Source organism: Streptomyces sp. NPDC056480, assembly GCF_042795405.1.
In the GTDB taxonomy this organism is placed as follows: Bacteria; Actinomycetota; Actinomycetes; order Streptomycetales; family Streptomycetaceae; genus Streptomyces.
Window position 1 is genome coordinate 1 of sequence record NZ_JBHTSA010000029.1, and the last position, 57078, is coordinate 57078.

Genomic DNA, 57078 nt, shown 5'->3' on the forward strand with positions numbered 1-57078 from the left:
CCCCGGCCCGCACCCTGCCGGGCCGGGGCGGGCGCCGGTGACCGGCCCCGCCGCCATGCCGAGCCCGGAGACCGAGGCCCACACCCCGATCGTGCGTTGCGGTACTTCGAGGGCTCCTCGTGTAGTTGAAGCGGTAACCGCGGTGAAGCGCTGGCATCCACGCCTTCGGCGGCGCATGATGGACATAGTGCCCTATCCACATGGACACGGAGCGTGACGGCTTTCTCGGCCCCCACGCCGGTCCCCGCACATCAGGTGGCTGAAGTCGATCGAGTGGTTCGTCACTCGCGACTCTCAGGTGCACGCATCACGGAAGGACGGACATCGTGGCCGTTCTCAAACTCTCACTGTTCTCGAACAACTTCCCCGATTTCTTCATCATCGATCACGACGGCCTTGCCGACATCGCCAAGATCGAGACGGACGCAGACCGTCGTGACGCCACGTTCCAGTGGACCGGCCCGAGCCTGGTCAATTTCGGCGGAACAGGAATGCTGGTACGGGCGGTTGCTCCGCCGGGATTCTGTCTGCGCATCGCGACGTTCGACGACTTCCGCATCCACAGCAAGTTCTTCACCGGAATCATCGACCCCCAGGTCAAGGCGGAGGTCATCGAGGAATCGACGTTTGTCATCGAACCGGCCGAAATCGACCCGAACCAGGCATCGTTCCGGTCCGTGAAGTTCCCGGACCGATTCATCCGGCACAGGAACTTCGAACTCTTCGCCGAGCCGGTGGTGACCCCGTCCGAACTGCAATCGGCATGCTTCAGAATCGCCCCGCCGCTCCACCCGGAGGAGTTCTAGACGCGCCAGGGCCGAATGGGGAGCACACGGCAGGAGCCGTGTGCTCCCCATCGTCGCTGCGCGCGGTCCGGGTCACGCGATGACTTCTGGTTCGTACGAGGGTTGTAACAGACGCGAGATGCCGGTGAACCCGCTTCCCCACGTGGCAACAATACCGATGTCGCTCGCACAAGGACCGGCTCCGGGCCGGTCACGGGGGAAGAGAGAACGGAATGAACTCGAAGACGACCAGAGCCGGTTCACCGCGTCGGGGCCTGCGCGGCGCCGTCCTGGGCGCAGCCGTGGTCGCGGCTCTGATGACGACCACCGCCTGCCAGGGCGACGGCGAGGCCGCCGGATCGCCGCCCGCCTCCGCCTCGTCGAGCGGCGCCCCTTCGGGCTCCGCCTCGGCCGGCGGGAGCACCCCGGAGACCACCGCGCCCACGGGCGACTCCGGGACCGGCAGCGGCAGCCCGGCGGCCACCGAGACCGGGGACAGCGGCGAGACCGGCGGCGGCAACGGCACGAAGTACGAGGACTGCACGGCGGACGGGCTCACCACCGCGGTGGAGCTCCAGGACGAGCGCGGTGAGACCCCCCGCCACTTCCTGCTGACCGTCACCAACACAGCGAAGACTCCGTGCGTCCTCAACGACGCGCCTCAGGTGCGGCTCAAGGCAGGGAACGACGCCCCGATCGTCGAGACGCTCGGCGAGCCGGACACCGAGCCCGTGGTCGTCGAGGGGGGCGGCAAGGCCTACGCCGGCCTGTACGTCTTCGGGAACGACGAGGGGGGCGAGGCGCAGTACGACCAGTCGGACCGCTTCACCGCGACCCTGGTCGCCGGCGAGGGCACCGAGCTGAGGGGCACGCTCATCTTCGACCTGCCCGACGGCCTCGACACGGTCTCCGTCGACGACGCCGCGCGGCTCAACGGCTGGGCCGGTACCGAGGGCCTTGCGATGCGCCCGATCACCCAGCTCTGAGGAGTGCCGCGGGGATCGTCGTACGCCCATGGCCGGGGGCGGGACGGCGGCGGTCCCCGCGGGGCTCGGGCCCGGATCGCGGAACCCGAGCGGGTGCGGCGGAGGGGGTCACGCGAACGACGGCCACCGGTCGGCGGCCCACTCCCGCCAGCTCCCCCAGCCAGGGGGCGGGCCGGCGGGTCCGCGGCCTCCCAGCTCCGCGGCGTCGGGCTCCTCGAAGTGCGCCCGCCCGTAACGGATGTCGGCCTCGGTCATCGGGAGCGTCTCGTCGGGCGCGGTGGCCTGGCGCCGGGCGATCCGGGCGCGTTGGGTCTCGGCGTCCACCGGCAGGTAGACCATCCGGAAGCACGCGTCCTCGGACTCCACGAGCCATCGGATCGCGGACCGTTCGTCCCGGGACCAACAGCCGTAGTCCACCACGACCTCGGTACCCAGCTTCACTGCCTCCAGGGCGAGCCAGAGCATGCGCCCCTCGAGCACGTCGCGCTTCCCTTCCGCCTCCGCCGCGCCGAACAGGGGGATCATCCAGTCGTCGGGCGTCAGGCGCAGCGCGCCGTGCTCGTGGGCAAGCTGCCGGGCCCTCGTGGTCTTGCCGGCCCCCGGCAGGCCGACCATAAGGAACAACGTCGTCACACCCCTGATCCTGTCAGGGAACCGGAGCGGGCGGCGACCGCTTTGTCCGCCCGGTGCGCAACGCGGCCAGGAACCTCTCCACCACGGCCTGTTGGTGCGGACGGTGTCAGTGGGCGCCGGACCAGCTGAGCCATCGACGGAGCGCGATGTGCGTGCTGTCGTCCAGGGCGGAGAGCACGTCGATGGCGTCGAGATCGCCCGGCAGGGGCGCGATGCCCGCCGTGGTGAGGGCGGCGTGCAGTTCCAGTCGGCGGCGGTCGGTCGGCTCCAGGCCGTGGGACGGGCGGCCGGAAGGCGTGGACTCCGGCTCGGAGCAGCCGCCGAACTCCATGCTCCCGCAGGTGGCCGCCGTCTCCCCGCGCAGGTCGTCGAGGTCGTGCACGGCAGGGAAGCGGTACGGGTCGAGATCCAGCAGTGCGCGCGGAGCCGTGGTGAGCGCCTGAAACTCGGTCATGAGCGTCTCCTCAGTCGTCGTACAGCGTCATGCGGCGTTCGTGCAGGAGACGGCGACGCGGGTACGGCGAGCCGTTGCGTTCCGGAGAGAAACCCACCCGGATGCCCCCTACGCCATCTCGTCACAAGTGAGAAGACCTGACGAACGCCGAGCACCGGCCCGACAGCCGCGGCCCCGCCGCGGGCGGTGCCGCGGTGCGCGGCGTCACCGGTGTCATCGACCATGGCCTCGCCGTCGACTCACGCCTCCGCTGCTGATCAACGGCTCTCCGAGGTGCGTCCGGCGGAGCGTTCCGCCGGGCGCGGTGCCGTCATGTCGAGCAGGAGCAGGGCGTCGTGGTCGGGGCTGCCGGGCTCGGCCGTGTAGACGCCGATGCGCTGGCCAGGGGTGCCTTCCACCTGCAGCGACTGCGAGGTCAGGGTGATCGTCCCGACCTGGGGGTGGTGGAACGTCTTGTGGGCGGGCTTGCGGCCGGTGACTTCGTACCGTTCCCACAGGCGGGCGAAGTCGGAGCTCTTGAGCAGCAGCTCGCCGACGAGGTTCGTGAGGTCGGGAGCGTCGGGTGCGGTGCCGGCGACGGCTCGCAGGCGGGCGACGCACGCGGTGATCTGCCGGTCCCAGTCGGCGAAGAGGTCGCGGGCCGCGGGGTGGAGGAAGAGGTAGCGGGCGAGGTTGCGGTGTTTCGCCGGCCAGTCGTCCAGACCCGCGTACAGGGCGAGGCCGCCCGGGTTCCAGGCGAGCATGTCCATGCTCCGGCTGATGACGTACGCCGGATTCGGGCGCAGTGACTCCAGGAGCAGCTTGAGGTGGGGACGCACGCTGCGGCTCGGGACCGGGGGCGGTTCGGGGGCGTAACGGGCGGCCCGGGCGGCGAGCTCGCGCAGGTGCTGGTGTTCCTGGTCGTCCATGCGCAGGGCTCGGGCGAGCGATTCGAGGACGGCGGGGCTGGGACGGGTCTCCTTGCCCCGTTCCAGCCGCACGTAGTAGTCGATGCTGATCCCCGAGAGGGTGGCCAGCTCCTCGCGGCGCAGGCCGGGGGTGCGGCGGATGCCGGCGCCCACGGTCAGGCCGACGTGCTCGGGGCTCGTCTGGGTGCGGCGGGCGCGCAGGTAGCGGCCCAGCTCGGCGCCCTCGCTGTTCGCGGTCTCGGATGCCATGACTCCAGTCTCACCCGCTCCGCGCGTGGCGCGCAGACGGGAGGGGGGCCCTGTCATGACCCCTGAAGAGCCCGCCCTGCCACACCGGGGGAATCCGGGTGAAGGTGAAGGAGCACGGCGCCGGCTGCACGCTCGCCGCTGTCCGGGCCACGGCAGGCACCGCCTGCCGGGCCGGGTGACAGTGACGAAGGAGTCCGGCGGCACCACGAACCAGAGAGGGCGAGATGCGCTCCATCAAACTGCGTGACCTGGAGGTCTCCCGGATCGGTCTGGGCGCGATGGGCATGTCCCACGGCTACACCGGCTCCGGTACCGATGAGGCGGAGTCGATCAGGACCGTGCACCGGGCCCTTGAGCTCGGCGTCACGTTCATCGACACCGCCGAGATCTACGGCCCGTACACCAACGAGGAGCTGCTGGGGCGAGCCCTGAAGGGCCGCCGGGAGAAGACGGTGCTCGCGACGAAGTTCGGTCTGGTCTCCCACGCCGGTGCGGGCGCGTGGAACCTGGACTCCGGCCCCGCGAACATCCGGACCGCGCTCGAGGGCTCGCTGAAGCGGCTGGGTACCGACCACATCGACCTGTACTACCAGCACCGCGTCGATCCGAGCACGCCGATCGAGGAGACCGCCGGCGCCGTCAAGGAGCTGATCGAGGAGGGCAAGGTACGCGCTTTCGGCCTCTCCGAGGCCGGTCCGGACACGATCCGCCGGGCCCACGCCGTCCAGCCGGTCACCGCCGTCCAGTCGGAGTACTCCCTGTGGACCCGCGGCGTCGAGGCGCGGGTCCTGCCCGTCCTGCGGGAGCTGAACATCGGCCTGGTGCCGTTCTCCCCGCTGGGCCGCGGCTTCCTGACCGGCACCGTCCGCTCCACCGACCAGTTCGACGAGGACGACTTCCGCCGCGACAACCCGCGCTTCACCGGCGAGAACTTCCGGCGCAACCTCGGGCTCGCCGACGAGGTCGAGGCCCTGGCCGCCGAGGTCGGCGCCACGCCCGCACAGGTCGCGCTGGCCTGGCTGCTCGCCCAGGGCGACGACATCGCCCCGATCCCCGGCACCAAGCGCGTCAGCCGTGTCGAGGAGAACACCGCCGCCGACACGGTCACCCTGACCGCCCAGCAGCTCGCCCGGCTCGGCAGCCTGCCGCCCGCCGCAGGTGACACCCACACGGAGGCGCAGGCGCGGCTGCTCGAACGCTGATCGCCCACCCCGCCCCGCACCACCTCGTCTGGAGCAGTGCTCCTCATGCGCGCAGCGATGGCGCGTGTATGCGGCAGTGACCTGTAGCAGCTCCCCCCGCGTCCCACCACTTCCACCCGCCACCCGCTTCCACCCGTTCCCTCCCTCCCCCTCCCCCTCCCCCTCCGTACAGCGAAGGACATACCGCTCATGCAGACCGTCACTCTCAACAACGGCGTCCGGATGCCGCTCCTCGGCTTCGGCGTGTATCAGATCCCCGCCGAGGACACCGAGCGCGCCGTCTCCGAGGCCCTGGCCGCCGGCTACCGCCTGCTGGACACCGCCGCCGCCTACGGCAACGAAGAAGCCGTAGGCCGCGCCGCCGAGTCCAGCGGCATCCCGCGCGAGGAGCTGTTCGTCACCACCAAGCTGTGGGTCCAGGACGCACCGGCCGAGGACAACACCAGGCGCGCCTTCGAGGCCTCCCTGGCCAAGCTCGGCCTGGACTACGTCGACCTGTACCTGATGCACCAGCCCTTCGGCGACGTCTACGGCCAGTGGCGGGCCATGGAGGCGCTCCATCGCGAAGGCCTGGCCAGGGCGATCGGCGTCGCCAACTTCTACCCCGACCGGCTGGTCGACCTGATCCTCAACAACGAGGTCACTCCGGCCGTCAACCAGATCGAGACCCACCCCTTCTTCCAGCGCACCGAGTACCAGGACCTCATGCGCGAGCACGGGGTGCAGCTCCAGTCCTGGGGCGGCTTCGCCGAGGGCAGGAACGACCTGTTCACGAACCCGCTGCTCGCCGAGATCGGCAAGGAGTACGACAAGACCGTCGCCCAGGTCGTGCTGCGCTGGCTGACCCAGCGCGGCGTCGTCGCCATCCCCAAGTCGGTGCGGGCCGAGCGCATGGCCGAGAACATCGACGTCTTCGACTTCCGGCTCACCGACGAGCAGATGGCGGCCGTCGCCACCCTCGACACGGGCGGCTCCCTGTTCTTCGACCACCACGACCCCGAGATGGTCGCCTGGCTCGCCAAGCGCCGCCTGGATGCATGACCCGAACCCCCAGCCCCGAACGCCGAACGCCTCACCCCGAACCGGACCGCGCACCGGCACCCGGAGGCACGCGCCGGCTCGTCGTGTTGCGGCCGTGTGGCGGAGTCATGGCGGGCTCGTGGCAGCAGCGCCCGTCGCGGCGTCCGAGCGGCGGCGCACGTCTAGCATCCGGGGAACGGCCCCGCCGCTGCCGGTGCGGAGCCGTCACCGCACCGCCAAGGGCAGGTTCGTCATGAGCACATCCCACACCATCACCGTCGGCGAAGCAGAGGCTCGACTGCCCGAGCTGAACGTGGTCGACGTCCGCACCCCGGGCGAGTTCGCGTCCGGCCGTCTGCCGGGTGCCGTCAACGTCCCCCTGGAACGCATCGAGGACAAGGTGCCCGACCTGCGGGACGCCACCACGAGCAGGCCGCTCCTGCTGGTGTGCGCCTCCGGTACCCGCTCCGAGAAGGCCGTCGCGACCCTCGCCTCCCACGGGGTCGCCGCGGCGAGTCTCACCGGCGGCACCCGGGGATGGGCCTCGGCGGGCCATCCGCTCGAGTACCCGCAGGGACCCGTGCGGAAGGTCTGGGGGATGGAGCGTCAGGTGCGCTTCACCGCAGGGGCGCTGGTGCTGCTCGGCCTGGTTCTCGGGCTGCTCGTCCATCCCGTGTTCCAGGTGCTTTCGGCGGGGATCGCCGGGGGTCTGGTGTTCTCGGCGCTCACCGACACCTGCGGCATGGCGGTGGTCCTGGGCCGGCTCCCCTTCAACCGGCGCGGCGCGGCATCGCACAGCTGAGGCGCGCCGCCGCTTCCGGTCCGGTCACTGCCGCGCGTGCGGGTCCGGCGGGGCGGGGTGACGGCTCTTGGGGCCGAACCGGCCGAGCAGCGCGGTGAGGAGGACTGCCGTCAGGGTGCCGGCGACGACGCCGCTGCCCAGGATGGTCCGGGCCCAGCCGGGGAACCCCGCGTACAGGTCCGGGGTGAGCAGCGGCAGCAGTCCCACGGTGAGCGCGAGCGCTGCGGTCAGCGATCCCGTACCGGTGCCGGACAGGTCGGCGCGGCGGAGCATCTCGACGCCCATGACGGCGATCACGGCGTAGACGACGAGGGCGGAGCCTCCCACGACGGCCTCGGGTATGCCCGCCAGCGCCCGGGACACGGGCGTGGCCAGGCCGAGGACGACGAGGAGCGCTCCGGCACCGGCGGTCACGAACCGGCTGCGGACCCCGGTGAGCCGGCCGATGCCGATGTTCTCGGCGCTGGTGACCATGAGGGACGTACCGAACAGTCCTCCCGCCAGGGAGACGACGGCGTCGGCACGGGCGACGCGGGGGACGTCCCGTTCCGGGGCCGGGGTCCTGCCGACGGTCTCGCTGTTGAGCACGGTCTGTCCGGTGATCTCGGCCAGGGTGGTGAGACTGAACACGAGCAGCGGAAGGGCGGCGAGCAGGTCGAACCTCGGTGTCCCGAAGGGCAGGAACGCGGGCAGCGCGAAGCCGCTGCCGGCCGCGGGAGTGAAGGCTCCCAGGCCGGTCGCCACCGCCACGGCGGTGCCCACCGCCATTCCGATGAGGACGGACGTCTGGCGCCATACGCCGCGCAGGAACACGTACGCGGTGACGGTCGCCGCGACCGTGAGCCCGGCGAGCAGCATGGCGCGTGGCTCGCCCGTGCCGTCCGGTCCGGTGACGAGTCGGGCCGCGACCCGGATCATCGCGATCCCGATGAGCAGCACGGTCACCCCCATGACCAGGGGCGGGAAGAGCCGTACGACGCGGGCGTACAGGGGCAGCACGGCCAGGAGCAGGGCCGCCGCCAGAAGGACGGCGCCGGCGGCGGTCGGCGCCCCGTGTTCCTGGGCGATCTGGAGGAAGAGCGCGGTCGCGGCGCCGCCGGGCAGCATGACGAACGGAAGGCGGCCGCCGATCCGCCACACACCGAGTGACTGGAGCAGGGCGCCCGCTCCGCACAGCAGCAGGACGGCGCTGAGCAGTGAGGCCGTCGCACCGGGCGACATCTTCAGGGTGCCGGCGGCGAGGAAGACGGTGGAGACCGGGGCGGCGATCATCGCGAGGACGTGCTGGGCCGAGAGCGGTACCAGTCTCCGCCATGGAACCTTCGCGTCGACCGCTTCGACGGACGTGGAGTCGGGCGTGGAGCCGGGCGTGGGCTCGGACGTGGAGTCGGACGTGGACTCGGACGTGGACTCGGACGTGGAGTCGGGCGTGGGCTCCGAGGTGGATCTGGACGCCGGGGTCGTCGTCATGCCTTCGCCTCCAGCCACGGGATGTCGGCCGCGGAGTAACGGTAGGCGCGGAAGACGGCGTTGGGCTCGGACGGGAAGAGGCCCCGGACCTCGCTCTCGCCGTAGCCGGCGAAGTGCGGGACGACGTACTCCCAGCACAGGTAGCCGTCCCGGGTCACTTCGAACAGCCGCCCCGACGGCGAGTCGGTGACGAGCGTGTTGCCGTTCGGCAGGCGTTGGGCCGAGCCCATGAAGGGCGCGAAGAAGAACTCGCGCGCCGGGTCGTGGTACTCCCACACGATGTCGCCGCCGGCCCGGTCGATCTCGACGACGCGGGAGTACGGGACGTCGTGTCCGGGCCGGAAGACGCCGTTGTCGAAGACGAGGAACCGGCCGTCGTCCAGTTCGGTGGGGGCGTGCTGCTGGCTGACCGTGCCGGGGCCGCTGCGCCAGATGATCTCGCCGGTGTCGCGGCTGATGACGACGACGGCGGAGACGCTGCGCAGGCTGGCCAGGATGTTGCCGTCCCGCAGCGGCGTGACGCTGTTGATCAGGGGCCAGTGTTCACGCGCATAAGCCTCGTGCAGAGCGAAGGACGCCCGGTCGAGGTGCTCCGAGGCCCGCCAGGACCAGAGGAGTTCGCCGTTCGGACCGACCTCCTTGATGGTGTCGGCCCAGACGACGCCGCCCTCGGCCTCGGAGCCGGGCACGCCGCCCCGTACCGTCGCGGCTTCGGCCCCGGTCAGGGGTTCCAGGGCGGTGTAGAGGACGCGCCCGTCGTCGAGGTGGTGGGCGTCGTGGTGCTGGAGGGGGTCGCGGTGCTCCCGCAGGACGGTGCCGTCGGGTGCCGCACGGAGCATGACGCCACCCCGGTACTTGTGCCACATCGGGAAGAGGGCACGCTCCCCCGGAAGGACGCCGTTGTACGCCAGTGTGCCGTCGGCGAGCAGTCGGGCGTGGCGGCCGGGGCGGTACGGAAGGTTCCAGCTGTGGACGGTACGGCCGTGGAGATCGATGAGATAGACCTCCCCGGTGCCGGTGAGAGGTGCGTAGAGGGTGTAGCCGTCGGACACGGCCGTCTCGTCCAGGGCGATGAGGCCGACAGGGCGACGGCGGCGTGAGTTCTGGTCGACAGTGGGCACGTCAGGTTCCTCGCTTCAAACTTTCTTTGATGACAACAACCGACTTTGACGTTAGGACCGTTGTGTGACGGGCGTGTGTCAGGAGTACGAAACCGTCTCCGAGTTCCCGCTTCGCTCCGCGTAAGGTGCCGTCAGGCGCCGTCGACCAGGGAGAACGGCGCCTCGGGGCGGGGAAGGGAACATCCATGGAGGCCGAGAGCACGAACACCCCTCGGGTGGGGGCTGCCGTACGCCGCCGGCGCCGGGCACTCGACCTGACGCTCGCCGACGTGGCACGGATCAGCGGGCTCTCCTCCCCGTTCCTCAGCCAGATCGAGAACGACCGGGCGCGCCCGAGCATGAGGTCGCTCCAGCGGATCGCGGACGCCCTCGACACCACGGCGGTGCAGCTGCTCGCGACGTCGGACAGGACGCGCACGATCGACGTGGTGCGTGCCGGTGACGACAGCGGGCTCGACCGGGAGGCCGGCGTCCGGCCGGTGGTACGGGGCCGCCATCAGCTGCACGCGCTCGAGTTCGTCGGCGAGCACGAGGCTGATCGCGAGTTCCGGCACCGTAACGACGAGCTGATGTACGTGGCGGACGGCTCGGTGGAGGTCGAAGCCGATGGCCGGATCCACCGCCTGGGGCGCGGAGACACGCTCCTGGTGTCAGGCGGCGTCCGGCACCGCTGGCGCACCGTCGAACCGGGGTCGCGGGTCCTTGTGGTCGCGGTCGGCGACCACGTCGACGTCCTGGAACCCTGACGGGACAGGCACCTTCCCGGCGCGCTCGGACCGGGATCCGTCACGTGCGTGACAGAGACCAAGGCCGCACGCTGGAAGGCGTGACCCGCCCCCGGCCGCCTCGCGCCCTCACGCCTCGCGCCGTCGAAGCTCACGCCGTCACGGCTCACGCCGCAGAATCTCACGCCGTCGAAGCTCACGCCGTCGAGCGGCGAACGGAAGGGAAAGGAGCACCGCGCCATGAGTGACCTCATCCTGATCCGTCACGGCGAGACGGAGTGGAGCGCCTCCGGGCGTCACACCGGCCGTACCGATCTGCCGCTCACGCCGGACGGCGAGGCGGAGGCACGTACGCTCGCCCCGTTCTTCAAGGGCCGGTCCCTCTCCTTCGTGCTCACCAGCCCTTTGCTGCGGGCCCGGCACACGGCGGAACTCGCCGGGCTGCGGGATGCGGTGACGGACGAGGATCTGTGCGAGTGGGACTACGGCGGGTACGAGGGGCTGACCACGGCCCGGATCCATGAGACCCGGCCGGACTGGTCCCTGTGGAAGGACGGCGTACCCCCGCACGCCGACGGGCGACCGGGCGAGTCCGCCGAGGACGTGGGACGAAGGGCCGACCGGGTGCTGGCGCGCATCGCGCCTCTCCTCGCCGACTCGCGGGAGGACGGCGTGGTGGTCGCACACGCGCATCTGCTGCGTGTCCTCACCGCCCGCTACCTCGACCTGCCGGCGTCCGAGGGGCGGCTGTTCCTCCTGACGACGGCGACGGTCGGCAGGTTGTCCACGGAGCACGGACTGCCGGTGGTGGCAGGCTGGAACCAGCGCCCGCTCCCCCGTGTCCATACGTGACCCGGACGCCGGTCGCTCTACGGAGGGGCGGCCGCCGGCACCGCCGTACGGGACTCCCTGACTGATCCCGAGGAGTGCCCGGCCGACTGAGCCGAAGGAGTGCCCGGCCCGCCGGCTCGTCCGCCCCGACGACTGGCGCGGTACCGGGAGCAGCGGTGCGATGGGGCCATGCACGAGCGTGAGCACGCCATGAACCGGTACGCCGGGCATTGGGCGGCGTGGCCGCCGGTGGCCGGTGCCGCGGTCATGGCCACCGGCATCCTGTCGGTCGGTCTGAGTCTGACCGGCTTCGAGGTGGTCTCTGTCGTGGCCCTGTGGCTGGCCACAGGGCTGTGGCTGCTGCTGGCGATCGGCTTCGCGGCCCTGCTCGTGAGGGACCGGCGCCGCTGGGAGGTGACCGCCGACACCCCGCCCGCGCTCACCGCGGTCGCTGCCACGACCGTGCTCGGCGTCCGGTTCGAGCTCCTCGGCCTCACTCCGGTGGCCGTGTCGCTTCTGGTGATCGCCGCGGTGGTGTGGCCCGCGATGCTGGTCGCGGTCCTCCGGCACCTGACCCGGCGGGCGCCGGGCGCCGTGTTCCTGATCTGTGTGGCCACCCAAGGGCTCGCGGTCCTGTGTGCCGTCCTCGCGCCGGAGCTCGGTGACTGGTCGGCTCGGGTGGCCCTCGGCTTGTTCCTGCTGGGCCTCGCGTTGTACGTCGATGCCCTGGCCCGCTTCGATCTCCGCCAGGTGGTGACGGGCGCGGGCGACCAGTGGATCGCGGGCGGGGCCCTGGCGATCTCGGCGCTCGCCGGATCGAAGCTCCTCGCCTCGGGCGTCTGGTCCGGCGGCGCGGCCACGACGCTGCGGACGACCACGCTCGTCCTGACGGCGCTTGATCTGGCCTGGTACGCAGTCCTGCTGTGCGGCGAGTTCACCCGGCCACGCCTCGCGTACGACGTCCGTCGTTGGGCGACGGTCTTCCCGCTCGGCATGACGGCGGTGGCGGCCCTGTCCGTCGCGGCGGCCACCGGAGTCGCGTGGCTGGAGACGTTGGGCCGGGTGCTGCTGTGGATCGCGGTCGCCGTGTGGCTCCCGACCGCCTACGGCTTCACCCGCTCGCTCATGGGACACGCCGCCGACCGCCCCTCCCCCGCTGCCGACAACCGTCGCCCGGCCCGGGCGCGCCGGTGGCGGTGACAGCCGCGGCGGTCACCGTGCGCCACCCCAGGAGGACGACCACCAGGCTGAGGAACGAGCCGCCCGCGGCGTCCGGCGGGGCGGAGAGGCTCGGCCGCCCGTTCCCAGGACCGGACGGCCGGCGCCGGGCTGCCCGCCCGGAGAAGGCAGGCCGTGTCCACGGGATCCGGTCCACGGCGGTGTCGCTACCGAAAGTGACGGGTCACCATGTCCGGCCACAAGTGTGCAAATCCAGCCGTTGCGGCAGGAGAGGCAGGCGGGGAGATCGGCTGTCCGAGGGGGCGGGAGCGCCGGCGGCGAACCTGCGGGGCGGCCCCTCACAGGTCGGAGCCTCTGTCAAACCGTCCGCCCTCCGCCCGCCCTCCGCCCGCCCTCCTCGGGGAGGCACGGCCGCGGCTCCCCGATGGTGCCCGGGCCCGCCGTCCCGCCTGTGCCTCACGCGGTGAGGCGTCGGACAGGCGAAGGGTGCACACTGGTCCTGGAGCCTTGCACGCTCCCGTTTCTGACCCCTCCGAGAGACACCTCATGCACGACGAGACCTCCGAGGAAACACGTATCGGGAACGCCGGCCACGGCGTCGCCCCTGGCCCATCGCGTGACGATGGCCGGACCGACCCTCCTGTTCGGCCCTGTCATCGGCAAGGCTCGTCCGTACGGACTGCCGACCCGTTCCAGTCGCTCGATCCGAGCGTCGTGGGAGTGGCGAGTCCCGTAGCCCTGAAGGGCTTCGGGACGATCCATCCGGGCGGCGGGAGGAGGACCACATGGCAACGTCACAGGGCTCCGCACCCCGTGCCGGACCGGAAGACGGGGCCGGCGGGGCATCGTCCGCTCCCGCGGCCGACCCGGCGGACCAGCTGGCGCGCCTCGGCCGCTCGTGGGTCTGGCTCCTCGGCGCCGCGATGGCGACGCTCATCCCGGGCATCCTGGCGCTCGTATGGCCGGATGTCACCCTGCACGTCCTGGCCGTGCTCATCGGGGTGTACTTGCTGCTGACCGGCGCCTTCCAGTTCGTGACCGTCTTCGGGCGGGGCAGCGACCGCGTGCCCGGTCTGATCGTGGCCGTCCTGTGTGTCCTGGGCGGGGTCCTGTGTCTGAGGAACCCGCTCCAGACCATCGCCGCGCTCTCGCTGATCGTCGGCGCCGTCTGGCTGGTGTCCGGGATCGTCACCCTCTACACGGCCATCGCCACCAAGAACATGCCGCACCGCGGCGTCGTCATGGCCGTCGCGGTCCTCGGCATCGTCGCCGGAATCGTGGTGCTGGCGCTGCCGACGGAGTCCGCCCGGGCCCTGACCAGGCTGCTCGGCCTCTGGCTCGTCCTGCTCGGCCTGGCCGAGACGGCCGTCGCGCTCGCGTGGCGGTCGGCGCTGCGCAGGGCTGGCGTCACGGGTCACGACTCACCGGGCCCCGGCTGACAAGCCGCGTCGCCGACGCAGCCTCGCGCCCGGGCTTCGGAGTGAGGCTCTCCCCGCCACGCGCACGACCCGTGGTACGCCCGGCATGCCCGGCGACCTCGGAAACGGAGGAATCGTGTACCTCGCCTACGACTACCCGCTGCTCAACGTCTTCTGGACCATGCTCTGGTTCTTCCTCTGGATCCTGTGGTTCATCCTGCTCTTCCGGATCATCACCGACATCTTCCGCGACAAGGACATGAACGGATGGGGCAAAGCGGGGTGGCTCGCCTTCGTCATCCTGCTCCCCTTCGTCGGTGTCCTCGTGTACGTGATCGCCCGCGGCAAGAACATGGGCCGTCGCGAGATGGCCCAGGCCCGTGACCAGCAGCGGGAATTCGACGCCTACATTCGCGAGACCGCGTCCGGCGCCGCGCGACCCAGCAGCGCCGAAGAACTGACCAGGCTCTCCGAGCTCCGCTCCCGTGGGGACATCACGGATGAGGAGTTCAACCGGGCGAAGGCGCTGATCCTGACCGACGACAGGCCGGCCGCGAGCCCCGCACCCGGCGTGCCCCCCACCCCCGGACGCTGACCGCGCCCGGCGATTCGACCGAGAAGCGAGGGATCGTGATGGCCTCCACCCACACCACACGGTCGGCAGACACGACGAGACAGGCCTGGGCCGGCGGACTGACCGTCTTCGCCGCCGTCATGCTCGGGATCACCGGCCTCGTCGGCATCTTCCGCGGCATCATGGCGATCGCGGAGGACGAGGTCTTCGTCGACACGCCCAACTACGTCTTCAAATTCGACCTGACGTCATGGGGCTGGATACACCTCGTCATCGGCGTCATCGCGGTCCTCGTCAGCTTCGGGCTGTACCGGACGGCCACGTGGGCACGCGTGGCGGGCGTGGGCATCGCCGCGCTCATCATCATCGCCAACTTCCTTTCCCTGCCGTACTACCCCGCCTGGTCGATCCTGATGGTCGCCATGTCGGGCTTCATCATCTGGGCGCTGTGCGCGGTGAAGAGGGAGGAGCTCCTCTGACGTAGGGCGACCGTGTCCGGCACCCACCCCTGTCCAGCCGCCGCACGAACGGCGGGGCAGGGGTGGGTGCCGGTCAGGGTCGCGGCCGGTATGTGGCCGCGGGTCGGTCCGTCGTACGAGGTCTGTGCGTCGTACCGAGTCGGTGCGTCGTGCCGAGTCGTTACGTCGTACCGAGTCGGGCGAGTTCCTCCGTGGCGCTCCTTTCGATCACGGCGGCCAGGTCCTTCACTTCGTGCGCGCCGCCGGAGGCCTGTTCGCCCGCGCAGAGGGTCCGGGACTGTGTGAAGTGGGCGCGAAGGCTGTCGGCGAGGATCCGGTCGAATTCCCTGCCTGTCGCTCTCTTCGCCCCGGCGAGCGTGGCGCGGCTGACCATGCCCGGCATGTCGTGGCCCTCGTGGGGGCGGGTGTCGGGGATCCCCGAGAGGTCCAGGAGCGCGCGCAGTCTCGCCTGTTCCTCCTTCAGCCGTGTTCCGGCCCGGTCTGCGAGATCCGCAAGGGCGGGATCCGCCGTACGAGAGGGTGCAAGGCCGGTCAGCAGGAGGGCCCGCTCGCCCATGGGAATCATCAACTGGATCCATGCGGCGTCGGTGGCGTTGAAAGCCGCTGCCCGCGGCGGGCCGGTCTCCGGCTGCGTGGTGCAGCCGGTGACCAGGAGCACCGCGAGCAGGGCCCACGCCGTCCGCAGGGTCAGAAGGTGCCGGCGGAGTTGCACTTGGCGCTCTGCACGATGCAGTCCTTCACGCGGTGTCCCAGCGCCGCGTTGTCCCAGGCGTTGAAGAAGTCGCCGTGGATGGACGACGCCATGCCGGAGGACAGGGAGAGGCCGGTGGCGCTTCCGGAGGTCGGGTAGCCGATGACGAAGGAGACGGACGGGATGGCGACGGGGTGGTCGCCGCTGCACGTGCCGTTGTGGGCGAAGGCGACGTGCGACTTGTGGTCCGGACTGTCGAGGTGCTTGCCGTCCCAGCAGTCGGGGAACAGCAGTTGGTGGACGAGCTTGGCGGTCGGTGCGCAGATCGGCCAGTTGCCGTCGGCGCTGCGCCCGATCTCGCCTCCCTCGCCGGCGCAGAAGAACTGGTTGGCCGAGCCTGCCGGAGTGGGTACCTGGGATTTGGCGTTGCCGGCGATCATGCGGAAGCCCTGGGGGAAGGGAACCGTCGCCGAGGGGTCGGGCAGGCGGGAACCGTAGTAGACGATCACGCCGTCGCTCTCGACGGCCCTGCCGTCCTGGTAGAGGGTGGGGATCCAGTAGGCGGAGAGGTCCTTGGCAGGGGTACAGCTGGTGCCCGGGTTGGCCGACAGGCTCTGGGGCGTGGTGAACGCGTCGGTGCTCTTGTTCCCGAAGAAGCTGTGCATGTGGGACGCACCGGGCAGGCCGGGGGCGACGATGGGGTCGTCCGGCTTGGAGTGGCTGTAGGTGCAGGTGGCGTTGAACTCGGGTACGCGGACCGTGCCGGCGGGCACGGTGGCCGGGGTCATGGCCCGGAACTGCGCCAGCTGCGTGTTCCAGGCGGCCTGGTCGATGCCGACCCAGCCGGGCGCGGGGCCGCCGCTGCCGCCGCCGTTGTCGAACGAGAACCAGTTGATGTTGACGAAGTCGCCGGGTGTGGCGCTGCGGATGACGGCGAACAGGGTCTGCGGGCCGGTGGGGTGGGTGGTGATGTCGGCGGTCCGGGTGGCCCAGGTCTGCCAGCCGCCGGTGGGGGCGATCGGGAAGGTGGCGAGCAGCGGGCCGGTGAGCGATCCGCTGCGCAGTTCCACGGTTCCGGGGCCTCCTGTGGCGGAGGCGATGCGGGCGGAGGCGGTCACGGGGCCGGCGGCGCCGAGGTCGACGGTGTCGAAGCGCAGCCAGTCCCCGTCGGCGAGGTAGGCGACGTTCTGCCCGCCGTCGGTGTCCGCGGTCGCTTCGACGCCCGCGCCGGACTGCGCGGCATAGGACTCGGCCTGGACGACGAGGGCGGCGGCCCACGCGGTCTGTGCGGTGAGTGTGACGCTGAGCGCGGCGGCCAGGACGACGGCCAGCACGCCGGCTAACAGGGTGTGGAGGTGGACGGAACGTCGGATCATGTCTGTTCCTCTGGGGTTGTGGGAGGAGAGGAGGGGTGGGAGCGGTTGGGGAGGGGGGTGGGGAGCGGTTGCGGAGGGGGGTGGGGGCGCTCGGGTCGCGCGGCGGAACCCGACCCGGCGAGAACCCCCGGGGCGGCGGGACCGACCCGGCGAGAGCCCCCCGGGAGGCACGAACTACTGGTAGACCCGCACGTAGTCGACGAGCATCCTCGCGGGGAACGGGGTGGTGGCGTCGGTGGGGCCGGGCCAGTCGCCGCCGACCGCGAGGTTGAGGATCATGTAGTGCGGGTGGTCGAAGATCCAGGGCCCGCGAGTCGACTCCACCTGCTCCTTGTCGAGGGTGAGGACGGTGCGCCCGTCGAGGCCGTAGACGATTCCCTTGCTCGTCCAGTCGGCGGTCCAGGTGTGGAAGTCGTCGGAGAAGTCGGCGTCCTGGGGCAGTCCGTAGGGCGAGCCGATTCCTCCGCCGCCGTTGTAGGCGGGAGCGTGGACGGTGGAGTACGCGGTCTTCACGTCCTTGCCGAGGATCTCCATGATGTCGATCTCGCCGTTGTACGGCCACGGCCGGCCGCTCAGGAAGTCGGCTCCCATCATCCAGAAGGCGGGCCAGAGCCCGTTTCCCTTGGGGACCTTGATGCGTGCCTCGACCCGACCGTAGGTGAACCGGAAGGTGGATCCCGTGTTCATGCGGGCCGAGGTGTACTGGCAGGTGGTGCTGCCGGTCAGCGGGTCGGGCGGGCATCCCTTGCCGGGCGTGGCCTGCTTGCGGGCCTCCATGACGAGATGCCCCGCTCCGTCGAGTGCGGCGTTGTCGTGGTCGGTGTAGTACTGCAGCTCGCCGTTCTGGCCGGTGCCCGGGTCGGCCTTCCACTTGGCCGGGTCGGGCTTGCCTCCGGCGGCACCGTCGAACTCGTCGCTCCAGATCAGCCGCGGCGGCTCCGCCGGGTCGGGCGGCAGCGGCGGGGCCGGGATCGGGGCACCGCCGCTGCCGTACACCTGGAACTCCCAGAGGGAGTAGCCGTAGGCGGTGGCGCGTTCGGTGCCGTACATCCGTACGTGACGGCCGGTGCCGGCGACGTCGAGGGTCTGTTTGAGTCCTGTTCCCGTCGTGGTCGAGTAGATCGGTGTCCAGTCGGTGCCGTTCGATGAGACCTGGATCTGGAAGGACCTCGCGTAGGCGGGATCCCACTGGAGGACGATCTTGTTGATCTGTGCGACGGCCCCGAGGTCGACGGAGATCCAGGCGGGGTCGGTCCAGCCGGTGGTGGAGCTGGTCGCCCAGCGGGAGGCCGGGTCACGGTCGAAGGCGCGGGCGGGGGTGCATTCCCAGCAGTTCTGGTCGCTCTGCGAGGAGGATGCCGCGCCCGGCCTGCCATAGGAGAGCAGGGTGTCTCCGCCGCTGTCGCCCCCGGTGGCGGTGCGGACGGCGAAGGTCCAGAGGGAGTACCCGTAGGCGGTGGCGCGCTGGGTCGCGTACAGACGGACGAAACGTCCGGTGCCGGACACGGTGACGTTCTGGCTGCCGCCGGTGCCTTCCACCGTCTCGTGGACGGTGGTCCAGGTGGTCGCGTCGTCCGACACCTGGATCCGGAACGCCTTGGCGTACGCGGCCTCCCAGTCGAGTGTCAGGCCGCATACCTGCTTCGTGGTGCCGAGGTCGACCTGGAGCCACTGCGCGTCGGCGAATCCGCTGGACCAGCGCGTGGCGGGGTCTCCGTCGACGGCGTTCCGGGCGCTGAACGCCCCCTCGGTGCTTGAGGCGGTGACGGGCCTGCCTCGCGCGGCGTCCGTGCTGCCGCAGGCGCTGGTGCCTGCGCCGGTGGAGCCGTGGACCTGGAACTCCCAGAGGGAGTAGCCGTAGGCGGTCGCGCGCCGGGTCGCGTACAGACGGACGAAACGCCCGGTGCCGGACACGGTGACGTTCTGGCTGCCGCCGGTGCCTTCCACCGTCTCGTGGACGGTGGTCCAGGTGGTCGCGTCGTCCGACACCTGGATCCGGAACGCCTTGGCGTACGCGGCCTCCCAGTCGAGGCCGATCCGGCTGATCGTCGCGGTGGCGCCGAGGTCGATCTGGAGCCACTCGGCATCGGTGAAGCCGCTGGACCAGCGCGTGGCGGGGTCCGCGTCGACGGCGTTCCGGGCGGCGAACGCCGCCTCGGTACTCGAGGCGGTGACGGACTTGCCCTGCGACAGAAGGACTTCCGCGGCGCGGGCGGATACGGCGGGACTGGCCGATACGGCCGAGGTGGCGGGGACGGCGGGACTGGTGGGTACGGCCGGAGTGGCGGGTACGGCGGTGAAGGTGAGCAGGGTGGCCACGACGGCGACGAGCGGACCGAGGCGGCGAAGCAGCGGACGCACGGCGTCTCCTCAAATAGGGAAAGGCGAGGGAGCGCTCCCTGAGGGGTGAGAATGGGCCGGTCCACATCGACTGTCAAGGCCTTGGTTCACTTGATGGAAACGCCACGGACTCTCCAACTGCCTTTCATGGAACGGTTTCTGAGGAGCCATCGACAGCCCCGACCAAGGCTTCTGCCAGGCAGGGTCCCTGTGCGGGCGAGGGTGCGTGACGGCGTGGGAGCCCGGACGACCGCCGCCCGCAAGGCCGTTGACATGGGCGGCGGCGGGGAGTCATCCTCGCCGGAGAACGCTCCCTGAGCGGCTCGGGCGTCGTCGATCGAAACGGACCGGGATGAAACGACCCACGCTGGAAGTGGTCGCCGCACGCGCGGGTGTGTCCAAGTCGAGTGTCTCCAGGGTCGTCAACGGTGAGACGACCGTCGCCCCCGAGATCCGTGACGTCGTGATGCAAGCCGTGCGCGAACTGGGCTACGTGCCCAACGCGGCCGCCCGCAACCTCGTCACCCGCCGTACGGACGCGGTGGCCGTCGTCGTCTCCGATCCGCCCCAGGGCGTCGTCTCCGACGACCCCCTCTTCTCGACCGTCGTGCGTGCCGTGAGCAGAGAACTGGAGGCCGCGGGCAAGCAGGTCGTGCTCATGCTCGCGGAATCCGACCGCAGCCGGGCCCGGGTGGAGCAGTACGTGGCCGGCAGGCACGTCGACGGTGTCATGCTCGTCGCGCTGCACGGGACGGATCCCCTGCCGGCGGCACTGGCCAGGACCGGCCTGCCGATAGCCTCCTTCAACCGCACGTCCGCACCCCGGGTTCCCTACGCCAGCCTCGACAACATCGGCGGCGCCTCGCTCGCCGTACGGCACTTGCTGGACCGGGGACGTCGCAGGATCGCCGCCATCACCGGGCCGCTGGACCTGTTCGAGGCACGCGAGCGCCTCGACGGCTACCGCGAAGCGCTTCGCGACACCGGCCGACGGTCGATCGTCGCCCTGGGCGACTTCACCCGAGCGTCGGGCGCCCAGGCGATGCGGCAGCTCCTTGAGGACGACCCCGCGCTGGACGCGGTGTTCGCGAGCAACGACCTCATGGCCATCGGAGCCCTGCGGACCCTGCGCCAGGCGGGGCGCCGCGTCCCCGAGGACGTGGCCGTCGTCGGCTTCGACGACATCGAGGCCGCCGCGTACACCGCGCCGGCCCTCACCTCCGTACGCAGCCCCATGGCCGACCAGGCCATCGCGACGGTCCACCTGCTCCTGGGTCTCATCGAGGGTGGCCCCGGAGATCCGGTCGTCATCCCGAACGAACTCGTGGTCCGCGAGTCGACCTGACCGGCGCGGTTCCGGCGCCGGGATCCCGTGAGGAATCCGAGGATCCCCGAGCCGCACCCATCATCCGACGATCGGTCCGGTCGCCCGAAGGAACACTCGCCTGGGTGACTGTGGGGCGGCTGAGGGCCGGGACATGATCATCGGTATGAGTGCCTCTCTGATCCGCCGCGCCTGCGCCGCGGCCCTGCTCGTCACGTCCACCCTCGCTCCCGCCGTCGCCGCCGCACCCCAACCCGGCGCGCCCGCCCCGGAGTCGAAGCGTGCCGTGCAGGCCCGCCTGCTCGGCGAGAAGATCGTCCCGCACAAGCTCGACTTCCTGGGGACCACGGTCGGCGGTCTCTCCGGCATCGACCGCGACCGGTGCACCGGCGAGTACGTCCTCATCAGCGACGACCGCTCCTTCCTCCAGCCCGCGCGCTTCTACACCGCGAAGCTCGACGTCGACGCCGCGGGCGTGCACGCCGTCGACTTCACCTCGACCCACCCCCTCCTCCAGCCGGACGGCTCGGTCTACCCGTCCCCCGCCCTCGGCGACGGCAAGGCGATCGACCCGGAGGAGATCCGGGTCGACCCGCGCGAATGCCGCTACTGGTGGGGGCAGGAGGGCGACCGGCCCGCCGTCGCCGGCCCCCCGGTGATCCAGCCGTCCATCGAGATCTCCGAGCCCGACGGCACCCACCACGGCCGTCTGCGGCTGCCGCAGAACTACTTGATCACCGCCGAGCGCGGGCCGCGCCGCAACCAGGCCGTCGAAGCACTCACCTTCGGCGCCCGCGGCACCGTCGTGACCAGCGCGATCGAGGGACCCCTGCTCCAGGACGGGCCGGTGCCGGACCTGACGCACGGCGCGCTCGTCCGCGTCACGCGACAGACCCGCGGCGGCCGGGTGCTCGGGCAGTTCGCGTACCCCGTCGAGAAGATCTTCGCCGAGTCCGACCCGACCAGCCCGTGGGGCCCCGATACCGGCGTACCGTCCATCCTGGCCTTCCCGAACGACCCCGAGCGCTACCTCGTGCTGGAGCGCACCTGGGTCGCCGGCTCCGGCTACAAGATCCGCCTGTACGACACCACGACGCGGGGCGCCACCGACGTCCGGTCCGTGGACTCCCTGGCCGGACAGCCCGTCGCGCCCATGCGGAAGAGGCTCGTCGCCGACTTCCACACCCTCGGCCTGTCCACCGTCGACAACACCGAAGGCATGACCTGGGGACCCACCCTGCCGTCCGGCGAGCGGTCCCTGATTCTCGTCAGCGACGACAACTTCGACAAGGAAGCGGTCACGCAGATCGTCGCGCTGGCGCTCCGCTGAACCAGGTGAACCATGTGAAGCGGGTGAAGCCGGTGAAGCCGGTGAAGCAAGCGAGCCCGCGCTGCCCGGTGAACCCGGGCCGCATGGGCTGACGCCCGCCGCGCACTCGCCGTCCTCCGGACCGTCGACGACACCCGGGCGCCTCCGCGCCCGGCGCGTCGCTCCGGAGGGCGGCGCGCTGTTCTCCGCACGCCTCGGTCACCCCGTACGCGATGTGGACCGTACGGCGGAGACGGGCCGGTCAGGCGCCCTCGTCGAAACGGCCCGCCTCCACCTGAAGGGCGAGGGACTGCAGCACCTCGGCGGAGGAGACGTCGGTCCGCCCCTCGTCATGCGCCACGGCGAGACTGGTGAAGGCCAGCGTGAACCCGGAGACCATGGTGTACAGCGCGGGACCGAGCGCTGCGGCAAGGAGGTGGGCGACCTCCTGGGGAGCGGCGTCGGCCGGCACGCTGATGTGGGGCAGCATCTCGTTGAGCATCTGCGTGACCACCCGCGGCTCGATCTCGGACGCGGCCTCGAAGGCCTCGTCGCCCTCACTCTCGTCCTCCACGGCCCGGCGGATCTCCTGAGCCTCCGTCAGGATGCCGATCACTCGCTTCAGAACCTCAGCTCGCTCCATTTCACGGAGCCTAGCCCCCGGAGGCGGTCAGGGGGGTGGTGGGACCGCTGGGGGCAGCGATCCTCCAGCTGCCGTCGTTCACCGCGTACACCGTCAGCCTGCGGTCGACCGTGTCGCCTTCCCTGTCGAAGGCCACACGGCCGGTGACCCCGTCGAAGGCCACACCGGCGACTGCCGGCGAGAGCTTCGCCCTGGCGTCGTCCGGGAGCCTGCCGCCGTTGTCCGTCACGAGGGTCTTCACCGCTTCGATGAGGGCCCAGGTCGCGTCATAGGCGTAGGGGCCGTACCAGCCCGGCGGCTCGGGGTAGTTCGCCTTCCGGTACCGGGCGAGGAACTCCCGGCCTGCCGCCGACCCATCGGCGGGCACGCCGATCTGGGTCGCGAGATCGCCCTCGGCCTGCGGGTTCTCCGTGAGGTACTGCTGGTCGAAGATGCCGTCGCCGCCCATCAGGGGGACGTTCACCCCCGCCTGCTTGAGCTGCTGGGACAGCGGCGCAGCGGTGTCGTAGTAGCCGCCGAAGTAGACGGCGTCGGCGCCTGAGGCCCGCACTCTGACGGCGAGTCCCGCGAAGGCGCGTTCCGCGGGGTCGACCTGCTCGGTGCCGACGACGGTGCCGCCGAGTCGGGTGAACTCGGCGGTGAGACCGGCGGTGAGTGCGGTGCCGTGTGCGCTCGTGTCGTCGACGACGTACAGCTTGGTCTTCTTCGCCTCATGCAGGTACCGGGCGGCGAACGGCCCCTGGTCGACGTCCGTCGCGATGGTGCGGAAGTAGGTGGAGTGGGGTCGGGATCTGGTGCCCGCTGCCCAGTCGGGGCCCAGGGTCAGGGCCGGGTCGGTGTTGGCCGGTGACACGTTGACCACGTCCGCCCGCGCGAGTGGGGGCACCAGTGCTCGGGCGACAGCGGAGTTGAGAGGGCCGACGACGCCCAGAACCTTCTCGTCGGCCACGAACCGGGTGCCGTTCGCCGCGCCCTTGGCGGGGGCGGCCGCGTCGTCCAGCGCCTCGATCTCGAATGTCACGCCGGGGACGTGGCGGGACTCGTTGGCGGTCCTGGCCGCCAGGTCGGCGGAGTTCTTGATGCCGACGCCCATCGGGGACAGTCCGCCGCTCAGCGGTGCGTCCACGCCGATCACCACCGTGACGGAGGGGTTGCCCGCCCCGCTGCCTGCCGCCCCACCGCGGGCGGCGTCGTCGTCGCGGGTGAGGGCCCAGGTCAGGAGGGAACCGGAGGCCAGCACCGCAAGCGCCGTGCCCAGGACCGCGGAGCGCCGGGTGAGACCACGCCGCGGAGGCGACATCGGCCCTCGGTGCTCGGAGTCGCCCGCCGCGTCGAGCGTGACCTGGCTCTCCCCCTGGGGTACGGGCACGGGCACGCGCGGAGTGGTCGGGCGGTCCGGCACGGGGCCGCGCGGCGTGCCGGCGGCGGAACCGGAGTCGAGGACCGTGGGGGTCGGTGGTGGCGGAGTCGGAGAGGGCGCCTGCTGCGGCATCGGCGGGACGGAGGCGTTCTCCGCCACCGCGTCCGATACGGGTACGGGTACGGGTGCGGGCGCGGGCGCAGGTTCCGGTGCAGGCGCAGGGGTCACCCGCGGATCGGGCGTGGGGACGGGGGTGTCGGCGGGAGTGGGCGTGGGTTCGGACTCGGGGCCCTGTTCGCGCACGGGTCCGTGCTCGGCGGACACGTCGGGACCTGCCGTGGACCGCAGCACGGAGGCGAGCATCTCGGCTGCTTCCGAGGCACCCACGCGCCGAGCCGGGTCCTTGGTAAGGAGCGCGTCCAGGACGGGGGTCAGCGGGCCGGCATGGACCGGCGACCGGTGCGGGCTGGTGAACACCGCCACGGCCAGGGCATGGAGCCCTTCCGCCTCGAACGGCGGGCGTCCCTCGACGGCGTGGTACAGGGTCGCGCCGAGCGCCCACAGATCGTTGGCCGGAGTCGGGCGCTTGCCGTCCAGCTGCTCCGGCGGCATGTACTGCGGGGTGCCGATCACGATTCCGCTGTGACTCAGTTTGGTCGTGGCGTCCGCGAGGTGGGCGATGCCGAAGTCGGTCAGGACGACACGGTCCTTGGTCAGGAGCACGTTGTCCGGCTTGATGTCGCGATGGACGATGCGCGCCCGGTGCGCCTCGGCCAGCGCGTCGAGCATGGCGGCGCCGATCTCGGCCACCCGCCGTACGGGCAGTCTGCCGTGGCTTCGGATGGCGGCGGCCAGGGACTGCCCACGGATCAGCTCCATGATGATGACGGGGGCTCCGTGATGCTCCACGACGTCATGGACGGTGATGACGCCGGGGTGGCTGAGAGTGACCGCTGCGCGGGCCTCGCCGGTGAACCGCCGGAGCAGCACGGCCCGGTCGTCGTCGTCCATGCCCGGCGGGAACAGGATCTCCTTGACGGCGACCTCGCGCCCGAAGAGCTGCTGGTCGAGGCCGCGCCACACCCGGCCCATGCCGCCCTGGCCGATGCGTTCGACCAGCTGGTAGCGGCCGGCGATGAGTTCGGGATTCTGCTCGGTCACGCGCACACTCTAGGACTTACTGGTCCGATCAGGTGATGGAACCACGGCTGGAACACGCCTTCGGTGACGGCGCGATCGGATGGCGCCTTCAGCCTGTGGAGGTGTCGGCCAGGCGACGAGGGGCGCACGCGATCCGTCGACGGCGGCCGTCAGGCCCGTACGGGGAGTGATGCCGGCCCGCGGACGAGTCGGGTGCGACGCCATTCCAGTCGGTCTTCCGGGACGGCGAGACGGACGCCGGAGCATCGGGTCAGGAGCGCCCGCAGGGCGATCTCCGCCTCTGCCCTCGCCAGGGGCGCGCCGACACAGCGGTGAATGCCGTGGCCGAAGGCGAGGTGGGCAGCCGCGTTCCGGTCCAGGTCGAGCCGGTCCGGCGCCGGGAACCGCGCCGGGTCCCGGTTGGCCGCGCCCAGTGCGACCAGGACCGGGACTCCGGCCGGGATCTCCGTACCGCCGAGCTCGACGGCTTCCGTGGTGAACCGGAAGGTGGCCGTGCTCACCGCCGAGTCGAAACGGAGCAGTTCGTCCAGCGCGGCGGGGACGTCGTCGGGCTTGGCGCGAAGGCGGTCCAGAGCGGCCGGGTGCCGGAGCAGTGCCAGAAGAGCGTTTCCGAGGGCGTTGGTGGTGGTCTCGTGGCCGGCCACGAGGAGGAGCACGGCCAGCGAGACCAGCTCCGTCTCGCTCAGGTGATCGTCTCCGTCGCGAGCGGCGATGAGCCGGTCGAGGAGAGAACTGCCGGGTTCCCGGCGCTTGGCGGCGACGAGGTCCGTCATGTAGTCGGCCATCGCGTGCGAGGCGGCGTCGATGACATCGGACTCCCCTGCCGCGAAGAGCTGCGCCGACCAGCGCTGCACGTCGGGCCGGTCCGCCTGCGGGACTCCGAGCAGCTCGCAGATCACGATGACGGGCAGCGGCACCGCGAGGCCGGCCACGAAGTCGAACGGCCCGTCGGCGGGCCACTGATCCAGCAGCTCGTCGGTGACGCGGGCGATGAACGGGCGCAGCCGGGCGACAGCCCCGGTGGTGAACGCCCTGGTCACCAGTCCGCGCAGCCGGGTGTGCTGGGGCGGGTCGCTGGCCAGCATCGTGTGGGCGACCGCGGGGTGCAGACGGCGCCGCGATCCCTTGTCCGCGAAGAACGCGGCCGTGTCCTTCGAGAGGCGCGCGTCGCCGAGGGCCGCTCTGGCTTCCGCGTAGCCCGTGACGAGGTAGGCGGGGCGCCCGCCGGAGCCGGGGACGGGTCGCACCGGGGATATGGAGCGCATGGCCGCGTAGGCCGGGTAGGGGTCCTGGAGGAAGCGGGGTTCCTGAGTCGGGTCGGTCATGTCCCCAGGCTCCAACGGGCTCCGACCGGCCGCGGACTGCGACACGCCCGTCCCGGCCCGCGATCGGGCCGTGGTCGGGCCGTGGTCGGGCCGTGGTCGGGCCGTGGTCGGGCCGTGGTCGGCTCCTTCGGCACCGGTGCGCAGGTGCGCAGGTGTCGGCCCCCTGCCCGAAGCCGCTATCGAGGCGAGGTGTCTGCTCTCCCTGATCGTCGCCTGAACCGCGGACACGGCCATCGCCTCCCGGCTGCGGGTCAGTCGGCGCACGGTGCAGCGCCGGATCAAGACCCTTCAAGACCCTGATGCGGCGTGCCGGGGCCCTGACCGGGACACCGTGGGTGGCGCAGGCGACGCAGTGGCGGTGGCCGGCGAACGGCTGACGAGGCGCCCGTTGAGGACGACCTCCAGCCAGGTGTAGCAGTCACCGATCCACAGACCGACCTCCGCCCCGCACCCCTCGCAGGCCAGGTTCGGCCCCTCCAGTCCGGTCGGCCCGCAGCAGCCGCCCCAGCGACTGAGGATCTTCGTGGTGCCGACGACGTCGCCCGGACTCAGCAGCGGGTCCACCCCTGGCCCGTGTCCCGCCCGGGACTTCCCGAAGCCCTTGGGCGGCGGCCCCCAGGTGGTACGTCCCGGCTCCGGGTCGTAGGCGAAGGTACCGGGGGCCATTCTGGGCGGGCAGGGATCCACGGGAGAACTGAGCGGTGTCCAGGCCTCACCCTCCGCAGGAGGGTGCACCTCGCGCACCGGAGCGGACAACCGGGCCCGGCACACGGCACACGAGAAGACCTCGGCAGCGGCGATCCGCACACCAACCCCCTCCCCTTGTGGTGCCGACGAAGGTACCCCACGTCGCTGTCGCCCGGAGTACCCCCCTCCCGCACATACTTACCGGCCGGTAAGGTATGCGCACTGCCCTCTCTCCCCACCGCCGCTCCGCCCCGCTTCCGGAGGAATCCGATGTCCCGGTCCACACGCTCCGCCCTCCTGCTCGCCGGCCTGCTCGCCTCCGCGGGCGTCGCCCATTTCGTCTCCCCCAAGCAGTTCGACGCCACCGTGCCGGAGTCCCTTCCGGGCAGCCCCCGGACCTGGACCAAGGCCAGCGGGGTCGCGGAACTCGCCCTCGCCGCCGGCCTCGCCCTTCCGGCGACCCGCAAGGCCAGCGCCCGCGCCACGGCCCTGTTCTTCGCCGGAGTCTTCCCGGCCAACGTCAAGATGGCCTACGACTGGCGAACCCGCTCGCCGAAGGCTCAGGCGATCGCCTACGGTCGGCTCCCCCTCCAGATCCCCCTGATCCTGTGGGCACGCAGCGTCGGCCGCGCCGACTCCTGACACCGATGGACCGAGGCGCGGCGCGCGCCCCGCGCCCCGCGCCGCGCGCCACGGGCTGGGGCCCCTCCGGCCTCCGCCCCGGAGCCCTGCGGCCATCGGGCCGTCGTTCAGTAACCGGTCTCCGCAGTACGGAGCTTGAGCCCAGGCGGTCACCGCCACGACAGCATCCCCGGCCTCTCACCACTCCCGCGTGGCGATCAGTTCCTCCACGTCCGCGTCCGCGAACCCGTAGGCCGACGCGACACGCCAGAAGTCCTCGGCGATGACCTCCCGCGCGACCGTCTCGATCTCACTGCCCGCGGCCTCGAACTCCGCCTCCAGGAGGTTGAACTCGTCCGTCGCGGCGTGAGTCAGTCCGTACAGGGCCGCCAGGTCGGCCGGCCGCTCGGCTTCGATCCGTTCGCACAGCCGCAGCAGGACCGCCTTGCCCTTGTCGACGACGTGGTCGGGGAAGTACGCGTCCGCGTACAGCTGCCGGAGAAACGCGTGCCCGGCGACCTGTCGGTTCGTGATCGGCATGGACGCCTCCGTCCTTGAAGTGGGGATGAGGAAGAACTGTCGTGCCCATCTTGAACGGGACCACTGACAACGCACCGCTTCGGGCATCCCGGCGAGCCCGCCTCCGCTCTTCTCGCCCCACGAGCCCTGCTGGCAGCCTCACTTGGGGTTCGGGTCCTGAGGGCGGCCATCGGCGTTTCGGCCACCACCGCGTCGACGCCGGGGCCAGGCCCGGCAAGGGTCGGTGTACCCGGAACGAACGAACTTTCGCCTGGAGCCGGGGTTCGCAGCACGTCCAAAAGTCATGTGTTCGAGAAGGCGGGGGTCGTCGTTGAGCCTGGCAACCCCTCACCGCACCCCTTCCCGGAGGCTGACATGTACCCCCTGCCGTATCGGCGTACCGCCGGCACCTCCTTCGCCGCACGACCGGACACGAGGTGGTGGGGATGACCGACAGCGACGTCACCGCCCCGTCCTCGGTGGACGGGCCTTCGCCCTCCGAGAAGTTGCTCTTCGGCGGCGAGCTCACCTACGACTACGGCTGGGGCAGCCACGACGGGGCCTGGCTGAAGCTGGGGCTGCGGCAGATGGGCGGCGCCCTGCCACGACAGGTCGCGGTCGCGATCCGGCTGGCGCGCGAGGCCGACCAGCGGGCGTTCGCCACGGTCGCCGTCTGCGAGATCGCCCGCGGGATCGCGCAGGCCGTCTCCCTGATCGCGGTCAACTCCCTCCTCGTCGAACTGCTCGCGTCCGGCGACATCACCGGAAGGCTCCGCGCCGCGCTGCCGTCGCTCGCCCTGGTCGCCGTGCTTGCGGTGATCGGCTCGGCGTGCAAGTCGGCCTCGGCCGCCGCCACCGGGATCCTGGAGCCGAAGGCCCAACGGGTGGCGACAGAGCGCTATCTCGGGCTCGTGGCCAAGGTGGAACTGGAGGCGATCGAGGACGACGCCTTCCACAAACTGATGGACTCCGCCCAGTGGGGCGCCGACGCGGCCCGGCGGATGGTCGGCTACTGCACCGCCGTGGTCACCTCCGCGATCTCCCTGATCGCCGCCGCCGGCGTCCTCGCGGTGCTGCACTGGACACTCCTGCCGCTGCTGGCGTTCATGGCGCTCCCCAGCGCGTGGGGCTCGCTCACCATGGCCAGGCATCGGTACGTCAGCTGGCACCGCTTCGTCCAGCACGTCCGGGCCGCCAAGCTGATCAGTCAGCTCCTGATCAACCCGCAGGCGGCGGCCGAGATCCGTGTCCACGACGTCGCTCCGTTCCTCCTCACGCACTTCCGGGAGATGGCGCAGACGAGCGAGCGCGAGCAGACCCGGCTCGCCTGGACCGGCGCGCGCACCCATGTGCTCGCGGACTCGGCCCGCGGACTCGCGACCGTCGCCACGTACGGAGTCCTCGGTCTACTGCTGTGGAACGGACGCATGGACCTCGCGGTGGCCGGCACGGCGGTCCTGGCGATCCGCACCGGTTCGGCCAGCATCACCGACCTCGTCCTCCGCGTCACGGACGTGCAGGAGGAGGCTCTGTTCGTCGCCGATCTGGAGACCCTGTGCACGGAGGCCGTCCGGCGCGCCATCCCCACCGGCGGGCGCGACCTCCCCGATGAGGTGGACGAGGTTCGCTTCGAGCAGGTCACCTTCACCTACCCCGGCAAGGACAGGCCGTCCCTGTTCGAGGTCGACCTGGTCATCCCCCGCGGCAGGACGGTCGCCCTCGTCGGGAGCAACGGCGCCGGGAAATCGACCCTGATCAGCCTGCTCAGCGGTGCCCGGCTCCCCGACAGCGGAAGAGTCCTGTGGGGCGGGGTGAGCACGGCGGAGGCCGACCGGGCGCAGGTCTTCGCGCGCGTGGCGATGGTCGCGCAGGACTTCTTCCGGTGGCCGTTCACAGCCCGCGTCAACATCGGCATCGGGCGCACGTCCGGCCCGATGGACGACGCGGCCGTCGGACCGGCCGCCGCGTACTCGGGGGCCGACAAGGTCATCACGGGCCTCCCGCGCCGCTGGGACTCCCTCCTCACCCGCGGCTACAAGGGCGGGCAGGAGATCTCCGGCGGTCAGTGGCAGAAGGTCGGCCTCGCCCGAGCCCGGCACCGCGACGGCGCCGTGCTGATCGTCGACGAGCCCACCAGCGCCCTGGACGCGGCCGCAGAGCAGCGGGTCTTCGACCAGATCCACCAGCTGGCCGACAAGGGGCAGACCACCGTGCTCATCACCCACCGCCTGGCCAGCGCCCGCCACGCCGACGTGATCTACGTACTCGACGAGGGAAGGGTCGCCGAACAGGGCACCTTCGCCGAGCTCATGAACCCGACGACCGGCACCGGGGCGTTCAGAGAGGCGTACGAACTGCAGGCCCGCCAGTTCGTACAGCCGGCCGTTCCGGCCCAGCCCGTACCGGCCGCGGAGGCACCGAGCGCTCCGGGCACCGGCGGGGGCGGCGGGGAGGCCGCGTCATGACGCGCGTCACCGTGACAGCGAAGGCCCGCCCGACCGGATGTCGCGTGAGCGACTCACCCGGGGCTCGCGCTCGCGGCACGAAGAACGGCAGGCCGCCCCTCCCGCCCGCTTACGCCCCCTTCTCCATGAGGTTCTGACATGCCGCCGTCCCTCTCCCACGTTCGTGATCTGATCACCACCCATCTCACCGAGCACCCCGCTGAACACCGGTCTTTGTCCGGGCTGTTGGACATCCTGGACGCCGGCGGAGATCCCACCAGCCGCTCCGCGCTGCCCGGGCACCTCACCTGCAGTGCGGTCGTCGTCGACGGCGCCCGGCGCGTCCTGCACGTACGGCACAACGCCTCCGGGCTCCTCCTCCCGCCGGGCGGCCACATCGAGGCCTCCGACACGTCGCTGCTCGCGGCCGCACTGCGGGAACTGGAGGAGGAGACAGGGCTCTCCGCCTCCGCACTCACGCTGACACCCGAGTTCCGCGACCACCCCGTCGACATCGCCGGGCACGACGTCGACGCCCGTCCTTCCAAGGCCGAACCCGCCCACCGTCACTACGACGTGCGCTTCGTCTTCCGCCTGGTGGGCGACGCACCCGCGCTCGAACTCGCTCTGCAGGCCGAGGAGGTCACGGAAGCCGTCTGGCTGTCGTTCGGTGAGGTCGGCTCACCCGCACTGCGCGCCAGGCTGACGGCCTCGGCGCTGGGCGGCCCGATCGTGCCGCAGGACGCCGGCGCGATGATCCACGACGGCCGGGGCCGATACCTGCTGCACCTGCGCGACGCCGACAAGCCCGAGATCTGGCAGCCGGGAGCCTGGTCCCTGCTCGGGGGCGGTAGGGAGCCGCAGGACAACACCCTGCTGGACACCGTCCGCCGCGAACTCCGGGAGGAGGCAGGCCTGGAGGTCGCCGACCTGCGGCCGTACGCCGTCGAGCACGCCATCGGAACGAAGGGCACGACCGTGCCGATCCAGGTCTTCACCGGCCGCTGGAGCGGCGACCCGTCCGCCCTGCGGCTGACCGAAGGGGTGATGCTCGCCTGGATGGCCCCGGGGAAGCTCCCGCGCCTGACGATGGCGGCCTCGACCAGGGAACTCGTCGAACGGCACGCGACCGAGCACGCCGTACCCACGGCCGGCCCCACGGCGAGCGCCGGGGCGCGCGAGCGGGCGACGGTGCCGTCCGGCTCCGTCCCGCACGTCGTCGGCGTTCACCTCTACCTGGAACGCGCCGGACGGATCCTGCTGGGCCGTCGCCACCCGGACTCGGCGTACGCGGGCGGATCGTGGCATGCGCTCGCCGGTCATTGCGAGGCGGAGTCGGCGACCGCGTGCCTGGTCCGGGAGGCGTACGAGGAGGCCGGCCTCGTGATCGACCGCGAAGACCTCCAACTCGTCCACACCGTGCACGTGGTCGACCGGCCCTGGTCCGAGGGGGAGGGAGCCGGGGAGCAGCCCGGGGCGCGGCCCCCGAGGATCCAGCTGTTCTTCCGGGCCCGCCGCTGGGAGGGCACCCCAGAGCTGCGGGAGCCGGACAAGTGTCTGGAGTGGCAGTGGTGGAATCCCAGGGACCTGCCCGAGCCGATCGTCCCCTACACCCGCGCGGCGATCGAGGGGATCCAGGACGGCCTGCCCTATACGGAACGGGGGTGGGCGCGTTGACCGACTTCGCCGCCGTGGGCGCCGCGTACTCGGCCCACTCCCTCAGCGCCCGGGGCCGTCTGCGTCACGACCTCGTCGCGCGCCGGCTCCTCGCCGAACTGCCCACGGGGTCCGCACGGGTCCTGGACGTCGGCTGCGGGAACGGCGAGATGACCCTTCGGCTCGCGGCGGCCGGTCACCATGTGACGGCCGCCGACCCGTCCGCGGAGATGCTCGGGACTTCGGCCCGCCGTGTGGGCGCGCGGCCCGACCTCGCCCCGCGGATCCGCCTCCTCGAAGCAGGCCTCGACAGCCTTCCCTTCGGGGGAGAGCGCTTCGACGCCGTGTGCTGTCACGGGGTGCTCATGTACCTGGACGACCCGGCCGACGCGATCGGTCGCCTCGCGGGGCTGGTGGCCCGTGGCGGGGTGCTGAGCATCCTCACGAAGAACCGGGCCGCGATCGGCTTCCGTGAGGCCCTGCGCGGCGAGTACGGGGTGGCGCGCGGCCTCATCGAGCACGGCGCCGCGACGAGCATGGGGAATCTGGGCCTGCAGACGCGTGGGGATGCGGCCGGGACGCTCGACGGGCTGGCGGCCGAGCACGGGCTCGTTCCGCTCCCGTGGCAGGGGGTGCGGATCTTCCACGACCATCGGGTGGACTGGGCCCCGGGCGCCGGGGAGTACGCGCAGGCGCTGCAGACGGAGTGGGCCGCCTCGACGCGGGACCCCTACCGGCAGCTCGGCCGCCTCGTGCACACGCTGGCCCGACGCGAGACGGAACGGAGGAGCCCATGACGGGAACGGGATGACGGGAACGGGAACGGGAACGGGCTCGAGAAGGGAGAGGGAGCGTCCGCGTGCCCCGCCTCGCCCCCTTCCCGGCGCGTGGTTCAGGCCACCCAGGCCGCGGTGGCCGTCTGGATCCGCGAGCCGTCCAGGTCCGCCAGCTTCGCGCCGACGAAGGCGCGGGCCGCGTCCGAGGTCTGGATCCGGAAGGCCGGTCGATCGGTGGTGAGCGCCTCGGTGATCGCCTCCCCCACCGCCTCCGACGTCTGGGCGGCGGCGAAGGCGCCGCGGGTGCGGTCGAGGTAGTGCGCCAGGGCCGGTCCGTAGACGCCGGCCTCGGCTGCCGCGTTCTCCTCGACGCCCACGTTCGCGACGAACTCGCTGGCCACGGCGCCGGGCTCGATCACCGCGACCGTGACACCGACCGTGGCGGCGACCGGGGCCAGGCTCTCCATGAAGCCCTCGGCCGCGAACTTGGCAGCGCAGTACGCCTCGTTGAACGGCTGGCCGATCACGCCGCCGACGCTGGTGACGGTGAGCAGCCGCCCTCCGGTGGCGCGCAGGTGCGGCATGACGGCCTTGGTGACGGTGACCACGCCGAAGAAGTTGACCTCCATCACCTGGCGGACCTCGTCCACCGACTCGTTCTCGATGGTGCCGACGTGGCCCGCGCCCGCGTTGTTGACCACGGCGTCCAGCCGGCCGTGGTCGGCGATCACGCCGGCGACGCACTCCTCGACCGAGGCGGCGTCCGTGACGTCCAGGCGGCGGATGTCCAGTGCGACCCCGGCCGCCTCGGCCGCCGTGCGCAACGCGCCGGCTCGGGCCGGGTCGCGCAGCGTGGCGACCGTGGTGAAGCCCGCGCGGGCTGCGGAGACGGCAGCGGCGAGGCCGATTCCGGAGGAGGTGCCGGTGATCAGGACGACCTTGTCGGACATGGAGAACCCTCTCTGCGGTGATGCCGAGTCGCTCCGGGCGAGGCTCGGCGTCACTCGTTTCGACAACTACTTATGAACCATAATCACTATGCTTCATAACTATGGGCCTGAATATTTGCCACTGTCAAGCACCTGGCTACAGTGGACGCCATGACCTATCCCGCAGACGAGCTCGACGCGCGGGTGGTCGGCCTGTTCGCCGTCGTCAACCGCAGGTACGCGCGCGAGGCCGAGGCCGCCGCCACCGCGCAGGACCTGACCCCGCTCCAGGCCAAAGCGCTGCTGTACAGCTCCGAGCCGGTACCGATGCGGGCACTCGCCGAGCGGCTGCGGGCCGAGCCGTCCAACCTCACGGCACTGGTCGACCGGCTGGAGGAACGCGGATTGGTCGAACGGCGGTCGGGGGCCGCGGACCGCCGGGTCAAGCTGGTCGCCGCCACCGAAGAGGGCCATCGGACGATCGCCGAGCTGCGCACGGCCATGCCGTTCGCCACCGACCCGCTCGGAGCGCTCGACCGGGAGCAGCGCGAGACGCTCGGCCGGCTCCTGGCGCTGATCGCCGACGAACCGTGGCCGACCGGCGCCACCCCGTAGGCCCACGGGCCCGCGTGAGCTCCCACCCGCCTGGCAGACACGCGACCTAGGCCGAGGCCCGGTCGGGTAAGTATGATCAAGCGATGTCCGACATGACAGAGACCACGCCCGGCTGGCTGAGCACGGACGAGCTGAACGCGGCTCGGGCCCAGATGCCGATCCTGTACGTCGAGGCCGTACCCGTGCGCGTGGACGACAGCGGCGAAGTCACCAGCATCGGTCTGCTCCTGCGGATCGGCGCGGACGGAACCATCAGCCGCACCCTGGTCTCCGGCCGGGTCATGCACCACGAACGCGTCCGCGACGCACTCCTACGCCACCTGGAGAAAGACCTCGGCCCCGTGGCCCTGCCACGCGTCCCTCCCGCACCGCAGCCCTTCACCGTCGCCGAGTACTTCCCCACGGCCGGCATCACGCCGTACCACGACCCCCGCCAGCACGCGGTCTCGCTGGCGTACATCGTGCCGGTGAGCGGCGACTGCCGCCCACGGCAGGACGCCCTGGACCTCGTCTGGTTCAGCCCGCAGGAGGCGGCCTCCCCCGCCGTACAGAACGAGATGCCGGACGGCCGCGGGACGCTGCTGAAGCAGGCCCTCGCGCACGTGGGACACGCGTACTGAGCGTCGGGTCGACCACGACCGACAGCCACGCTGCCGCTGCCGCTGCCGCCGCCCGGGAAAGGGGCGGCGGCAGCGCGGTCACGGCCTCGGCGAAGTCGTGCTTCCCGGCCACGGCAGGACCCCCACCGGCGAACCAACCGGCCCCCTCAGGGAGCGCTCGGCCCCCGGCGCCCGCCCACCTCGAAGCCACGTTCGATTGTCAGTGGTGGGTGAGACGGTAGGTGCATCGAGTCGGAACAAGGGGGAGCTGTCATGACCCGAAGCCAGAACTACATCAACCACGTTGCTCTTGTCCTGGACGCCAGTTCGTCCATGTCGCACCTGAGCCGCAAGGTCATCGAGGTCGCCGACCAGCAGATCGCGTACCTCGCCCGCCGATCCGAGGACCTGGACCAGGAGACCCGCGTCACGGTGTACGTCTTCGCCGACAAGGTGGAGTGCGTCATCTACGACAAGGACGTGCTGCGCATGCCGTCGCTGAAGCAGCTGTACCGGGTGGGCGGCATGACGGCCCTGCTGGCGGCCGCGCTGAAGTCGCAGCGGGAGCTCGCGCAGACGGCGCAGCTGTACGACGACCACAGCTTCCTGACGTTCGTGCTCACCGACGGCCAGGAGAACGCCAGCCACCGCTGCCCGGACGCTCCGACCAAGGATCCGCGTGAACTGGTGAAGGCCGTGGCGGAGATGATCCGCACGCAGGAGGACAACTGGACGCTCGCCGTCCTCGTCCCGGACCAGATGGGCAAGCACGAGGCCATGCAGGGCGGCTTCCCGAAGGACAACATCGCCATCTGGGACGCCACGAGCACACAGGGCCTGGAGGAGGCCGGTCAGGTCATCCAGGAGGCCACCGAGAAGTTCATGGTGGGGCGAAGCAAGGGCATCCGGGGATCGCGGGCCGTGTTCTCCGTGGGGGCCGAGGCCGTGAACAAGGACACCGTCGAGGCGGCGGGTCTGGCCCCCGTGGACCCGTCGCAGTACGACCTGATCGCGGTGGCCCGCGATGCGGCGATCCGGGACTGGGTCGTCGAAAGCGGTCACACGTACCGGACCGGTGGGGCGTTCTACCAGCTGAGCAAGTCGGAGAAGATCCAGGCGCGGAAGCAGATCGCGATACTGGAGAAGAAGACGGACCGGGTGTACACGGGGCCCGAGGCCCGATCGCTGCTGGGCCTGCCGGACGTCGAGGTGCGCGTCAAGCCCGACCACAACGACGACTTCACGATCTTCGTGCAGAGCACCAGCGTGAACCGGAAGCTCGTACCCAACACCCGACTGCTGCTGATGCGCTGACGCCTTGTCCGGGGACCCGGCAAGGGTCCCCGGACGGCCACCTCACGCGGCGGGTCGGAGCGCGTGGAACAGCAGCTCCACCTGCCGGGCCACCTGTTCCGGGGCGAACCTCTGCGGGTCGGTGAGCGCGGTGCGGCCGAACTGTTCGGCGCAGGCGACGAAGGCATGGGCGAGGATCTGGGGGTCGAGCTCGGATCGGCCCCGATCGGCGAGGACCGCGGTGATCCAGTCGGCGACGAGGCGCCGGAACCGTTCCCGGTCCGCCTCGACGCGGTCGCGGACGACCGCGGGCATGTCCCCCGGCGTCAGCAGGATCAGCCGCCAGGTGTCGGGGGCGGCTCGGAGCATCGCGGACATCCGGCGCACGGTCTCGGCGGCGAACGCGGCCGGTTCCCGTGAGTCCGCCCCTTCGGGAACGGTCTCGAGCAGCTGCCGGAAGGCGCGGCCCTGCTCCCGGTCGAGCAGGGCGCCCAGGAGGTCTCCCAGGTTCTCGAAGACGCCGTAGACCACCGACCGGGCGACGTCGGCCCGCTTCGCGATCGCGTCGATGGAGACCCCCGCGTATCCGTCACTGACGATCACGGCCAGCGCCGCGTCGAGCAGTTGCTCGCGGCGCTCCGCGAGCGGGACGCGCGGGGCGTAGGGGCGCCGCTTGCGCGGCGTGGCTTCCGAAGCGGTGGAGGCAGACACCTTGGCAGCTTACGACATCCGTGTCTTAATTTACGACAGCAGTGTCGTAATGGCGTGAGCGGGCGCGAGGCGAGGAGCGGGACGATGGCGTTGCTGAAGCGGAGCGAGGTCGAACCCCACGAGGACTACGGCTTCTTCGGCCCCGGGTCGGTGGTGTGGAAGGTCTGGAGCTATCCGACGTCGCTGACCGTCGGCTTCCAGCGCTCCGTGGTGGTCGAGGAGCTCGACCCGCCCCTGGTGGCCGCCGTGCACGGCACTCAGGGCATCTACCGACGTCCGCGCACGCGCTACGACCGCACCCTGCGGTACTTCGCGATGGTGGCCTTCGCCGGCTCGCGCGAGGTGTGCAAGGCGGCGGACGTCCTGGTCAAGGTCCACTCCAAGGCCGTCGGACGACTGCCGTACAGCGAGGGGACCTACGACGCCAACGACCCCGCCTCCCAGCTGTGGATCCAGCTCACCGGCTGGCATTCCATCCTCTACGCGTACGAGAAGTACGGTCCGGGCAGGCTGACCGCCGAGGAGGAGCGGGAGTACTGGCAGGCGTGCGCCACCGCCGCTGAACTGCAGACCTGCTCCCCCGACGACGTCCCGCGCACCCGTGAGGGCGTGCGGGCCTACTTCGAGCGGATGCGCCCGCAGCTGTCCGCCAGCCCGATCGCCCGCCAGGCCATGAACCATCTGCTCCGCGCCGATCTCGTGCTGCCTCCCACGCCCCTCTGGGCGAGGCCGGCCAGTCTGGTCGTGGCGCAGGCTCTACGGATCGCCACCGTCGCCACCATGCCGCGCTGGATGCGCGAGTTGGCCGGAATCCGGCAGTCGCGCGCGCTCGACGTGCTCATCGTGCCCGTCATGAAGGCCTCGTTCGCGCTCGCGCACCTCAGCCCGAGAATCGAGCTGCTCCTGCTGGGGCGGCAGTCCCCGTCCACGGTCGCGGTGGTCGCCCCGATGAAGCTCGGGATTCCGCCCCTCCGCGAGGAGGTCCTGACCCCCGCCGAGGCCCGCGCCCGCCACGGCTTCGTCAAGCCCGCCGAGGCGCATCTCGATCTGCGGGCCCGACAGATCGCACGGGTACTGGACGACGGGCGGGCGCCGAGCGAGGAGGGGCTCATCGAGTCGCAGGACACCTTGGGGCCGCTCGCCTGAGGCCGCGAGCGGACCGAGGCGGGTCGCCCTCAGGCCACTCGTCAGCGAAGCGTGTGCTTCGTCGTGTCACGCCTTGCGGGCGAGCAGCTGGACCTCCTGGAACTGCCGTCGGTCCGTGGGCAGCGGCTCGACTGTCATGCGGCCCACCTCGGTCAATCCGTGATCGCGCAGGAGCGCGGCAAGGCGGTCGGGATCCCAGCGGTAGGCCGTCGCCACGACGTGGTCGTAGCTCTGCGTCTCCAGGTGCGGGCCGTCCGTGGCGGGGAAGTCGATCAGGAGGTGCCCGCCGGACTCCAGGACCCGGGCGATCTCGGCCACGATGGCAGGGACGTGCTGCGGCGGGGTGTGGATGACGGACCACCGCGAGAGCACGCCGCTCAGAGCGCCGTCCTCGATGTCCAGCCCGGCCATCGATCCGACCTCGAACCGCAGCCCGGGGTGGGATTCGTGAGCGAGCGCGACCATCACCGGCGAGGCGTCGATCCCGAACGCCTCCAGGCCCAGTCCGTGCAGGTGTGCGGTCACGTAGCCCGGCCCGCAGCCGAGGTCCGCGACCTCGCCGCGGCCGTCACCGGCCGACCGGACCAGTTCCGCGAAGGCGCCCAGCATCGCGCGCTCCAAGGGGCGGTCCCGCAGGGAGTCCTGGAACTGCTGCGCGTACACGGTGGCGATGGCGTCGTAGGCGTCGCGAGTCGCGCCCAGAGTGTCGAGTTCGGTCATCCCGAGACCGTAGCCGGAGACGGGGGCGTGCGCCGACTGCCGGCCGCCCGCCGTCGGCTCGTCGCGACCGTGGTCGACTCCGCGTCGGCCTCGTGGTGCCTGGCGCTGCCCCGTCGTGCCTCCTCAGCACTCTCGGGGCTCCGCCGTGTTGCGCGGGTCGTCCGCGAGAACGTGCGCCGCGAATCGCCGAACCTGCTCCTCCACCGGCTCATCGCGGGTGACGCACAGCTCGTAGCCGTACGAGGTGCCTCGCCCGCCCGATTCATGGACGTGATGGAACACGACGTCGACGCCCTCGGGGCTCGTCAGCTCCTCGGGAACGTCTGGCTCCGCTCGGCGGGGCCAGACGCCGGTGAGGAAGCAGCCCCACTGTTCGAACCAGCCGCTGTCGGTGAGGGTCTGTTCGAGGAGTCGGGCCGCGGTGTCCAGGGGCCCTTCCCAGCTGCGGTCGGTCGCGGCCCGCACGAGTTCCGCCTCGTACCGGGCCGCGTCGAAGCACATGACCGGGGGGACGGGGTGGGTGTTGTCGCTCGTGTTCTCCCAGGAGTCCCAGATCACCACATCGCCTTCGCGGCGCATCGTGACGTACAGCGCCCCGCAGCACCCGGCGGTGCAGTCCGGTTCGGTGATCATGACCCTGCGGGGTTCGTCGGAGACCGCGAGGGGCCAGCTCTCGGCCGGACCTCTCCAGTGCCGGCAGCTGGGCGCCAGTCCGGCCGGGTGCACCTCCCCGAGGATGTCCGCTCCGTCGACGAGCGGCCGCACCTCGGCCCAGGGGTCCGCAGCCCAGTTGCCCGGAATCCTGTGCTGCAACGTCAGGGTGCTGAGCGGCGGCTGATCGGTCATGGGCTCATGATCCGTCGGTGCCGCTCAGCGACCAACCTGTTTTCCCGGTCGTCAGATCCGGGTCGAGAGCGGCACCGTGATCTGCTTCAGCCAGGCGCCGGCCGCGAAGTCGCGGGCCTTCACCACCACGCGGTCACGGAACACCTCGACCTGGAGGCCCTGGTTGAACGTGCCGGGGACCGTGACCTCTCCGCCCTTGCCGTCGTCGGTATAGCCCGTCTGCACCGCGCCCGTGTTGATCACGGAGAAGCCGTCGAGATTGGCCGTGCCGGGGACGACCCTGCGGACGTACCAGTCCGACAGCGCGAGGTCCCAGTGCGTGTGTCCACAGAAGAGGAAGACGTCCTTGTGACGGCCGAGGATGCCGAGGAGACGGTCCGCCTGGAGGTAGTCGCGCGAGTAGAGGCGGTTGTGGCTGCCTGAGACCGTGTTGGGGAGCGGGTGATGGGTGATGACCATGACCGGCTTGCGGCGGCGCGCCCAGTGAGCGAGGCGCTCCTCCAGCCAGGTGAGCTGCGCCTCGCTCAGCCAGACCTCGTCCCACAGCTTCGGGTCGTGGTAGTGCATGTACTTCTCGGTGCCGAGGCTCAGCACCGGAATGCCGCCGAACGAGTGCTCCGCGTACACCGTGTTGCGGCCTGCGAAGGCGTAGAAGCTCCGGAACAGCGAGTCCTCGGTGGTGCCGTTGGGCCAGGTGTCCTGCGCAAGGGTCGACGGATCGCGCCACTTGGGGACGTAGAACTCGTGGTTGCCGATGGCCCAGGCGACCGTACGCGCGTGGGTGTGGCGCGAGACCTCGGAGCTGACCGCCGCGTACTCGGCGTCGTACCCGCGCGGGGTGATGTCGCCGGCCACGGCGAGGCCCGAACTCGCTCGGTTCGTCCGGTTCATGTCCTCCAGGGCGACACCGAGGTCCCTGAGGTCACCCTGGATGTCGCTGATGACGTTGAAGGTGGCGACCGGGCGACCGGGGCCCGCGTGCGCCGGACCGGACTGCGCCGCCGGACCGGCATGCGTCGGGCGTGCCGCGCTCGCCGGTATCTGGGCGGCGGCGACCGCGCCCATCGCCCCTGTCGCGACGGTGAGCAAAGACCTGCGATCCACGGAGAGTTCCTCTCGGACGCGCGGTGCCCACCGGTGCGAGCACGCCTTCCGACGCGCGCCCGTCCGCCCGTACTTCGCGTCCTCGCTCCCCGGGCACCGCTCTTCGAACCAGACCCGTTATGAATACGCAATCTTGTCGGCCCGTTGACCGGCCTCCGGATGTCTGCCGTGTGAATGGATTCCTACGGGACGGGAGTTCTCCGGGTCGGAGGTTCCCCGGGACGGGGGTTCTACGGGCCGGGGGTTACCGAGACGGGGGTTCTCCGGGCCGGACGATCCCCGCCCCCGGGGCGAGAACGCGCCTCCTGACGCCCGGTTCACGCCACCAGGCAACCCACACGCCCCCGTTGCCATCCTCCGAAGGCGAGAGAGGGGGCGGGGAGGTCGCACGCATGCGGGCACGTCCGCAGGATCCGCGTCCCCGACGCGCTGCGCAGGCCTCCCCCGTTCCCCACAGGACCGATCGTGAGGAAGTCCGTTTTGATACGTGCTACACGCGGCGTGGCCACCGCCGCGGCGTTACTCGCACTGGCCTCGGTGTCACCCGGGGCGGCGTTCGCACAGTCGCCACCCTCACCCGGAGCACCGTCCGCCGGAGCACCCTCCTCCGGTGCGCCTTCGGCGGCCGCCCCCAGCAGCCGGCTCGGCGGTCTCGAACTTCCCGAGGGCTGGCAGGTCTCCGGCACCGGGGCGCAACGGCAGCTGGTGTGGACGTCGCCCGAGCCCGTCCCCATGGGCGACTCCCGTGTCGCGTTCCACGCGGGAGACCGCCTTCTCGGTCACCCGGTGCCCGCGCGGGACGGCCGGTCGTTCCGGTTGCCCCTCCAGGACGTGCAGCTCACCGAGGGGACCCTGCTGCGGGTCACGGCCGGTGGACGGCGGCTCGACGCGGCCGCTCCCGCCCGCTCCGCGCGCCTCACCCCGGCCGACCCTTCCAGCCCCTCCGCCCCGACGTCACTGCCGGGCGCCCCGCTTCCCGTCAACGGTGTGGACCCCGGAGTGCCGGGTCGCTACCGCCCGGTCAGCGGCGAGTACGACCTGAAGTCCGTGCGGCTGCCCGGGTTCCCCGAGCCCGTCGAGATGCGCGCCACGGTCGTCGGACCGGCCGGTGCCCCAGGCAAGCGGCCCGTGGCCCTCTTCCTGCACGGCCGCCACGGCACCTGCTACACCCCCGGCACCGAGGACGTCACCGGTGACTGGCCCTGCGCGGCCGGCTCGAAGCCGATACCGAGCCACCAGGGGTATCTGCGGTCCCAGCGGCTCCTGGCCTCCCAGGGCTACGTCACCGTGTCCATATCCGCCAACGGCATCAACGGCCAGGACTTCCGTGCCGAGGACGGCGGCGCCCAGGCCCGCTCCTCCCTCATCCGGCAGCACCTGGCGCGCTGGGCCGAATGGTCCGCCAACCGGGCAGCCGCCCCGGCAGCCGTACGCCGGTCCTCCGCCGCGGACCTGTCGCGGGTCCTGCTCGTCGGCCACTCCCGTGGCGGCGAGGGCGTCAACCGGGCCGCTCTCGACACCCTCGCCCCGCCGCCCGCCGACCAGGACGGCTACCGGGGCCCCGTCCGGTGGAAGATCCTCGGCACCGTGCCGATCGGACCCACGATCTTCGGCAACAATCCCGCACCCGACGTGCCCTCCATGACCATCCTGCCGGGCTGCGACGGCGACGTGTCCGACCTCCAGGGCCAGAACTTCGTCGACGGCACACGCGGTGTCAGCCGTGGCGCCGCTCTGCACAGCGCGGTCTACATGGTCGGCGCCAACCACAACTTCTTCAACAGCGAGTGGACCCCGGGCCAGGCGCAGGCGCCGGCCTTCGACGACTTCTGGTCCGACGAGCAGCCCGACCCGGTCTGCTCCCCCGGCACGAGGACCCGTCTCACCGCCACACAGCAGCAGGCCGCCGGCGCGACCTACATCGCCGCGGCCGCCCGGCTGTTCGTCGCCGGTGACGACCGGGTCCGCCCGCTCCTCGACGGCACCGGCCGCCGCGCGCCCTCGGCCGGCCCGGTCCGCGCCCTCAGCCACGCCGTCGGCGCGAACCGTACGCCGGCCTTCGTGCCCGGCTCCTCCGCGCTCACCGTGTCGGGCGGCGGCAGGCTCTGCGCCCAGATCGACCCCGACCCCGGCCGTGCGTGCCTTTCTCCCGAAGCGGGCGGTGCGTCACCGCACTTCGCGTACTGGGAGGCCTCGCCCGAACCGGGCCGTGACGCCGTCGCCATGGAGTGGTCGCGGCCCGGAACCCCGGTCGCGGTGCGCTCGGCGCGACCGGTCTCCCTGGTCGGTTCCAGCTCTCTCGCCCTTCGGGTCATCGTCCCGCCGAACAGCGCGGGCACCGAGCTGGACGTCGCCGTGACCGACGCCTCGGGGCGCCGCGCGCACCTGGGCCGTACCCGTGTCGAAGGGCTCCCGGGCAGCGAGCGGACCACCTCCTACTGGGCCCGCGAGGTACGCGTACCGCTGTCCGCCGCCGTCCGGTCCGGCCTGGATCTGAGGCGGATCACGGCACTTGAGCTGACTCCCCGCACGACTGCCGGTCGTGCGTGGCTGATGGACGCATGGGGCTGGCGCCCCGGCACCCCGGCCGTACGTCCGGCCGCGCTGGCGCGTGTCGACGTCGGACGCCTGACGGTCGCGGAAGGCGACTCCGGCGTCCGGACCTACCGGGTGCCGGTACGGGTGTCCGGCCAGGGCAGCGGCCAGGTGCGGCTGTTCGTCCCCGATGCGGCCACGGGCGAACTCACCTCCCGCACGGTGACGGTCCGGCCGGGACGCCAAGACATCGACGTACCGGTCGAGGTACGGGGCAACGACCGCTTCGGCTACGACGTCACGCACGACGCCTTCGTCAAGGCGGTCCGCGGCACGGCCATCGGCGCGCACCGCGGCGGAGTGACCGTGCGGAACGACGACCCGATGCCCGAGGTGACCGTGACGCCCGTCGCCGACGCGGTGACCGAGGGTGCCGCGCTGACCTGGCGGGTGACGCTGTCCGAGCCGGCCGACGCCGAGATCGGCGGCCACGTCGCCTTCCTGCCGCCGGCCGGCGGTACGGAGCTGACCACGGCGGACGTCGACCCGGCGTGGCTGAAGGAGCAGCTCGGGGAGGTCCCGGCCACGCCCACGCCCCTCTCCCAGATCCCGTTCGGCGGTCTGAACCTGCCCGTCTCGGTCCCGGCCGGGGCGACGACCGCGGAGGTGAGCGTGCCCACGGTCAAGGACGACGTGAACGAGCCGGAGGAGTCGCTGCGGGCTCAGCTGATCACGTACGACGCCACCTGGGAGCCCGTACCGGGGCCCGAGTTCGTGGGGACGGTGCGGGACGCGTCGTAGGGTGCGCGTTGACATGACGTGACGTCTCACGACTGGGGCGGACACCGATTCCCCGACGGGGCGGTGTCCGCCCTTCGTGTCGGATCGGGCAGGATGGACGACCATGACAGGTGGGCGGGAGAAGGTCGTGGAACGGCTGCGGCAGGCCGGTCTTGACGTCGTGGAGGGACCTCGGGTCGAGGAGGTCGCGAGGCCCTGGGCCGCTTGGCGGCCGGTCGTCTCGGCCAACACCACACCGACCGTGGCCGTACGGATGGACGCGCCGGACCTGGTCGCCGAGCTCAACAGGCAGTGGTACCGACTGGCGGTCGAGCTCGGGATCATGGGTGCGGACGGCTCCTTCCTCATCCACGTCGCCGGCATCGTGACGGGCGGCGCGTCCCAGCGCTGGACGCGGGTGCGGCTCACCGAGCGGTGGGACCTCGCCGGAGTCCTCGGTGAGCGGCCCGGCCGGCCCGAGTTCGTCACGCTCTCCACGGACGGCGACGCTCTGCTCGGGGCTACGAGCGAGGAGTACGACGTCTGGCTCGTCGCACTGGACCGGCTCAAGGAACGGCAGGAAGCGGAGGCACGCGCCGCGGGCGACGAGACCGCCGAGGAACGGGCCGCCGCGTGGGAACGGTTCTTCCGATGGCCGATGCCCTTGCGGCTGGTGCGTGACGAGTGGGCGCACGGGCTGGCGCTCAACCCTGCCACCTCCGAGGACCTCCGTGCCGGACTCCTGGGCCTGACCCACCACCTTCTGTGGCGTCCCCTCCCGACAGCGGTCGTCGAGGCCGCGATGGCGCATCCGGAGTGGCAGGTGCGCGGGTTGCTCGCCGAGGTCCAGCCGAACATCACGGCGGAGCAGTGGGAACGCCTGATCCTGGGCGAGCAGGACCCCCGGAGGCGGTGGATCCTCACGGTGTACGCGGCTGACCGGCGCGTCGAGCTCACCGGCACCGCGTACGCGCGGCTCGCCGCGGACCCGTCCCCGAAGACGCGCCATGAGGCAGCCCGGCTGGCCGGTCTGCCCTCGAACCTGCTCGCGGTGCTGGCCCGCGACGTCGATCCCTCCGTGCGCGCCTCGGCATGCCGTGCGACGGCCTGGTCGCAGCTGGACACCGCGATCCGGCTCACCCTTCTCGACGACCCCGACGACGAGGTCCGCGTGGCGGCGCGCCTCCGGCACCACCGGGAGCACCCGCTGTCCCGGTCCGCCTACGACTCCGAGGGACTGGGGACGAGCGACGCGGCGAGGACCTGCCGGCTCGAACGCGATCTCGCCGAGCATCTGGCCCACCACTGCGATCCCGGCCGACGCGGTGATCTCGCGGGCAACCCGTGGCTGGACGGTGACCTGGTCGCCGTTCTCGCCCGGGACCCCGACGAGGACGTCCGGTTCGCGGTCTCCACGCGTCCCGACCTCACCGAGGAACAACGGGCGGCCGTCGCCGTCGACTTCGATCCGAGCACGCGGTCCTGCGCACTCGACTGGGTCAGGGCGCTGCACGACGATCCCGACGCCATGCGGCGCCTCGCCGCCTCCTCGCACCCCCTCGTCCGCAGAAGCGTCGCACGGGCCAGGCGCCTCCCGCCCGACGTCGTCGAGGCGCTCGCGCACGACGAGGACCGTGTCGTGCAGCTCTTCCTCGCCGAGTCGTGCGACGACGCGCCCGCCGAGATGCTGCTGCGGGTGTGGCAGTGGTGGAACGGCAGTCTCAGCGCACCCGGCCGGCCCCGCAGCCATCCCCGCTTTCCCCGCCGTGACCTGGTCCGTCACGCCGACGACCCGAACCCGCGGATGCGGCAACTCGCCCTGGACGACCCGGAGTCGACCGACGAGCTCGTCGAGCGGCTCAGCCGGGACGGCAACGAGGAGGTCCGGTTGCGGGCCGCCGAAGACGCCCGGCTGTCGCCCGCTTCGGCGGTGCGGCTGCTGGACGACCCGGACGAGCGGGTGCGGTGGGCCGCGGCCAGGCACCCACGACTGCCGGCGCGGGCCCTGGTCCGGTTGCTGCGCGACAAGGACACCGCCTACGCGGCCGCCCGGAACCCGGGACTGCCCGAGCCCGTCATCGCGCGGCTGATTCAGCTGATGCGGCGGGCTCGGGCCGAGACACCCGCCGATGGCGACTCCGTGGCCTCCGTGTCCCTCGTCCATGATCCGTACGCTCCATCGGAGTGATCACTCGTTCGTGAGTTTCCGCTCGTTCGTGCCCACCACCCCGCGACGCTGGCATGCGCGGCGCGTGACCGGCGTCGCCGTACCGGTGCGCAGTGGAGGGGAAGACGTTCATGACGCAGGAAGAGAGGCGCCGCGGGGGTCCCGGTGAGCAGGCGGTGCTCCTGGCCGCCGGGCTGGCCGATGTGGCCGTCAGCACGCTGGGGTCCGCACTGGGAGTCGTACGGGGACTGGCTCGGCGCTCGGACGCGGCCGAGCTGGTCTCGGACGCCGAGCGGGACCTGACCGCGCGTGGGCGCCTCGTGCTGGATCGCTACGCGGCCGCGCCCCCGGCACATCTGGAGATCCTCGCCCGGCAGGCCCTGGCCCGGCGGGTGGGCGAGAGTGGCTGAGGAGTGGGAGTCGGCCGCGTTCAAGGCGCGTGTCGACGAGGTCCTGCACCGGTTCGTCGCCGACGAGGCCGACCTCCTTGCCGCGGTCGACCCGGTGCTCGGTCCGGTGGCCGAGCGGCTTGAGGCGGCGGTCGCGGTCGGGAAGAGGTTACGGGCGGCGTTCTGCTACTGGGGCTGGAGGGCGGCCCGGCAGCCCGACAGCGACGCGTTGGTGCGGGCGGCGGCCTCCATGGAGCTGGTGCACGCGGCCGCCGTCGTGCACGACGACCTCATCGACGACAGCCCCCTGCGGCATGGACGACCCACCGCCCACCTGGCCTTCGGGGACGTCGTACGGCACCATCCACGGGCCGCGGATGCCGCCCGGTCCCTCGCGATGCTCGTCGGGGATCTGCTCATGTCGCTCGCCGGGCAGCTGTTCGCCACCAGCGGTCTGCCCGCCGCCTACCTCGGGCGGGCCCGTCCGCTGTGGGCGGCGCTGGCCCGCGATCTCATCGCCGGCGAGTGTCTGGAGATCCTCCAGACGGGCGTCGCCCCGGACACGACGGCGTCGTTGAAGGTGATCCGCTACAAGACCGCCAAGTACACCGTGGAGCAACCGCTGTTGATCGGCGGTGCACTGGCCGGGGCCGGTGACCGGCTGCGCGAGGGGTACAGCGCCTACGGGCTGCCGCTGGGCGAGGCCTTCCAGCTCCGGGACGATCTGCTCGGCCTGCTCGGCGACACGCGGCACACCGGCAAGGCCAACGCCGACGACGTACGCGGCCATCGGCCCACCGCGCTCCTCGCGGAGACGTGGCGCATCGCCGGTGCCGGCGAACGCGAGCAGCTGCGCGCCCTGCTGGGGCGGCACGACGTCGACGAGGACGGTCTGGAGGCCGTACGCCGGGTGATGCGGCGGCTCAAGGCGCCCGACCGGGTCGAGAGCATGATCGCCGCCAGGGTCGAGGAGGCGCTCGGCGCACTCCAAGAGCTGGACGTACCGGCGCCCGCGGCCCGTGCTCTGACCGGCTTGGCCCATTCGGCTGCGGTCCGCGTGTCCTGACCGGGCCAGGAGCGGGACCCGCGCGGGCCGCCTTGGCCCGACATGACCGACCTGAACACCACCTCCTCACGTCCGCTCCCCCACTGACACCCGACAAAGGAGTCTCCCCATGCTCCACACCGAGACATCGATGAACTCCCTCCGGCAGAGCGGCGACGCGCTCGCCGACGCCACCGTCGCCGCGCTCTTCGAGCGCGGCGAGATGGGCACCTTCAACACCCTGATGCGCTTCTTCTCCACGGCCGGCGCACCGGTTCCGGACGGGTTGCCCGATGTCGCCAGGGAGTACCTGGAGGCCACGAGCGCCCCGCCGGCCTGGGTGGACTGGGACGAGATGGAGCGGGCCCGGCTGTTCTTCATCGACAACAACGTGCACATCGCCACCGCCCTGTCCTTCGCCTCCATGCCCGCCTGCTATCTCGTCCCCCACGTGGCGAAGCTGCTGTCGGCGACCCATGGTCTGAACTACCCCTCGACGCGGATGGCGGCGACCGGCCAGTTCACCGTCTACCTGATGCGGCCCGACGCCTTCGAGGCGGGCAGCCGTTTCATCCCCGCCGCGCAGAAGGTCCGGCTGCTCCACGCCTCCATCCGGCACCACCTCACGCGTGAGGACCGCTGGGACGCCGGGACGTCGGGGGTGCCGATCTGCCAGGAGGACATGATCGGCGGGCAGATGTTCTTCTCGCTGCTCGTCCTCGACAGCCTGCACCGCCTCGGCATCCACATGTCGCAGGAGGGAGCGGAGGCGTACTCCTACGCCTGGCGTGTGGTCGGCGCGATGCTCGGGGTCGACCAGGACGCCGTCCCCAAGTCCCTCGACGAGGCGCGCCGGTTCCTCGATCAGTACATGATCCGGTACATGGGGCCGTCCCCGGAGGGCGCCCATCTGACCCGGCAGCTCATCGAGCTCTACGAGGACATCGTGCCCGGGACGCTGCTGGACCCGGTCGTTGCCGCGCTCGTCCGGTACCTCATCGGCGACACGAGCGCCGACTGGCTGGAGGTTCCCAGCACGCCCTGGGACACCGTCGTCAAGGCCGTACCCCATCTGCTGGGCGTACTGGAGACCATCGAGGACCGCTCACCGCTCGGCGCCTGGGCCCTCGACCGGCTCGGGCACCTCACGACGGTCTTCGAGCTGTCCTCACTCACCAGGGGGCGGGTCATGCACTACGCCGTCCCCGAACACCTCAGGAAGGAGTACGGGGTCCCCGACGCCCCGTCCCGCACCCGCCGCTGGACGCCGCCGGCAGCCACGCCCGCTCCGTGAGCCGACCGCCCCGGGCATCCCTCCGGCCACCCGTTCCTGCCGTCCTCTAGAGGCGTGTCGCGGTGCGGACGAGGTCGGCGACGGCTTTGGACCTGCTGTGGGGTGGCCAGGCGATGACGGTCGTGACAGCCGGCGCGTCCGGCACCGGCACGGTCGCATGATGGTCGCGCAGGTGGGCTCGGAGGGACTCGGGCACGACCGCGCAGGCCCGCCCGAGCGCGATCAGCTGGAACAGCTGGGTGTGGTCGCGCACCTGCGGGCCGGGTCCGTCCGGGTAGCCCCCGCCCCGTCGGGGCCAGCGTGGCAGGGGCAGGTCCGCCAGGGTGGTGACCTCGGCCATCGACATCTGGGGTCGTTCGGCCAAGGGGTGCCCCGCGGGCAGGACCACGACCTGTCGTTCGGTGTGCAGGTCCTCGGTGTCGAGTCCGGCCGTCGTATCGAAGGGCCGCTGGAGCAGAGCAACGTCGGCGCGCCCGTCGCGCACCAGCCCTTCCTGCTCGCCGGGCCCGCACAGCATCACCTCGACGGCGACCGCGCCGGGCTCGGCGGCGTAGGCGTCCAGCAGCTTCGCCAACAGTTCGCTGGACGCTCCGGCTTTCGTGGCCAGCACCACACCGGGCTGTTCGGCAGCCGCGCGGCGGGTGCGGCGCTCGGCGGCTTCGACCGCGTCGAGCGCGGTCCGGGCCTCCCGCAGAAGCACCGAACCGGCCTCGGTCAAGGCGATGGCGCGCGCGGCGCGGTGCAGCAGAACCACCCCGAGCCGCCGCTCGAGCTGCTGGATCGCCCGCGACAGCGGTGGTTGCGCCATGGCGAGCCGCTGCGCCGCCCGCCCGAAGTGCAACTCCTCCGCGACGGCGACGAAGTACCGCAGCTCTCGCGTCTCCACCGCGTCATGCTATCCGGCGCTCACCACGACCGATATCCGTGCGGTATCACTGCCCACCCAGTCGGTCTTGGACGTCCTACCGGAGTCCGACCACGCTGGATGACATGACGGAACAGACGATCGCGCTGGTGACCGGTGCGAACAAGGGAATCGGATACGAGATCGCGGCGGGCCTCGGCTCCCTCGGCTGGCGAATCGGTGTGGGCGCGCGGGATCCACAGCGCCGCGACGACGCGGTGGAGAAGCTGCGCGCAGCCGGGACGGACGCGTTCGGCGTGCCGCTCGACGTCGCGGACGACGCGAGCGTGGCCGCCGCGGCGGAGCTGATCGCCTGCCGCGCCGGAGGACTCGACGTCCTGGTCAACAACGCCGCGATCACCGGCGGCATGCCGCAGACGCCCACCACGGTCGATCCCGCGACCGTACGAGTCGTCGTGGAGACCAACGTGATCGGGGTCATCCGCGTCACCAACGCGATGCTGCCCATGCTGCGCCGCTCGGCATCGCCGCGGATCGTGAACATGTCCAGCAGCGTCGGCTCGCTCGCCCTGCAGACCACGCCCGGCATCGACATGGGTCCGGTTCCCGCTGCGTACCTGGCGTCCAAGACCTTCCTCAACGCCGTCACCGTCCAGTACGCCAAGGAACTGAGCGGCACCGACGTCCTGGTCAACTCCGGCTGTCCCGGCTTCACCGCGACCGACCTCAACGGCTTCCAGGGCGTCCGCACTCCCCAGCAGGGCGCGGCGATCGCGATTCGCCTCGCGACCCTGCCCGACGACGGACCGACCGGCGGGTTCTTCGACGACGGTGGAGCGGTGCCCTGGTAGCAGGCTCGAGACGTTCCGGGGCGTTCCGCGTCAGGGCGTCGCCCTCCCCCGGACCCTCGAGTTTGGAGCATGATCCAAGATTTACGTGGATGTTGCATGAGGTCTTCTGCGGAATGCACAGCTCCGCAATAGTGGCGCGCACAGCGGAAGTTGGTTTCCGCATGACAGAAGTCCGCTACGGAGGAGTGCCCGTGCCGCACGCCGCCCCACCTGCACCACCCGCGCCGTCCCTCGCGCGCCGCGCAGCCCGTCTGCTGCGCACCTCGCTCTTCGCGCAGGTCGCCTGCGCGCTCCTGCTCGGAGTCCTCGTCGGGCGGCTGTGGCCCGAGGCCGCAGCGGCCGCCCAGCCGCTCGGCGACGGCTTCGTCCGCCTCATCAAGGCGATGATCGCCCCGCTCGTCTTCTGCGTGGTCGTCGCCGGCATCACGAAGGCGGGTGACCTCAAGGCCTTCGGCCGCATCGGCGTCAAGGCCCTGATCTGGTTCGAGGTGGCCACCACGGTCGCCCTCGTCTTCGGACTCCTGGCCGGAAACCTCGCCGGCCCCGGGGTCGGGATGAACGTCGACCCGTCGAAGCTCGACGCCTCCGCCGTCGACGAGAAGACCGGTGGCGGCGAGTTGCCGTCGACGTCCGAGTTCATCCTGCACTCGCTGCCCGACAGCGCCGTCGGAGCCTTCGCCGAGAACGCGCTGCTCCAGGTCCTCGTCCTGTCCTGCCTGGTCGGCGCGGCCCTGCTGCACCTCGGCCACACCAAGGTGCCGGCCATCCTGCCCGCCATCGAGCAGGCGCAGGAAGTCGTGTTCGCCATCGTCGGTTTCATCATGAAGCTCGCCCCGCTCGCGGTCTTCGGTGCGACGGCGCACCTGGTCGGCGAGTACGGGCTCGGCGCGCTCTCCACGTACGGGAAGCTCATCGCCGTCTGTTACGGCGTGGCCCTGCTCTTCCTGCTCGCCCTGGCACTCGCGCTCAAGGCGCTCACCGGGCTGAGCCTCTGGAAGTTCGTCCGCTACACCCGCGAGGAGATGCTGCTCGCCCTCGGGACGGCCTCCAGCGAGACCGTCATGCCCCGCATGATGCAGAAGCTCCGCGCCGCCGGCTGCCGGGACGACGCGGTCGGGCTCGTCCTGCCCACGGGCTACTCGTTCAACCTGGACGGGGCTTCGATCTACCTGTCCGTCGGAACGCTCTTCATCGCCCAGGCGGTGGGCGTCGACCTGACGCTGGGCCAGCAGATCACGGTGGTCCTGGTCCTGATGCTGACCAGCAAGGGCATGGCCGGTGTCCCCGGCTCGGCGTTCCTCGCGCTCTCCGCGACGGCCTCCGCCCTCGGAGTCATCCCGGCCGGTGCCGTGGCCCTGCTCCTCGGCGTCGACCGGATCATGGACGCGATGCGCGTCGCGACGAATCTGCTCGGCAACTGCGTGGCGGTGTTCGTGGTCTCGCGATGGGAGGGCGCGCTCGACCGGGTGACGGCCCAGAAGGTGCTGAACGGCGAGATCGAGTTCGTACCGGAGGGGACGTCCGAGAGGCCGGAGCGGACGGAGGAGGCGTCGGAGGCGAAAGCCCTGAAGGGGTAGGCGAGTTGTCCGGCTGAGGCGACGGTTGCGGGGTGGGGGGCCGGGGGTCGGGTCCGGCCGGTGCGAGCCGGGCCCCCCGGCCGAAGCGCTCCTCCGCAGGAGCACTGCCCGTCGCCCCGCTGGTGAAAGGATCACGGCATGGCTGCTGACATGTCCGGTGCCGATACGGATGCCACGACTGGCAATCCACTGCTGTTCCGCGCCCGCAGGCTGTGGGAGACGCTGGCCGACGCCCCGGTGTCGTTCGCGTCCTCCGCGTCGTCCGCGTCCTCCGCGTCCTCCGCGTCCTCCGCCGGACCAGCCCGACCAGCCGGACCAGCCGGACCTGCCGGTCCCGTTGTGGTGGTTTCACCGGCCTCCGCCCTGTGTCCCCCCTCCTGGGCCGGAATCGTGGTCCTGGGCGACGCGGCGATAGTCACCGCGCCCACGGAGAGCGCCGCGCTGGTACTGCGCCGTGCGCTGGCCTCGGTACCGGTCGACTCGCTCACGCGACCGGAGACGGTTCGGGCCGTACTGCCGGTGTCGGACGTGCTGGGTCCGGCGAGCTTGGCGTACCTCTCCAGCGCCGACTTCCGGCCCGCGCGCCCGCAGGGCGCTGTCGAGCACCTGACCTCCGGCCATCCCGACTTTCAGGGGCTGTTGCGGTCGGCCGCCCCGGAGGACGTGGCCGAGAGCGGTATGGAGGAGATCACCTCTCCCGCGTTCGTCGTACGCGCGGGAGCGGACGTGGTGGCCGCGGCGGGCTACCGCGCCTGGCCCGCCGAGACCGCGCACGTCTGTGTGCTGACGCATCCGCGGTGGCGGGGCCGCCGACTCGCCCGCCAGACGAGCTCCGCCGCCGTGGCGCACGCGCTGGCGGCGGGCCTCCTCCCCCAGTGGCGCGCCCGCCCGCCGGCCTCACGGCGGGTCGCCCACTCGCTCGGGTTCCGGGAGCTGGGCAGTCAGCTGAGCGTCCGGTTGAAGGAGGACCCGTTCGACGGCGCACGCGGGTGAGCCATGTGCCGCATCCACCGCACACGCCTGGTGTGCGTCCGGCCCCTCCAGGACGGGTGCGGGAGTGATCGGCTGGACACGTCCCCGTTCGTTCCAGCGCTGGACAGGCCTCGAAGAACGCGCGCCGTGGCCGGAGACGACGCTGCTTGCGAGCTTGGCCGAGCTCCTCACCGAATGGGCCGACCACGGCTGCAACGGCGATGGTGCACCGTCTCCGGAATCACGGTCCTGGCCGGAGGGCGATGGCCCGTGTCGACTCGCTCGGACGTTGGGCGGGTGACTCGACACAGCCGGGCTCGTCACCGTCAGCCTGGTCAGGCGCCCGTCGTCGTGGGGAGCACGGGCGTGAAGTTGTCCCAGCGGGCCATCTCGCAGCCGTCGCTCCGCTTGAAGGTCGCGTCCACCGGTCGGCCCGCCCAGGTGCCCGTGACGTGGGCCGTGGCCGGGCCTCCGTACTGCATCGTGCAGAGGGAGTCCGGCGGCACCGGCGCGAAGGGGTCGGTGCCCCATGTGGTCAGTTCGTCGAGCCTGTCGCAGGCCTTCTGCGGTGTGGGGTGAGTGCCGTCCGCCGGGTGGCAGACGAGCTCGTACGTGCCGTCGGCGGACCGGTCGCCGCTGTCGGTCACCGTCAGGGTGAGCTGGTCCGGAGGGGCCGGTGCACCTGCGGCGGCGGAGGCGACCGAGACGGTGGAACAGGTGGAGAGGGCGGCCAGGGCCAGGGCGAGCGCAAGGCCTGTGAAACGCGGCATGGACGACTCCGGGGCATGAGGGTCTGCACTGCCCGGGACGACGGCCGGGAACAGCGCCGACCAGGGGTGGTCGTGGGCGGGTGCTGTGCGGAAGTACTTCCTCCGCGTCCAACCCCGGTGTACTCGAAGAGGTCACGCCACGTGTGGCTCCGGCGGTGACCCTCGGGCCTGATCACTCCGATGGCCCACCCGCCCATCCGTCACGCCCGCCGTACCCGTCGCACCCGCCGTACCCACCACACCCGCCGTACCCGCCGCGCCATCGGCCGAGGCCTGCCGTGAATGCGGCCAGCGCTCGGCCGGTGCTTTGCCGGATCTGTGATCAGTCATGATGACCAGAGACTGAAACAGACCACTCCAGTCCACTTCAGCAATGGATCAGAACAGAGCAGACCGAGGGCGGTCCTTCTCGCACGGACTGCGGAAGGCCTCCTCGGGCAGACACACGGGGGCGTTGATGCGGGGATACGGCGAGACAGTGCTGCTGGACGTCTTGGCCGGTGCGGCCGGGGCCGCGCCCGGCGAGGGCATCGTCCATGTCGACGGGGACGGTGCGGAGAGAACCGTCAGCCATCGCGCGCTGTTCGCCGATGCCCTGCGCGTCGCCGGAGGATTCCTCGACGCCGGACTCGCGCCGGGAAGCCATGTGGTGCTGCCCACCGAACGCAGCGATGAGTTCCTGCCGCTCTTCTGGGGCGCCGTCGCCGCCGGACTCGTACCGGTACCGCTCGCCCCGGACGTACGCCGAGTGATGCCCGTGTGGGAGTTCCTCGGCCGGCCTCCGGTCGTCGTCGGCGCATCCACCGCGTCACTGCTCGACGCCCTGCCCGGCTCCGTTCAGTCCCTGGGGCTCGGCGAGCTCCGCCGGCATGCGGCCCCTCCGCACCTCCCGCAGCGGGTGCCCGGCGACATGGCGTTCCTCCAGTTCTCCTCCGGCAGCACAGGGGCGCCGAAGGGGGTCGAGCTGACGCACGCGGCCGTGCTCGCCAATCTGGCGCAGATCCGGGCCGCGGCCGGCATCAACTCCGGCGATGTCCTCGCCACCTGGATGCCGTACTTCCACGACATGGGGCTCATCGGCACCCACCTCGTGCCGTTGTCTGCACGGATCAGGCAAGTCCGGCTCGAACCGCTGACGTTCGCCAAGCGGCCCCTTCGATGGCTGGAGGCGGCCTCCCGGCACCGCGCGACGCTTCTCTCGGCCGCCAACTTCGCCCTGGCGCTCGTCGAACGGCGCGTACCTGCCGACGCGCTCGCACGGCTCGACCTGACATGTGTACGGATGATCCTGGTCGGCGCCGAGCCGATCTCGCCGGCCGTGTGGCGCGCCTTCACCGGGCGGATGCGGCCCACGGGGCTCCCGGCGTGCGCGCCCGCGCCCGTGTACGGCCTCGCGGAGTCCACCCTTGCCGTCACCTTCCCGCCGCCCGGGGAGGTCGCCCGGCCGCTCGCCCTGGACAGGGCCGCACTCGGACGCTGCCTCGCCGTGGACACCGCGCCAGGGCCGGACGCCGTGGAACTGATGGACGTGGGCAGCCCCGTGCACGGATGCACCGTACGCATCACCGACGACACGGGTCACCCCGTCGGGGAACGCCGGGTCGGCCACATCGAGGTCGGCGGACCTCAGGTGGCCCGCGGCTATCACCGGGCCCCGGAGGCGACGGCGGAAGCGTTTCGTGGCGAGTGGCTGCGCACGGGTGACCTGGGGTTCCTGCGCGAAGGGCGCCTCTGCGTGACCGGCCGGTCCAAGGACGTCGTCTTCATCGACGGGCGCACCCTGCACGCGTCGGACCTGGAGGAGGTCGCGGCGAACACGCCGGGGCTCGGTCCGTGCCCGGTCGCGGTCGTGGGGTCGACCGATCCTTCGGACGGCGGCGGCGAGCGGGTGGTCGTCTTCGTCGCGCCCGCGCCTCCCCTGTCCTCCGTGACCACCGAACTCCTGCACGCGGTCCGCGGACGGGTCCGCGCGGCCCTGGGCCACGACGACGTACGGGTGGTGGCGCTGCCCGTACGCGGCTTCCCGCGTACGACGAGTGGCAAGGTTCGTCGCGGGGTGCTGCGCGAGCGCTTCGAAGGCGGGGAGTATCCCGAGATCGCGGGGCGCGCCGCCGTGGGGGTGGTGGGGAGGACGACTCCGGCGGGCCCCGGGGACGCGGCGAACACGTCGGACACGGACAACCCTGCGGACGCGGCGCAGGCCGTGACGGATCCTTCTGGGGTGCCACAGCCGTCCGGCTCTCTGCCGCGGCAGCGGACTGGGAACACGTCGGAGCAGTTGGTCGATGACCAGTCGGCCGTACGGGGCGACGCGTCCGACGGCCGACCTGACCGGGGCGACCAGAGCGATCAGGGCCCCCTCGTTGTGCGCTCCGGCGGCGGCGCCGTTCCCGTTCGCTCCGGGCCGGTCGTTCCTCCTGACGCGCTGGTCGACACCACGGTCGAGGACGTCGACGCACCGCTGTCCCGGCCCGACGTCGAGACCGTCGTGCGCGGTGTCTGGGCGCGGGCGCTCGGACTGCCGGGCAGCTCGATCGGGCCGGACGACGACTTCCGGGCGCTCGGGGGCTCTTCGCTCAAGGCCATGGAGGTCCTGGCCGGGCTCGAGGACGCGTTCGGCAGGGCGCTGCGCCCGTCCGACGTCCGTGACCACACCACGGTGGCGGCCCTCGCCGGGCTGATTCTCGCCGGCGGCGGTTCCGCAGGGCACGGGGCCGGCGAGTCCCCGTCGCACGGGTCGGCCGCCGAGGACGAGGGGTCGTCCGGGACGTCGAACGCGCCGGGCGGGGGCGGCATCGCATC

Annotated in this window: 49 protein-coding genes (1 of these 49 only partly in view); 30 read left to right on the plus strand and 19 right to left on the minus strand. The window is 71.6% G+C overall.

All coding sequences use genetic code 11. The features are described from left to right. Positions 1–326 precede the first annotated feature (326 nt). Both ACFQ79_RS15530 and ACFQ79_RS15535 read left to right on the plus strand, forming a co-directional pair. Positions 327–806 (plus strand): AbfB domain-containing protein, encoded by a 480-nt coding sequence (locus tag ACFQ79_RS15530; protein WP_383583336.1) that lies wholly within the window; start codon positions 327–329, stop codon positions 804–806. A gap of 212 nt (positions 807–1018) precedes the next feature. Beyond that, positions 1019–1771 (plus strand): DUF4232 domain-containing protein, encoded by a 753-nt coding sequence (locus ACFQ79_RS15535; RefSeq protein WP_383583338.1) that lies wholly within the window; start codon positions 1019–1021, stop codon positions 1769–1771. A gap of 108 nt (positions 1772–1879) precedes the next feature. On the opposite strand, the gene ACFQ79_RS15540 is transcribed toward ACFQ79_RS15535, so the two are convergent. The 3 genes from ACFQ79_RS15540 to ACFQ79_RS15550 all read right to left on the minus strand — a co-directional run bounded on the left by ACFQ79_RS15540 (position 1880) and on the right by ACFQ79_RS15550 (position 4015). Further along, the gene (locus ACFQ79_RS15540; RefSeq protein WP_383583340.1) at positions 1880–2404 is read right to left on the minus strand and encodes an AAA family ATPase; all 525 of its coding nucleotides are present in this window, start codon (positions 2402–2404) and stop codon (positions 1880–1882) included. Between the two features lie 106 nt (positions 2405–2510). Further along, entirely contained in the window at positions 2511–2858 is a 348-nt protein-coding gene (locus ACFQ79_RS15545; RefSeq protein WP_383583342.1) for a hypothetical protein, read from the minus strand. 257 nt (positions 2859–3115) lie between these two features. Continuing rightward, on the minus strand, positions 3116–4015 hold the full coding sequence (locus ACFQ79_RS15550) for a helix-turn-helix transcriptional regulator (RefSeq protein ID WP_383583345.1): 900 nt from the start codon (positions 4013–4015) through the stop codon (positions 3116–3118). A 224-nt stretch (positions 4016–4239) separates the two neighbouring features. On the opposite strand from ACFQ79_RS15550, the gene ACFQ79_RS15555 reads away from it, so the two are divergent. The 3 genes from ACFQ79_RS15555 to ACFQ79_RS15565 all read left to right on the plus strand — a co-directional run bounded on the left by ACFQ79_RS15555 (position 4240) and on the right by ACFQ79_RS15565 (position 7039). Beyond that, positions 4240–5217, plus strand: coding sequence for an aldo/keto reductase (locus ACFQ79_RS15555; RefSeq protein ID WP_383583347.1), 978 nt, complete (start codon positions 4240–4242; stop codon positions 5215–5217). 189 nt (positions 5218–5406) lie between these two features. Continuing rightward, a complete protein-coding gene (locus ACFQ79_RS15560) occupies positions 5407–6258 on the plus strand; it encodes an aldo/keto reductase (protein ID WP_383583349.1) in 852 nt (283 codons plus the stop codon). 232 nt (positions 6259–6490) lie between these two features. Further along, positions 6491–7039, plus strand: a complete 549-nt coding sequence (locus ACFQ79_RS15565) for a rhodanese-like domain-containing protein (protein WP_383583351.1) — start codon at positions 6491–6493, stop codon at positions 7037–7039. Between the two features lie 24 nt (positions 7040–7063). On the opposite strand, the gene ACFQ79_RS15570 is transcribed toward ACFQ79_RS15565, so the two are convergent. Beyond that, positions 7064–8509 (minus strand): uracil-xanthine permease family protein, encoded by a 1446-nt coding sequence (locus tag ACFQ79_RS15570; RefSeq protein WP_383583353.1) that lies wholly within the window; start codon positions 8507–8509, stop codon positions 7064–7066. Beyond that, positions 8506–9630 (minus strand): aryl-sulfate sulfotransferase, encoded by a 1125-nt coding sequence (locus ACFQ79_RS15575; protein ID WP_383583355.1) that lies wholly within the window; start codon positions 9628–9630, stop codon positions 8506–8508. The genes ACFQ79_RS15570 and ACFQ79_RS15575 overlap by 4 nt, the downstream gene beginning before the upstream one ends. A gap of 185 nt (positions 9631–9815) precedes the next feature. Here ACFQ79_RS15575 and ACFQ79_RS15580 point away from each other — a divergent pair, with 185 nt between their 5' ends. The 6 genes from ACFQ79_RS15580 (at position 9816) to ACFQ79_RS15605 (ending at position 14836) form a co-directional block, all read left to right on the plus strand. Beyond that, positions 9816–10376 carry a helix-turn-helix domain-containing protein gene (locus tag ACFQ79_RS15580; protein ID WP_383583357.1) on the plus strand — a complete coding sequence of 187 codons (561 nt, stop codon included), beginning with the start codon at positions 9816–9818 and terminating at the stop codon, positions 10374–10376. Between the two features lie 219 nt (positions 10377–10595). After that, positions 10596–11207: a histidine phosphatase family protein gene (locus ACFQ79_RS15585; protein ID WP_383583359.1), complete on the plus strand. Its 612-nt coding sequence runs from the start codon at positions 10596–10598 to the stop codon at positions 11205–11207. Positions 11208–11375: 168 nt separating this feature from the next. After that, complete coding sequence (locus tag ACFQ79_RS15590) at positions 11376–12386, plus strand: tellurite resistance/C4-dicarboxylate transporter family protein (protein ID WP_383583362.1); 1011 nt, start codon at positions 11376–11378, stop codon at positions 12384–12386. Between the two features lie 764 nt (positions 12387–13150). Continuing rightward, positions 13151–13804: an HdeD family acid-resistance protein gene (locus ACFQ79_RS15595; RefSeq protein WP_383583365.1), complete on the plus strand. Its 654-nt coding sequence runs from the start codon at positions 13151–13153 to the stop codon at positions 13802–13804. A gap of 85 nt (positions 13805–13889) precedes the next feature. After that, positions 13890–14378: an SHOCT domain-containing protein gene (locus tag ACFQ79_RS15600; RefSeq protein ID WP_383583367.1), complete on the plus strand. Its 489-nt coding sequence runs from the start codon at positions 13890–13892 to the stop codon at positions 14376–14378. Between the two features lie 38 nt (positions 14379–14416). Then, a complete protein-coding gene (locus ACFQ79_RS15605; protein WP_383583369.1) occupies positions 14417–14836 on the plus strand; it encodes a hypothetical protein in 420 nt (139 codons plus the stop codon). A gap of 160 nt (positions 14837–14996) precedes the next feature. Here the strand turns inward: ACFQ79_RS15605 and ACFQ79_RS15610 are convergent, their stop codons facing one another. The 3 genes from ACFQ79_RS15610 to ACFQ79_RS15620 form a co-directional block, all read right to left on the minus strand. Beyond that, a complete protein-coding gene (locus tag ACFQ79_RS15610; RefSeq protein ID WP_383583371.1) occupies positions 14997–15548 on the minus strand; it encodes a DUF305 domain-containing protein in 552 nt (183 codons plus the stop codon). Further along, positions 15524–16903, minus strand: a complete 1380-nt coding sequence (locus ACFQ79_RS15615) for a DUF1996 domain-containing protein (protein ID WP_383583373.1) — start codon at positions 16901–16903, stop codon at positions 15524–15526. Before ACFQ79_RS15615 ends, ACFQ79_RS15610 begins: the two co-directional genes overlap by 25 nt. 174 nt (positions 16904–17077) lie before the next feature. Then, a complete protein-coding gene (locus ACFQ79_RS15620; RefSeq protein ID WP_383583477.1) occupies positions 17078–19213 on the minus strand; it encodes a discoidin domain-containing protein in 2136 nt (711 codons plus the stop codon). A 382-nt stretch (positions 19214–19595) separates the two neighbouring features. On the opposite strand from ACFQ79_RS15620, the gene ACFQ79_RS15625 reads away from it, so the two are divergent. Next, positions 19596–20588: a LacI family DNA-binding transcriptional regulator gene (locus ACFQ79_RS15625; RefSeq protein ID WP_383583375.1), complete on the plus strand. Its 993-nt coding sequence runs from the start codon at positions 19596–19598 to the stop codon at positions 20586–20588. Positions 20589–20733: 145 nt separating this feature from the next. Beyond that, a complete protein-coding gene (locus ACFQ79_RS15630; RefSeq protein WP_383583377.1) occupies positions 20734–21897 on the plus strand; it encodes an esterase-like activity of phytase family protein in 1164 nt (387 codons plus the stop codon). Positions 21898–22138: 241 nt separating this feature from the next. Here ACFQ79_RS15630 and ACFQ79_RS15635 read toward each other — a convergent pair whose 3' ends face one another. The 3 genes from ACFQ79_RS15635 to ACFQ79_RS15645 form a co-directional block, all read right to left on the minus strand. Continuing rightward, positions 22139–22519 carry a hypothetical protein gene (locus ACFQ79_RS15635; protein WP_383583379.1) on the minus strand — a complete coding sequence of 127 codons (381 nt, stop codon included), beginning with the start codon at positions 22517–22519 and terminating at the stop codon, positions 22139–22141. A 10-nt stretch (positions 22520–22529) separates the two neighbouring features. Next, entirely contained in the window at positions 22530–25040 is a 2511-nt protein-coding gene (locus tag ACFQ79_RS15640; protein WP_383583381.1) for an ABC transporter substrate-binding protein, read from the minus strand. A 149-nt stretch (positions 25041–25189) separates the two neighbouring features. Then, positions 25190–26365 carry a cytochrome P450 gene (locus ACFQ79_RS15645; protein WP_383583384.1) on the minus strand — a complete coding sequence of 392 codons (1176 nt, stop codon included), beginning with the start codon at positions 26363–26365 and terminating at the stop codon, positions 25190–25192. A gap of 957 nt (positions 26366–27322) precedes the next feature. Between ACFQ79_RS15645 and ACFQ79_RS15650 the strand changes: the two genes are divergently transcribed. Further along, complete coding sequence (locus ACFQ79_RS15650; RefSeq protein ID WP_383583386.1) at positions 27323–27694, plus strand: DoxX family protein; 372 nt, start codon at positions 27323–27325, stop codon at positions 27692–27694. A 177-nt stretch (positions 27695–27871) separates the two neighbouring features. Here the strand turns inward: ACFQ79_RS15650 and ACFQ79_RS15655 are convergent, their stop codons facing one another. After that, positions 27872–28213: a DUF5713 family protein gene (locus tag ACFQ79_RS15655; protein ID WP_383583388.1), complete on the minus strand. Its 342-nt coding sequence runs from the start codon at positions 28211–28213 to the stop codon at positions 27872–27874. 425 nt (positions 28214–28638) lie between these two features. Here ACFQ79_RS15655 and ACFQ79_RS15660 point away from each other — a divergent pair, with 425 nt between their 5' ends. From ACFQ79_RS15660 to ACFQ79_RS15670, 3 genes are all read left to right on the plus strand, one after another. Further along, positions 28639–30657: an ABC transporter ATP-binding protein gene (locus ACFQ79_RS15660; RefSeq protein WP_383583390.1), complete on the plus strand. Its 2019-nt coding sequence runs from the start codon at positions 28639–28641 to the stop codon at positions 30655–30657. Between the two features lie 138 nt (positions 30658–30795). Further along, the gene (locus tag ACFQ79_RS15665) at positions 30796–32313 is read left to right on the plus strand and encodes an NUDIX domain-containing protein (protein ID WP_383583392.1); all 1518 of its coding nucleotides are present in this window, start codon (positions 30796–30798) and stop codon (positions 32311–32313) included. Then, positions 32301–33089, plus strand: a complete 789-nt coding sequence (locus tag ACFQ79_RS15670) for a class I SAM-dependent methyltransferase (RefSeq protein ID WP_383583394.1) — start codon at positions 32301–32303, stop codon at positions 33087–33089. Before ACFQ79_RS15665 ends, ACFQ79_RS15670 begins: the two co-directional genes overlap by 13 nt. 95 nt (positions 33090–33184) lie before the next feature. Here the strand turns inward: ACFQ79_RS15670 and ACFQ79_RS15675 are convergent, their stop codons facing one another. Next, positions 33185–34018 (minus strand): SDR family NAD(P)-dependent oxidoreductase, encoded by an 834-nt coding sequence (locus ACFQ79_RS15675; RefSeq protein WP_383583396.1) that lies wholly within the window; start codon positions 34016–34018, stop codon positions 33185–33187. A gap of 150 nt (positions 34019–34168) precedes the next feature. On the opposite strand from ACFQ79_RS15675, the gene ACFQ79_RS15680 reads away from it, so the two are divergent. The 3 genes from ACFQ79_RS15680 (at position 34169) to ACFQ79_RS15690 (ending at position 36525) form a co-directional block, all read left to right on the plus strand. Next, the gene (locus ACFQ79_RS15680) at positions 34169–34612 is read left to right on the plus strand and encodes a MarR family winged helix-turn-helix transcriptional regulator (RefSeq protein ID WP_383583398.1); all 444 of its coding nucleotides are present in this window, start codon (positions 34169–34171) and stop codon (positions 34610–34612) included. Between the two features lie 83 nt (positions 34613–34695). After that, positions 34696–35232: an NUDIX hydrolase family protein gene (locus tag ACFQ79_RS15685; protein WP_383583400.1), complete on the plus strand. Its 537-nt coding sequence runs from the start codon at positions 34696–34698 to the stop codon at positions 35230–35232. 252 nt (positions 35233–35484) lie between these two features. Beyond that, positions 35485–36525, plus strand: a complete 1041-nt coding sequence (locus tag ACFQ79_RS15690; protein ID WP_383583402.1) for a vWA domain-containing protein — start codon at positions 35485–35487, stop codon at positions 36523–36525. A 42-nt stretch (positions 36526–36567) separates the two neighbouring features. On the opposite strand, the gene ACFQ79_RS15695 is transcribed toward ACFQ79_RS15690, so the two are convergent. After that, positions 36568–37215, minus strand: coding sequence for a TetR/AcrR family transcriptional regulator (locus ACFQ79_RS15695; protein ID WP_383583404.1), 648 nt, complete (start codon positions 37213–37215; stop codon positions 36568–36570). An 84-nt stretch (positions 37216–37299) separates the two neighbouring features. Between ACFQ79_RS15695 and ACFQ79_RS15700 the strand changes: the two genes are divergently transcribed. After that, positions 37300–38361: an oxygenase MpaB family protein gene (locus ACFQ79_RS15700; RefSeq protein WP_383583406.1), complete on the plus strand. Its 1062-nt coding sequence runs from the start codon at positions 37300–37302 to the stop codon at positions 38359–38361. Positions 38362–38427: 66 nt separating this feature from the next. Here the strand turns inward: ACFQ79_RS15700 and ACFQ79_RS15705 are convergent, their stop codons facing one another. From ACFQ79_RS15705 to ACFQ79_RS15715, 3 genes are all read right to left on the minus strand, one after another. Beyond that, complete coding sequence (locus ACFQ79_RS15705) at positions 38428–39081, minus strand: class I SAM-dependent DNA methyltransferase (protein WP_383583408.1); 654 nt, start codon at positions 39079–39081, stop codon at positions 38428–38430. 123 nt (positions 39082–39204) lie between these two features. Further along, positions 39205–39927: a hypothetical protein gene (locus ACFQ79_RS15710; RefSeq protein WP_383583410.1), complete on the minus strand. Its 723-nt coding sequence runs from the start codon at positions 39925–39927 to the stop codon at positions 39205–39207. A 51-nt stretch (positions 39928–39978) separates the two neighbouring features. Next, positions 39979–41031, minus strand: a complete 1053-nt coding sequence (locus ACFQ79_RS15715) for a metallophosphoesterase family protein (RefSeq protein ID WP_383583412.1) — start codon at positions 41029–41031, stop codon at positions 39979–39981. Positions 41032–41511: 480 nt separating this feature from the next. On the opposite strand from ACFQ79_RS15715, the gene ACFQ79_RS15720 reads away from it, so the two are divergent. From ACFQ79_RS15720 to ACFQ79_RS15740, 5 genes are all read left to right on the plus strand, one after another. Next, a complete protein-coding gene (locus ACFQ79_RS15720; RefSeq protein WP_383583414.1) occupies positions 41512–44367 on the plus strand; it encodes an alpha/beta hydrolase family protein in 2856 nt (951 codons plus the stop codon). 103 nt (positions 44368–44470) lie between these two features. Further along, complete coding sequence (locus ACFQ79_RS15725; RefSeq protein WP_383583415.1) at positions 44471–46534, plus strand: PE-PGRS family protein; 2064 nt, start codon at positions 44471–44473, stop codon at positions 46532–46534. Between the two features lie 110 nt (positions 46535–46644). Beyond that, positions 46645–46923 (plus strand): polyprenyl synthetase, encoded by a 279-nt coding sequence (locus ACFQ79_RS15730; RefSeq protein ID WP_383583417.1) that lies wholly within the window; start codon positions 46645–46647, stop codon positions 46921–46923. Further along, positions 46916–47968 carry a polyprenyl synthetase family protein gene (locus ACFQ79_RS15735; protein ID WP_383583420.1) on the plus strand — a complete coding sequence of 351 codons (1053 nt, stop codon included), beginning with the start codon at positions 46916–46918 and terminating at the stop codon, positions 47966–47968. Before ACFQ79_RS15730 ends, ACFQ79_RS15735 begins: the two co-directional genes overlap by 8 nt. Positions 47969–48077: 109 nt before the next feature. Beyond that, on the plus strand, positions 48078–49241 hold the full coding sequence (locus ACFQ79_RS15740) for an oxygenase MpaB family protein (protein ID WP_383583422.1): 1164 nt from the start codon (positions 48078–48080) through the stop codon (positions 49239–49241). Between the two features lie 46 nt (positions 49242–49287). Here the strand turns inward: ACFQ79_RS15740 and ACFQ79_RS15745 are convergent, their stop codons facing one another. Beyond that, positions 49288–50127, minus strand: coding sequence for a LysR family transcriptional regulator (locus ACFQ79_RS15745; RefSeq protein WP_383583424.1), 840 nt, complete (start codon positions 50125–50127; stop codon positions 49288–49290). Between the two features lie 104 nt (positions 50128–50231). Here ACFQ79_RS15745 and ACFQ79_RS15750 point away from each other — a divergent pair, with 104 nt between their 5' ends. The 3 genes from ACFQ79_RS15750 to ACFQ79_RS15760 all read left to right on the plus strand — a co-directional run bounded on the left by ACFQ79_RS15750 (position 50232) and on the right by ACFQ79_RS15760 (position 53527). After that, positions 50232–50957 carry an SDR family NAD(P)-dependent oxidoreductase gene (locus ACFQ79_RS15750; protein ID WP_383583426.1) on the plus strand — a complete coding sequence of 242 codons (726 nt, stop codon included), beginning with the start codon at positions 50232–50234 and terminating at the stop codon, positions 50955–50957. 251 nt (positions 50958–51208) lie between these two features. Next, the gene (locus ACFQ79_RS15755; RefSeq protein ID WP_383583480.1) at positions 51209–52534 is read left to right on the plus strand and encodes a cation:dicarboxylate symporter family transporter; all 1326 of its coding nucleotides are present in this window, start codon (positions 51209–51211) and stop codon (positions 52532–52534) included. A 339-nt stretch (positions 52535–52873) separates the two neighbouring features. Continuing rightward, on the plus strand, positions 52874–53527 hold the full coding sequence (locus tag ACFQ79_RS15760; RefSeq protein WP_383583428.1) for a GNAT family N-acetyltransferase: 654 nt from the start codon (positions 52874–52876) through the stop codon (positions 53525–53527). 314 nt (positions 53528–53841) lie between these two features. Here the strand turns inward: ACFQ79_RS15760 and ACFQ79_RS15765 are convergent, their stop codons facing one another. Next, positions 53842–54276, minus strand: a complete 435-nt coding sequence (locus ACFQ79_RS15765) for an SSI family serine proteinase inhibitor (protein WP_383583430.1) — start codon at positions 54274–54276, stop codon at positions 53842–53844. Between the two features lie 457 nt (positions 54277–54733). On the opposite strand from ACFQ79_RS15765, the gene ACFQ79_RS15770 reads away from it, so the two are divergent. Further along, positions 54734–57078: the 5' portion of an amino acid adenylation domain-containing protein gene (locus tag ACFQ79_RS15770; RefSeq protein ID WP_383583482.1), read on the plus strand. It continues 11086 nt past the right edge of the window; the window shows 2345 of its 13431 coding nt (coding positions 1–2345); the start codon lies at positions 54734–54736; its stop codon lies beyond the right edge, outside the window.

Bases quoted from the DNA above. Each gene is read 5' to 3' on its own strand.
- ACFQ79_RS15570 (WP_383583353.1), bottom strand. From the start codon at position 8,509: ATGACGACGACCCCGGCGTCCAGATCCACCTCGGAGCCCACGCCCGAC.
- ACFQ79_RS15600 (WP_383583367.1), top strand. From the start codon at position 13,890: ATGCCCGGCGACCTCGGAAACGGAGGAATCGTGTACCTCGCCTACGAC.
- ACFQ79_RS15665 (WP_383583392.1), top strand. From the start codon at position 30,796: ATGCCGCCGTCCCTCTCCCACGTTCGTGATCTGATCACCACCCATCTC.
- ACFQ79_RS15740 (WP_383583422.1), top strand. From the start codon at position 48,078: ATGCTCCACACCGAGACATCGATGAACTCCCTCCGGCAGAGCGGCGAC.
- ACFQ79_RS15750 (WP_383583426.1), top strand. From the start codon at position 50,232: ATGACGGAACAGACGATCGCGCTGGTGACCGGTGCGAACAAGGGAATC.
- ACFQ79_RS15645 (WP_383583384.1), bottom strand. From the start codon at position 26,365: ATGACCGACCCGACTCAGGAACCCCGCTTCCTCCAGGACCCCTACCCG.
- ACFQ79_RS15710 (WP_383583410.1), bottom strand. From the start codon at position 39,927: ATGACCGATCAGCCGCCGCTCAGCACCCTGACGTTGCAGCACAGGATT.
- ACFQ79_RS15765 (WP_383583430.1), bottom strand. From the start codon at position 54,276: ATGCCGCGTTTCACAGGCCTTGCGCTCGCCCTGGCCCTGGCCGCCCTC.
- ACFQ79_RS15685 (WP_383583400.1), top strand. From the start codon at position 34,696: ATGTCCGACATGACAGAGACCACGCCCGGCTGGCTGAGCACGGACGAG.
- ACFQ79_RS15590 (WP_383583362.1), top strand. From the start codon at position 11,376: ATGCACGAGCGTGAGCACGCCATGAACCGGTACGCCGGGCATTGGGCG.
- ACFQ79_RS15545 (WP_383583342.1), bottom strand. From the start codon at position 2,858: ATGACCGAGTTTCAGGCGCTCACCACGGCTCCGCGCGCACTGCTGGAT.
- ACFQ79_RS15675 (WP_383583396.1), bottom strand. From the start codon at position 34,018: ATGTCCGACAAGGTCGTCCTGATCACCGGCACCTCCTCCGGAATCGGC.
- ACFQ79_RS15565 (WP_383583351.1), top strand. From the start codon at position 6,491: ATGAGCACATCCCACACCATCACCGTCGGCGAAGCAGAGGCTCGACTG.
- ACFQ79_RS15690 (WP_383583402.1), top strand. From the start codon at position 35,485: ATGACCCGAAGCCAGAACTACATCAACCACGTTGCTCTTGTCCTGGAC.
- ACFQ79_RS15615 (WP_383583373.1), bottom strand. From the start codon at position 16,903: ATGATCCGACGTTCCGTCCACCTCCACACCCTGTTAGCCGGCGTGCTG.
- ACFQ79_RS15585 (WP_383583359.1), top strand. From the start codon at position 10,596: ATGAGTGACCTCATCCTGATCCGTCACGGCGAGACGGAGTGGAGCGCC.
- ACFQ79_RS15705 (WP_383583408.1), bottom strand. From the start codon at position 39,081: ATGACCGAACTCGACACTCTGGGCGCGACTCGCGACGCCTACGACGCC.
- ACFQ79_RS15580 (WP_383583357.1), top strand. From the start codon at position 9,816: ATGGAGGCCGAGAGCACGAACACCCCTCGGGTGGGGGCTGCCGTACGC.
- ACFQ79_RS15635 (WP_383583379.1), bottom strand. From the start codon at position 22,519: ATGGAGCGAGCTGAGGTTCTGAAGCGAGTGATCGGCATCCTGACGGAG.
- ACFQ79_RS15700 (WP_383583406.1), top strand. From the start codon at position 37,300: ATGGCGTTGCTGAAGCGGAGCGAGGTCGAACCCCACGAGGACTACGGC.
- ACFQ79_RS15605 (WP_383583369.1), top strand. From the start codon at position 14,417: ATGGCCTCCACCCACACCACACGGTCGGCAGACACGACGAGACAGGCC.
- ACFQ79_RS15535 (WP_383583338.1), top strand. From the start codon at position 1,019: ATGAACTCGAAGACGACCAGAGCCGGTTCACCGCGTCGGGGCCTGCGC.
- ACFQ79_RS15650 (WP_383583386.1), top strand. From the start codon at position 27,323: ATGTCCCGGTCCACACGCTCCGCCCTCCTGCTCGCCGGCCTGCTCGCC.
- ACFQ79_RS15595 (WP_383583365.1), top strand. From the start codon at position 13,151: ATGGCAACGTCACAGGGCTCCGCACCCCGTGCCGGACCGGAAGACGGG.
- ACFQ79_RS15680 (WP_383583398.1), top strand. From the start codon at position 34,169: ATGACCTATCCCGCAGACGAGCTCGACGCGCGGGTGGTCGGCCTGTTC.
- ACFQ79_RS15550 (WP_383583345.1), bottom strand. From the start codon at position 4,015: ATGGCATCCGAGACCGCGAACAGCGAGGGCGCCGAGCTGGGCCGCTAC.
- ACFQ79_RS15630 (WP_383583377.1), top strand. From the start codon at position 20,734: ATGAGTGCCTCTCTGATCCGCCGCGCCTGCGCCGCGGCCCTGCTCGTC.
- ACFQ79_RS15555 (WP_383583347.1), top strand. From the start codon at position 4,240: ATGCGCTCCATCAAACTGCGTGACCTGGAGGTCTCCCGGATCGGTCTG.
- ACFQ79_RS15625 (WP_383583375.1), top strand. From the start codon at position 19,596: ATGAAACGACCCACGCTGGAAGTGGTCGCCGCACGCGCGGGTGTGTCC.
- ACFQ79_RS15660 (WP_383583390.1), top strand. From the start codon at position 28,639: ATGACCGACAGCGACGTCACCGCCCCGTCCTCGGTGGACGGGCCTTCG.
- ACFQ79_RS15655 (WP_383583388.1), bottom strand. From the start codon at position 28,213: ATGCCGATCACGAACCGACAGGTCGCCGGGCACGCGTTTCTCCGGCAG.
- ACFQ79_RS15560 (WP_383583349.1), top strand. From the start codon at position 5,407: ATGCAGACCGTCACTCTCAACAACGGCGTCCGGATGCCGCTCCTCGGC.
- ACFQ79_RS15725 (WP_383583415.1), top strand. From the start codon at position 44,471: ATGACAGGTGGGCGGGAGAAGGTCGTGGAACGGCTGCGGCAGGCCGGT.
- ACFQ79_RS15730 (WP_383583417.1), top strand. From the start codon at position 46,645: ATGACGCAGGAAGAGAGGCGCCGCGGGGGTCCCGGTGAGCAGGCGGTG.